Annotated in this window: 32 protein-coding genes; 25 read left to right on the forward strand and 7 right to left on the reverse strand. The window is 69.0% G+C overall.

Annotated elements, in window-relative coordinates:
- Nucleotides 1–691 precede the first annotated feature (691 nt).
- Nucleotides 692–1,474 (reverse strand): VOC family protein, encoded by a 783-nt coding sequence (locus FGX59_RS19395; protein ID WP_138468782.1) that lies wholly within the window; start codon nucleotides 1,472–1,474, stop codon nucleotides 692–694.
- A gap of 13 nt (nucleotides 1,475–1,487) precedes the next feature.
- Nucleotides 1,488–1,919, reverse strand: a complete 432-nt coding sequence (locus tag FGX59_RS19400) for a VOC family protein (protein WP_138468783.1) — start codon at nucleotides 1,917–1,919, stop codon at nucleotides 1,488–1,490.
- A gap of 145 nt (nucleotides 1,920–2,064) precedes the next feature.
- Between FGX59_RS19400 and FGX59_RS19405 the strand changes: the two genes are divergently transcribed.
- From FGX59_RS19405 to FGX59_RS19415, 3 genes are all read left to right on the forward strand, one after another.
- Nucleotides 2,065–2,760, forward strand: coding sequence for a helix-turn-helix domain-containing protein (locus FGX59_RS19405; RefSeq protein WP_138468784.1), 696 nt, complete (start codon nucleotides 2,065–2,067; stop codon nucleotides 2,758–2,760).
- Nucleotides 2,761–3,186: 426 nt separating this feature from the next.
- Nucleotides 3,187–4,455 (forward strand): right-handed parallel beta-helix repeat-containing protein, encoded by a 1,269-nt coding sequence (locus FGX59_RS19410; protein ID WP_138468785.1) that lies wholly within the window; start codon nucleotides 3,187–3,189, stop codon nucleotides 4,453–4,455.
- 59 nt (nucleotides 4,456–4,514) lie between these two features.
- A complete protein-coding gene (locus FGX59_RS19415) occupies nucleotides 4,515–5,051 on the forward strand; it encodes a cytochrome c family protein (RefSeq protein WP_138468786.1) in 537 nt (178 codons plus the stop codon).
- Nucleotides 5,052–5,175: 124 nt separating this feature from the next.
- On the opposite strand, the gene FGX59_RS37645 is transcribed toward FGX59_RS19415, so the two are convergent.
- Together FGX59_RS37645 and FGX59_RS37650 are read right to left on the reverse strand one after the other, a co-directional pair.
- Complete coding sequence (locus FGX59_RS37645; protein WP_171060727.1) at nucleotides 5,176–6,648, reverse strand: FAD-dependent oxidoreductase; 1,473 nt, start codon at nucleotides 6,646–6,648, stop codon at nucleotides 5,176–5,178.
- Nucleotides 6,645–7,505: a hypothetical protein gene (locus FGX59_RS37650; RefSeq protein ID WP_171060728.1), complete on the reverse strand. Its 861-nt coding sequence runs from the start codon at nucleotides 7,503–7,505 to the stop codon at nucleotides 6,645–6,647. The genes FGX59_RS37645 and FGX59_RS37650 overlap by 4 nt, the downstream gene beginning before the upstream one ends.
- A 277-nt stretch (nucleotides 7,506–7,782) precedes the next feature.
- Between FGX59_RS37650 and FGX59_RS19425 the strand changes: the two genes are divergently transcribed.
- From FGX59_RS19425 to FGX59_RS19505, 17 genes are all read left to right on the forward strand, one after another.
- Nucleotides 7,783–8,985 carry an O-antigen ligase gene (locus FGX59_RS19425; protein WP_240722577.1) on the forward strand — a complete coding sequence of 401 codons (1,203 nt, stop codon included), beginning with the start codon at nucleotides 7,783–7,785 and terminating at the stop codon, nucleotides 8,983–8,985.
- A 363-nt stretch (nucleotides 8,986–9,348) separates the two neighbouring features.
- Nucleotides 9,349–9,570, forward strand: coding sequence for a hypothetical protein (locus FGX59_RS19430; protein WP_138468788.1), 222 nt, complete (start codon nucleotides 9,349–9,351; stop codon nucleotides 9,568–9,570).
- 370 nt (nucleotides 9,571–9,940) lie between these two features.
- Entirely contained in the window at nucleotides 9,941–13,831 is a 3,891-nt protein-coding gene (locus FGX59_RS39470) for a G8 domain-containing protein (protein WP_138468789.1), read from the forward strand.
- A gap of 1,005 nt (nucleotides 13,832–14,836) precedes the next feature.
- On the forward strand, nucleotides 14,837–15,457 hold the full coding sequence (locus FGX59_RS19440; protein WP_138468790.1) for a hypothetical protein: 621 nt from the start codon (nucleotides 14,837–14,839) through the stop codon (nucleotides 15,455–15,457).
- A gap of 1,248 nt (nucleotides 15,458–16,705) precedes the next feature.
- Complete coding sequence (locus tag FGX59_RS19445) at nucleotides 16,706–17,407, forward strand: GntR family transcriptional regulator (protein WP_240722579.1); 702 nt, start codon at nucleotides 16,706–16,708, stop codon at nucleotides 17,405–17,407.
- 265 nt (nucleotides 17,408–17,672) lie between these two features.
- Nucleotides 17,673–18,722, forward strand: coding sequence for an extracellular solute-binding protein (locus tag FGX59_RS19450; RefSeq protein WP_138468792.1), 1,050 nt, complete (start codon nucleotides 17,673–17,675; stop codon nucleotides 18,720–18,722).
- Between the two features lie 2 nt (nucleotides 18,723–18,724).
- Nucleotides 18,725–19,807, forward strand: a complete 1,083-nt coding sequence (locus tag FGX59_RS19455) for an ABC transporter ATP-binding protein (RefSeq protein ID WP_240722581.1) — start codon at nucleotides 18,725–18,727, stop codon at nucleotides 19,805–19,807.
- Nucleotides 19,804–20,634: an ABC transporter permease gene (locus tag FGX59_RS19460; protein ID WP_138468793.1), complete on the forward strand. Its 831-nt coding sequence runs from the start codon at nucleotides 19,804–19,806 to the stop codon at nucleotides 20,632–20,634. Before FGX59_RS19455 ends, FGX59_RS19460 begins: the two co-directional genes overlap by 4 nt.
- Entirely contained in the window at nucleotides 20,631–21,431 is an 801-nt protein-coding gene (locus tag FGX59_RS19465) for an ABC transporter permease (protein WP_138468794.1), read from the forward strand. The genes FGX59_RS19460 and FGX59_RS19465 overlap by 4 nt, the downstream gene beginning before the upstream one ends.
- A 5-nt stretch (nucleotides 21,432–21,436) precedes the next feature.
- On the forward strand, nucleotides 21,437–22,324 hold the full coding sequence (locus FGX59_RS19470) for a polysaccharide deacetylase family protein (protein WP_171060730.1): 888 nt from the start codon (nucleotides 21,437–21,439) through the stop codon (nucleotides 22,322–22,324).
- Between the two features lie 32 nt (nucleotides 22,325–22,356).
- A complete protein-coding gene (locus FGX59_RS19475) occupies nucleotides 22,357–23,103 on the forward strand; it encodes an aspartate/glutamate racemase family protein (RefSeq protein WP_138468796.1) in 747 nt (248 codons plus the stop codon).
- Nucleotides 23,100–24,497 carry a dihydropyrimidinase gene (hydA, locus tag FGX59_RS19480; protein WP_138468797.1) on the forward strand — a complete coding sequence of 466 codons (1,398 nt, stop codon included), beginning with the start codon at nucleotides 23,100–23,102 and terminating at the stop codon, nucleotides 24,495–24,497. The genes FGX59_RS19475 and hydA overlap by 4 nt, the downstream gene beginning before the upstream one ends.
- Nucleotides 24,494–25,246: an aspartate/glutamate racemase family protein gene (locus FGX59_RS19485; protein WP_240722583.1), complete on the forward strand. Its 753-nt coding sequence runs from the start codon at nucleotides 24,494–24,496 to the stop codon at nucleotides 25,244–25,246. The genes hydA and FGX59_RS19485 overlap by 4 nt, the downstream gene beginning before the upstream one ends.
- Before the next feature lie 25 nt (nucleotides 25,247–25,271).
- Nucleotides 25,272–26,300: a TRAP transporter substrate-binding protein gene (locus FGX59_RS19490; RefSeq protein WP_138468798.1), complete on the forward strand. Its 1,029-nt coding sequence runs from the start codon at nucleotides 25,272–25,274 to the stop codon at nucleotides 26,298–26,300.
- Nucleotides 26,301–26,352: 52 nt separating this feature from the next.
- Entirely contained in the window at nucleotides 26,353–26,907 is a 555-nt protein-coding gene (locus tag FGX59_RS19495; protein ID WP_138468799.1) for a TRAP transporter small permease subunit, read from the forward strand.
- A gap of 10 nt (nucleotides 26,908–26,917) precedes the next feature.
- Nucleotides 26,918–28,231 (forward strand): TRAP transporter large permease, encoded by a 1,314-nt coding sequence (locus FGX59_RS19500; protein ID WP_138468800.1) that lies wholly within the window; start codon nucleotides 26,918–26,920, stop codon nucleotides 28,229–28,231.
- A complete protein-coding gene (locus FGX59_RS19505; RefSeq protein WP_138468801.1) occupies nucleotides 28,231–29,562 on the forward strand; it encodes an amidase in 1,332 nt (443 codons plus the stop codon). Before FGX59_RS19500 ends, FGX59_RS19505 begins: the two co-directional genes overlap by 1 nt.
- Nucleotides 29,563–29,572: 10 nt before the next feature.
- Here the strand turns inward: FGX59_RS19505 and FGX59_RS19510 are convergent, their stop codons facing one another.
- From FGX59_RS19510 to FGX59_RS19520, 3 genes are read right to left on the reverse strand one after another with little or no spacing between them, the layout of a single operon-like run.
- Entirely contained in the window at nucleotides 29,573–30,280 is a 708-nt protein-coding gene (locus FGX59_RS19510) for a DUF1028 domain-containing protein (RefSeq protein ID WP_138468802.1), read from the reverse strand.
- Nucleotides 30,281–30,334: 54 nt separating this feature from the next.
- The gene (locus tag FGX59_RS19515) at nucleotides 30,335–31,033 is read right to left on the reverse strand and encodes a DUF1028 domain-containing protein (protein ID WP_138468803.1); all 699 of its coding nucleotides are present in this window, start codon (nucleotides 31,031–31,033) and stop codon (nucleotides 30,335–30,337) included.
- Complete coding sequence (locus tag FGX59_RS19520) at nucleotides 31,030–31,497, reverse strand: hypothetical protein (RefSeq protein ID WP_138468804.1); 468 nt, start codon at nucleotides 31,495–31,497, stop codon at nucleotides 31,030–31,032. The genes FGX59_RS19515 and FGX59_RS19520 overlap by 4 nt, the downstream gene beginning before the upstream one ends.
- A 355-nt stretch (nucleotides 31,498–31,852) precedes the next feature.
- Here FGX59_RS19520 and FGX59_RS19525 point away from each other — a divergent pair, with 355 nt between their 5' ends.
- The 5 genes from FGX59_RS19525 to FGX59_RS19545 are packed head-to-tail and all read left to right on the forward strand — an operon-like array spanning nucleotide 31,853 to nucleotide 40,354.
- Nucleotides 31,853–32,977 carry an ABC transporter substrate-binding protein gene (locus FGX59_RS19525; protein ID WP_171060731.1) on the forward strand — a complete coding sequence of 375 codons (1,125 nt, stop codon included), beginning with the start codon at nucleotides 31,853–31,855 and terminating at the stop codon, nucleotides 32,975–32,977.
- A 36-nt stretch (nucleotides 32,978–33,013) separates the two neighbouring features.
- A complete protein-coding gene (locus FGX59_RS19530; RefSeq protein WP_138468806.1) occupies nucleotides 33,014–34,816 on the forward strand; it encodes an ABC transporter permease in 1,803 nt (600 codons plus the stop codon).
- Nucleotides 34,816–36,489, forward strand: coding sequence for an ATP-binding cassette domain-containing protein (locus tag FGX59_RS19535; protein WP_138468807.1), 1,674 nt, complete (start codon nucleotides 34,816–34,818; stop codon nucleotides 36,487–36,489). The genes FGX59_RS19530 and FGX59_RS19535 overlap by 1 nt, the downstream gene beginning before the upstream one ends.
- Nucleotides 36,490–36,526: 37 nt before the next feature.
- Nucleotides 36,527–38,608, forward strand: a complete 2,082-nt coding sequence (locus tag FGX59_RS19540) for a hydantoinase/oxoprolinase family protein (RefSeq protein ID WP_171060732.1) — start codon at nucleotides 36,527–36,529, stop codon at nucleotides 38,606–38,608.
- A 9-nt stretch (nucleotides 38,609–38,617) separates the two neighbouring features.
- Nucleotides 38,618–40,354 (forward strand): hydantoinase B/oxoprolinase family protein, encoded by a 1,737-nt coding sequence (locus FGX59_RS19545; protein WP_138468808.1) that lies wholly within the window; start codon nucleotides 38,618–38,620, stop codon nucleotides 40,352–40,354.
- Nucleotides 40,355–40,935: the final 581 nt, after the last annotated feature.

The following is a 40,935-nucleotide window of genomic DNA, read 5'->3' on the forward strand; positions in this document are numbered from 1 at the left end:
GGCTTTTTCTGCGCCAACCTCTGCCGCCGAACAGAATGTTCCGTCACCCTGCCGGAACGGGGACCGGGGTTCGATCGGGGGCAGACCCCTCTTGCCAGCATTTCCCGCGAGCGTGGCAGCGAAAAAGCGCCCAGCCTCGGCCGGCACGCGCGGATCGGGCGAGGGCTGTTGAAAAAATCCCGTGACCGCCCGCGGAGCGCCCGCCTTTGGAGAAGCAGGCAACGGATTCTGGCAGTGGCTATTGGCAGCGCCAGGAAAATGAAGTCGCGGCGCGCTATTGATGGCGGGTCATCAAAGACACCCCCGCCTTCGTCCCGGGGACTTTGCCTTCAGCGGGGGACGCCCCCGGCGCTGTTGCCGGGCATCGAGGCGGTGCGGTCCGCCTTCTCCGCGACAACCGCGGCCCGCCGGTCGCCATCCTCCGCCCCGTCCCGACCCGCCACGTCCAGCAGGGTGCTGGAAATGGTCCTGAGGCGTCACCAGGGAGGACACTGTTCCATAACCGGCTGAGGCCGCCCCCGGCGCAGATCGCGTCGAGCCGCAGTCCGGACATTTTTCCAGTCTTGCCCCGCACTCCGTCGCCGGACGGGGTTTTCCGCACCCTGCCAGGGACAAGCGCGGGCAGCTCGCTTTCGATGCGGCCCGGCACGGGCATTGCGTGGCGCAGACGATGCCGGACCGCTTGCCCCGGCTAGCAGCCCCGCTTGCCGATCAGCGCGAAAAGCGCCCCCTGCGGATCGAGGGCGTTCAGGACGTATTCGCCGCCGGGGATCTCCATCGGGGCAAGCACGACCTGTCCGCCGGTCTCTGCGATTAGTGCCGCCGCGACGTCGATATCGGGAACGCGGAAATAGAAGACCCAGCCCGGCGGCGCCTCTCCGGCCGGCATGACCGCGCCCAGCATCGTCGCATGCGGCGGGTTGCGCAGCATCTGGTAGGTGCCCGCCGGACCCATCTCCATCCGGTCCGCCTCCTCCCAGCCGAACACGCCCGCGTAGAAGGCCAGCGCCGCCGCCGGGTCGGTCGAATGCAGCTCGTTCCAGGCGCAGTGCCCGGCGCGCGGCGCATCCTGGGCGAAGCTCTCGCTGGTCTCGCCCGAACTGCCGCGCATCACGTAGAAGGGCGTGCCGCCGGGATCGAGCGCCATGGCGAAGCGGCCGACGCCCGGAATGTCCGCGGGCTCCATCACCACCTTGCCGCCCGCCTGCGCGATCGCGCCGGACGCGGCATCGGCATCCTCGACCGCCAGATAGCCCAGCCAGCAGGGGCGCGCGCCGCCTGCCTGCATCTCCGGCGTCAGCGTCATGAGCCCCGCCACCGGGACCCCGGCCATCGAGGCCACGCGGTAGTCCTTGCCGCCCTCCGCGGCCGGCTCGAAGCTCCAGCCGAGAAGCCCGGCATAGAAGCCCTCCGCTGCATCGGCATCGGGCACGAGAAGCTCGTACCAGATGAAATCGCCATGCTGGTTCGCCATTGTCCCGTCCTCCTCAGATCGCGGCCGGTTCGGCCGCGCCCTCTGCGGTCATCTGCGGATCCATCCACATCGGCTCCCAGATATGGCCGTCCGGATCCTCGAAACTGCGCCCGTACATGACGCCGTGATCCTGCACCGGGCAGGGATCGGCGCGCCCGCCCGCCGCTTCGGCGGCGCGGATGAGCGCGTCCACCGCCTCCCGGCTCTCGCGGCTGATGCACAGCAGCACCTGCGCCTCGGCCCTGGCGTCGGGAATGCGCTTCGAGGTGAACTCCGCCCAGAAGCCATGGGTCAGCAGCATGACGCTGATCGTGTCCGACAGCACCATCATCGCCGCCTTCTCGTTGGTGAATTTCGGATCGTTGCGGAATCCTGCCGCCTCGTAGAAGGCCATCGAGCGGGCCAGGTCGGCGACGGGCAGGTTGACGAAGATCATCTGTGGCATGGTCTCTCCTTCCGGCCGGAGCCGCGCAGGGACGGCAGCGCCGCCCGGGGATGCAAGGGGATCGTCTTGTTGCAGGCCGCTCCGGCGCCTCCCGCGGCGGATTCGGCATGGACAGGGTAGGTCTGGTCGGTTACAAAAAGCAACCATGAAATCACCTAGAGTAACTTCCTCGGAAAAACCGGCGGAAAGCCCCCATGGCCGCTGGTACCACGATGCCTGCGGGACCGCCTTCGGCCTGGAGCTGCTGGGCGAGCGCTGGTCGCTCCTGATCCTGCGCGAGCTGATGCTGGGGCCGCGGCGCTTCACCGACCTGCGCGCCGATCTGCCGGGGATCAGCGCCAAGGTGCTGACCGAGCGGCTTGCCGGGCTGGAGGCGACCGGCGTGCTGCGCCGCCAGGTGCTGGAGGAGCCCGCGCCGGTGCAGCTCTACGGGCTGACCGACTGGGGCCGTGCGGCAGAGCCGGTGATCCAGGAACTCGGCCGCTGGGCGGCCGCCTCGCCGCTGCACGACCCGACCCTGCCGCTCTCGCCGGTCGCGATGATGCTGTCGCTGCGCACGATGCTCGACCCGGTTGCGGCACAGGGCCTGTCGCTGGTGGCCGGCTTCGAGATCGGCCGCGCGCAGTTCACCGCCCGGCTGCAGGACGGCGCCATGCCGGTCATCCGCGGCCGGGCCGAGGCCCCCGATCTGCACCTCTCCGCCCCGGCCGCCCCGGCGCTGGCCGCCGTCTTCTATGGCGGCGCGGCGCCTGCCGACGCCGGCGTGACGGTCCGCGGCGATCCCGCCCTGATGCGCGCCTTCACCGGTGCTTTCCACCTGCCCGAGAAGATGCGGGGCTAGCCCTGCCGGCCCGCCCGGGCCCTTGGCTGCGCTTGACTTCCGCCAGTCCGTTTCGGAGGATGGCGCCGCGGGAGCGCAAGCGGCCCCGGGAGGAGAGGACCGCCCCCGCACTGGCAAAGGACGCCCCCCGGCACGGCCCCGCGGCCAGCGCGGCGCCCGACCGGATTTCCAGGCGGCACTTTCCGGACCGTCCCGGCCGTCCGCGCCCTCTGAGGCGCTTGACGCCGACCTCCGCGTTGCGGAGATTGAAGTGCTTTCTTCCTGATGGAACACGCAAAAATGATTAAATTATTTTGGATTAGTGACGATTGCCGCGGGATTGCCCCGCAAGGGGACCCGGCGCCGGAGCCGGCCCGCCCCGGACACCGCCCGCAGCAGGCACGGAAACGCCGGCGCGCCCCGAAACCCGCGCTGCGCGCGGGGCTCTTGGGACTTGCCGCCCTCGCAGCGTCCTGCCTGGCCGGGCCGGACCCGGCCGCGGCGCAGCAGGCCACGCTCGCCGCCGCGAACCTGCCGGTCCGGGTGGTCACGAGCTCCGAGCTGGGCTGGATCCAAGGCGAGGATGTCGGCAAGAGCTTCGCCGCCCTGCTGAAGGGCCGGCTGCGGCCCGGGGACACGCTTCTTGTCGAGGACATGTACTGGATCGACGCGGCCGATCTGCAGCTCCTGCCGGGCATGACCATCGAGGGCGTCAATGGCGGCGGCTTCGATGTCGTGACAACGCCTGACGACAATACCGCGCTCTTCCTCGGCGCCGACGGGCTGACGGTGACAGACCTCGCGATCCGCATCCCCGGCGCGCCCGAGACCGGATATCCCGGCACCAAGCCGCAGCCCGGAGAGCACTATGATCCGAAGCGGATCTTCCTGCTCCAGGAGGATGCCAGGGTCACTTTCCGCAACACGTCCTTCGCCGGCAATGTCGAGATGTTCATCGACGCGCATAACAGCCCGGACCTGGTGATCGAGGACAGCTCCTTCGAAGGCGGCAAGTACCAGGTGCGGCTGCTGGGCAGCACCGATCGCGCGGTGGTCACGGGCGGCCTCTTCCGCCACTCGCTGGCCGACGGGATCAAGACCGAGGCCAGCGACGGCACCGGTCCGCAGAACGCGTCGATCACGCGCAGCTACTTCGACGACGCCAATCGCGACGGCATCGACACGGCGGGCGGGTTCAAGGACGGCCATATCGCGGACTCCGTCTTCTACGCCAACGGGATCGACCTGAAGGTGATCATGGAGAAGGACGCCGACATCACCACGGCGCGCAGCGTCAACGGCACCCGCATCGACAATATCCGCATCATCGACGAAGAGAACGCGATCGTCGTGACGATGCTGGACCGCGTCGGCATCCTGACCGGGGAGAACGCCGATACCTGGATGCCGCATGACATCCTGGTCACCAATTCCACCATCGAGAGCACCACCGGCAAAGAGGTCCGCGCCTTCCTGATCAAGGACGGCTATGACATCGCCTGGAAGAATATGACCTATCTGGGCAATGTCAGCGACCGGCGCCTGCTGAATGCCGAAGCGCCCAGGGGCTGGTCCTCCCGCGACGTCGGCGGCAGCGGCACGGTCACCGGCAAGCCGCTGTGCCCGCCGCTGGCCGGGCGCGGCCGGGACATCGCCGCCCCCTCCCGCCTGCCCGCCGATTTCCGCGCAGACCGCGGCTGTCCGGTCCCCAACTGATCCGGTCCTGACCCGCGCCGCGCATCCCTGCCGCGATCACCGTCACCGGGCTTTCGGAGATGTCCGGCAGGGTGGAGGAAGAGCTGGCGCGCATCCGGATCGGTGGCGGCAGGACCGCCTTCCAGGCGCATTGCGCCTTCCGCCATTCGCTGCTGCCGCAGATCGAGGTCGGGCGGCATCTGGCCGGCCTGATCGGCCGGGATATGGGCTCGGTCCAGGGCTTCGGCTATTCCGAGGCGCCCGCGGGCGCGGCGGGCAAACGGAACCGCGATCTTCTGGCCGAGGTCCTCACGGTCCCGTCCCGCCGCTTCGAGGGCACCGCCATGCCGCCGGTCGGTCTGGACGAAGCGACCATCGCGGAGATCGCCGCCTTCCCGGAGCTGCGCCAGGCCGCGGCCTCTGCCCAGGAGTCCGGCGCGGCTTGCGCCGATGGTGCGGACCTCCGGCCCATCGCCCATCCGGGGTGCGCCCTGTCCGCCAGGATGGTGGCCGCTCTGCAATCAAGGTGGATGCATCGATGGCGGCGGGACAGGAGGACGGTCGGTCAGGCGAAGACGCGACCGCCCTATCCGCCGCGCCCGGGGACACCGGCATAAGGGCGGCGGCCAGGCGCCCGCGCGGAGGACCCGGCTTTCGCAGACACCTTCCGGCCAAGGAATGCCCGGAGATTGCGGCGCTGCGGCCGTGGGCCGGTCAGGCTGGCGCGCCGGGCAATCCGGGTCAGGCCTCCTTCCGCACGGGCGGCAGCTGGTCGAGCGGGCCGTCGAGGCAGAGGCCCGTTGCAGCGCGGCGCAGGCTCTCCATCGCCCCGGGACGGCGGATCGCGCCGGTCTCCGCCCAGCCGGTCCGCCGGATCATGACATCCTCGAGCGTCACCGCCATCTCCGCGCCGACCGCGTGGCGGATGCGTTCGGACGCGGCCGCGCCATCCAGCGGATCGGGATCGTCGCGCAAGTCGACCGCCAGCGTCTCGCCGCTGCTGCGGGACGCGCCCCCCGAGACGGGCAGCTGCGACGCAGCCAGATCGACGGCGCGCTCCGCGATCAGCCGCGCGGTGGTGTACTTGACGCCGATGGCGCTGACGAGCCCCGGCAGCCCCGCCTGCGAATGGTCGATCAGCGCGCCGCGCGTCTTGCGCCGGACGCCGCGGGCATCGTCGACATCTGCCGGGATCAGCCCCTGCTGCACCCAGAGCACGTTCCCCCGGCTCAGCCGCAGCTCCGGCGCGGCCAGGTTCAGCTCCGCGAGGAAGTCGTCGACATCGGCATCGGATTTCGCCGCGCCCCGGGCCGGCGCCTCATGCGTGCCGGCGATGGTGAGGTGCTTCCACGGGGTCAGGAAGTACATCCGCCCGCCGCGCGAGACGACGGCATCGGACTCCGCGCGCCCGACCACTGCCCGGGCCATGGTTGCCGCCGGAAGGTCGAGGACCAGGTTGGTCGCGCGGGCGAAGCCCGGAAAGCCCGAGCCTGCGGGCAGATGCGGCGCGGCCAGCGCCGGGGCCCGGCCGCCGGTGCAGGACAGCGTGACCGTCGCGCTCAGCCGCCCGGTCTCGCCCGTCAGCCGGTCGCGCAGGAAGGCGCCGGCAATGCGCGCGCCCTCGGCGGCGAAGCCCGTCACCTCCATGTAGTTGGCCGCGCATGCCCCCTGCGAGAGCGCCGCGCGCAGCAGCGCCATGTGGAGCTGGTTCACGTCGGTGATCTGGCCGTCGCGCCAGACGCCGCCGCCGGTCAGATCCGCCCCGGCCAGCCGGCCGAGCCGGGCGCGCGCCTCGGCCGCGCCGACCGTGCGCGCGCCGGGATAGCCGGGACCGCGCAGCCCGGCGGAGGCGAGGTTATAGAGGGCCGTGGCCGCCCGGAACGCCTCCGGCCCGCGGCTGCCATGGCCGTAGAGCGGGATGGTGAATTCCAGCGGCCGGACGAGGCCGGGCGCCGCGCGTTGCCAGAAAGCGCGTTCCCGGGCCGAGCTGCGCAGCCGCCGGAAATCGAGATGCTGCACGTAGCGGATGCCGCCATGCATGATCTTGAGCGAGTTATGCGAGCTGCCGCCACCGAAATCCGACCGCTCGACCAGGGCGACGCGCAGCCCGCGCAGCGACGCGTCCCAGGCGGCCATCAGCCCGTAGATGCCGCCGCCTGCGACCAGGAGGTCGAAGGGGCGGCTGCAGAGTTCGCCGAGGCCCGACCGCTTCATGTCGCGGCCTCCGGGCCGATCGCAGGAGCCGCACGGCGGCGGCGGAGCGCACGCTGTCCCGAGAGGATCCGCGCCAGCCCGCTGCGGCGGCCGAGGACGGGGAGCGCGGTCTCGCGCCCGGCGAGGCGCGCGCAGATGCCCTGGGCGGGCCGTGCAGGATCGACCGGGGCATCGAGAAGGCCACCGAACCGGCCGATCCCCGCCTCCGCCCCCGGAACAGGCAGCGGATCCGTGCCCGGCAGCACCGGGATGCCCGCCGCGGCGGCCGCGGCCAGGAGCGGCGAGCGCCAGCCGGGCGGCCGGCCGGCATTGTCGCCCAGAAGCCGCCCCGGCACCCGGCCCTCCGCAACAAGTACGGAGAGGGTGGCGCCCCGGCGCCCCAGCCACTTGCCGAGGCCCCAGGGCAGGACCGCCGGATGCCCCAGCTCCGCCAGTCCGGCCAGGACATCGGCAAGCGGCCGCCCGTCCGGATGGGCGCCGGTCATGCCGAAGGCGAGGACCTCGATCTTCTCGGCGGTGACGATCTGGCGCCCGGCCACCAGCAGGATCCGGCGGCCTTCGGCATCTGCCGCCACCAGCGCGGCCGGATCGTCGCGCAAGCCGGAAAGCTGCCACCCGGGAATGGCCATCTCTCCGCTGCGCAGCGCGGCAAAGGCATTCTCGCGGACCGTTTCGGTCAGCATCAGGCAGGGCAGCACGGCAGGAAAGCCCCGGGCCGCCGCCCCCGCCACCAGATTTTTCCGCCCCGCGGACAGCGCCAGGGACAGGTCGGCGCCGGGATAGAAATGGACATGGCCGTCCAGCGCCACCGCGCGGACGTCTCCGGCCTCGAGCCGGTCGAGCACGGGAATGGTCACGAAAGGATGCCCCGCGCCTGGACTTGGGCAATTCTCCGGCCTTTGCCCGACAAAACTGGGCTTTCGCTGCACATGCTGATGAAAACTGTTCGATTCTGCATCGGCTCGTAGTATCCGTTAACTTGGCCCTGCCCTTCGGCATCGGCGTAATTCATTAAGTAATTCGCGGAGGAAGAGTATTATCTTCGCTCATAGATTAGACAGGCGCGCAAACTCGCTGAAGCTGAGGATAGCGCCGGAGACCAGGGATTTCCTAGCTTTTTCGGCGTGGTGCCTGGTGACTTTCATACAGTTCCCGATGGACGAGCTGATTCTCTACCCGCTGGCGCTCTATTACGCTTGGGCGGTCTGGCGGGATCAGGGAAAGATCGCGCCGATTCTGGCGCGGTCCTGGATCATCATGCTGTTCCCGATGTGGTGCCTGATTTCTCCGCTCTGGGCGGTCGTGCCGGTCACGGCCTTCAAGAAGGCGGTTTATCTGACCCTGACCATGGCGATCTGCTACCAGGTCGCCGCGACCATGAGCCCGCGGCGCATTCTGCATGGCATCCTGCTGGCCACCGGCATCATCGGCGTGATCAACATCGTCTACGCCTTCGGCACCGGGGATCTGCGGACCGGGATCTTCGTCCAGAAGAACTACATGGGCAAGTACATGGTCGTGCTCTGGGTGATCGCCTCGGCCGTGCTGCTCGACCGCGGCTCGGCCTGGTGGATCCGGGTCTGCGCCTCCGGCATCGCGGTGATTGCCGTCATCATGACCTTTCTCAGCGAATCGGCGACGGCGGTGATGCTGGTCGCGGTGACCGGGCTGATCAATATCTGCGGCTCGCTCTTCCTTATCGGCGGGCTCCTGCGGGCGGGCCGGATCGCGGCGATCTGCTTCTGCCTCTCGCTCGTGGCCGGGGCCGGGGCGATCGTGATTCCGAGCCTGCAGAAGAGCCCGGTGGAGGCCGTGCTGAACCATTTCGGCAAGGACACGACCCTGACCGGACGCACGGTGCTCTGGGACTATGCCGAGGACCAGATCGCGAAGGAGCCCTGGCTCGGCGTCGGCGAGAACGGCTTCTGGCGCTACCGCTCCTCGCCGCTGGTCCAGAAGCTCTACGAGGAGTTCCACAAAAGCCCCGGCGACAACTTCAACTTCCACAACAGCTATTACGAGATCGCGGTGCATCAGGGGCTGATCGGCCTGGCCCTGGCGGTGATGGCGCTGATCTGGGGCGCCTGGCAGGTTCTCAGGGGCGCGCTGGTCCTGGCCGGGGTGGCGCAGATCTACTTCCTCACCCAGACCCTCACCGTTCTGGCGCGAACAATGACCGAGGCGGATTTCCTGAAGCCCTTCTCGCTCTTCCACATGATCCTGTGGATCGGCGCGCTCTCGGCACTGAGCCAGCTGCGCAGCAGGCGGACAGCCCCGCGCCCGGTGTCCCTGAGCGGCTACCGCGCGCCCCTGCACAGGCGGCCCGGCTCGATCTAGCGCCACGCCCGGCCAGACCAGCGGCCGGAAACGCCGACGCGCCGCATCCGGGCGGCGCGGAATCCGCGGTGGGCTCTGGCCCGCCGGATGCGGCGGAGCACCGCCTGCAGCCCACGGGACCATGTCTCCGCCTCTCCCACCGCCCGGAGCCGACCCTGAGCGAGCTGCGGCAGAGCACGTCCGGGCTGGCCCCCGATGCGCGTCCTTCCGAAGCAGCAACCAGGCCGGGCCCGGCAAGTCCCCGCGTTCTACTGCGCTGCGGCGGGGGTCTCTTTCGGGGACGCGGACGGTGGGGACGGCAGCCTGCGCCAGACCCAGAAAGCCGTCCACCGCCCCATTCCGTTCAGTTTCGAAAGAGAGCGCATGGGAAAGACCGAGATCGCCCTGCCCCGGCTGCATTTCGGGCAGTCGGCTTCACCGGATGGACAAGCGGAAATTCCCGACCTGCGGACAGCACCCGTCCCGGCATCCCGAAGCCAGATCATTTTCGAGGCTTCCGGCTCGAATTTTGCTCTATTCGAGAATCCTATTGTTCAACTGAAATGGTTTTGTTTTGAGAGCAAAAGCAAATACGGCGGCGAATAAAATAACGTGTGGTCAATTTTCTCGGCAAAATCTTGAATTTCGCAACCAATTGAGATCGTCTCCTAACCCGTTCCATTTATGCCTGATTCCATCAAACTGTCACTAAATACGACACATATTTAGATTTTCATAACTCGCCTTCGGCCGGAAAATTATTGGCGGATTTTTGCCGGTTCCCTTTATTGGCGATTTATGGCCGGTCGACTCCGGAAAAGCTTACCCTTAACCTTCCATCAACCGCTTTTCGGCGACATCTGAAACACGAGAACTGGCCCATGCCGGTCCCCGTGTTTTTTTATTGAGTGTCAAGAGCTGGGTTTATCGGCCGATTGGGAAAGCGAAGTTTCCCGGTGTGAACGAAGGAAGTTTGATGGAATCCGAAAGCGAAAGCATGTCCATGGAAGCGACAATGGAGCACATGCAGAACGTGGACCAATTGGCAGATCCGGCGGAAATGACGCATGTCGCGGTGAAAAACGGCGACTGGTCCGATCCCGGCACCTGGGCGGGCGGACAAGTTCCCGGGGCCGAGGCCAAAGTCCAGATCCCGGCCGGTATCGACGTGACCTACGACATGGCGTCAGCCGTGCCGCTTTCCGTCCTGCGGGTCGATGGCACGCTGCGCTGGAGCACTGCCGAAAGCACCGAGATGCTGGTCGAGACGATCGTCACCAGCCATGGCTCGACGCTGGAGATCGGCACCGCGGACAACCCGCTGCCCGCGGGGATCGAGGCCAATATCACCTTCCGCGACACGCCCATCGACCTTGCCTCCGATCCCGACCAGCTCGGCCACGGGCTCGTCGCCTTCGGCCGCGTGGAGATCGAGGGCGCCGCAAAGGAAGGCCATCTGGCCATGGAAGGCGGCGCCACGGCCGGGGCGCGTTCGATCACGGTCGACGGCGATCTCTCCAACTGGAAGGCGGGGGACACGATCCTCGTCGTCGGCACCGGCGATGGCAGCCAGGACGAGGTGCGCACGATCACCTCGGTTTCCGGCGACACGATCACCTTCGACACCGCGCTGCGCTACGACCATGTGGCGCCCGACGGGTTCGATTTCGAAACCTATGTCGGAAACCTGTCCCGGAACGTGACTTTCGCCTCGGAGAATCCGGAGGGAACGCGCGGCCATCTGATGCTGCACAATTCCGCGGGCGATGCGGAAGGCGTGGCGAATTCCGTGCGCTATGCGGCCTTCGACGAAATGGGACGGACCGACAGTTCGGAAGTCACGGGCACCCAGGACAATCCGCTGGGCCGCTATCCGATCCACATGCACGAAACCGGAACGGAGCCCGACTCGGCGATTTCGGTAATCGAGGGAAATGCCGTATCCGGCAGCCCCGGCTGGGGCATCACCCAGCATTCGAGCGCTGCGCATGTGAACCAGAACGTCGTCTATGACACGGTCGGCGGCGGCATCGTCTCGGAATGGGGCGACGAAACCGGCGAATGGATCGGCAATCTCGTCACGTCGGTCGAAGCCAACAAGGTCTACGGCTCGGACGGCCACGCCCAGGTCGGAAGCGAGGGCGCCGCCTACGAGAACCAGTCCCGGGTCGTCATCCAGCAGGACAATATCGCGGCGAATGCCAATATCGGCTGGAACTATTCCGGGCATGAGCATTTCCCGGAGGATGCCGACAGCTCGGGCGCGCCGAAAGACGGGGCCCACCGCAAGATGTTCGAGCGCGAGCAGGTGCCCTACGACCCCTCGCCCTTCGATTTCGCGCTCGATCACGAAGAGCCGCCGATCACGGATTTCAACAACAATACCTCGATCGCGACCGGTACCGGCCTGCGCGTGTTCCACCGCCAGATGGCCGACGACTCTGACACGATGAGCGTATTCCACGACTTCCTGATCTGGGGCGGAGAGGACGCGGTCAACCTGGACAACTACGCGTCGAACTACATGTTCGTCGACTCCACCTGGCAGGGCTCGGGCATCGGTTTCCGGATCGAGCGCAAGACCTCTTCGGTCGTCTTCAACAATGTCGACATGCATGATTTCGGCACCGGCTACGAAAGCTGGGGCGTCAATCACGAGGTCGTGCTGATCGACACGACCTTCGACAATATCGGCACGGAGTTCGACCTCCACGACCTGCTGCGCAGTGTCGACGACAGCTCGCTGCGCAACGAGCTCATCTCCTATTTCAAGACCCAGCACGGCATCGACTACACCAACCCGATGCCCCAGATCGTCGACGGCAGCAGCCTGACGGAGCGGTCCGCGGTGACCTTCACCCTCAATCCCGGCTCGGATGTCACAATCGGCCCGGATGACAGGACCCTCGATTTCACCGGGACCATCACGGACTCGGTCGGGACGCGCCGCTTCAACGAGTATGTCATCGCCAAGCCGCCGAACGGCTCCGGCACCAGCAAGGACTTCGAAGGCATCGACATGTATTTCGGCGCCTCCTCCGGCGGGCTCCAGAAGGAATGGGAGATGGAGGATTTCCTCGCCCAGCATGGCGCCTTCCAGAAGGCGGATGGCAGCTGGGTGAGCCCTGTCATCAACTGGATCACCGACCGCCTGACCGGCGACCAGCACCCGGTGATCATCGAGATCAACCTCGTCGGCTTCTCCGACGCGGAACTCGCCCCCTATGCGCTGGCCTCCTATCCCGCGCCGGAGATCAACAATCCGCAATGGTACGAGAAGAATGCCACGGATCTGGCCGGCACCGGCGGGAACGGGGATGATACGGTCGACGGCGGCGGCACCGATACCGGCGGCGACGGGTCCGACACGGTCGATGGCGGCGGCACCGACACTGGCGGCGGCGGGTCCGATACGGTCGATGGCGGCGGCACCGATACTGGCGGCGGCGGGTCCGACACGGTCGATGGCGGCGGCACCGATACTGGCGGCGGCGGGTCTGACACGGTCGACGGCGGCGGCACCGATACTGGTGGCGGCGGGTCCGACACGGTGGGCGGAGGCGACAGCGGCCTGCTGCTCATCGAAGGCACCTCCGGCGACGACAATCTCTCCGCAGGCAGCGCCGGGAGCGAGATGCTGGGCTTCGACGGGCGGGACACGATCACCGGCGGGGCTGGCGACGACATCATCGACGGCGGCACCGGCAAGGACCACCTCGCCGGCGGTGCGGGCGCGGACATGTTCCGCTTCGACGAAAGCGCCATCGGCGACTACCGCGACACGATCCTGGATTTCTCGGTGGCCGAGGGCGACAAGATCGACCTGTTCGGGATTGCGGAGGCCTATGGTCTGAGCGAAACGGAAATGGCGGGGATCGTCTCGCTGACGAATATCAAGCCGGGCCTCCGGGTCGGCATCGAGCTCGACGGCCAGTTCCATGCGCTCGCCGTGCTCAACGACGTCGAGAAGGCCGCGTTCGAGAGCGCGGACTCCCTTGTCCTTTCGGCCGCCGCCGCGCCGGAAGCCGACGCGGGCACAGACGACGCCTCGGACGCGGTCGGCGGCACCCAGGAAGCGTCCGGCCTGCTCGAGGCCGGCCAGGTCACGGTGCGGCAGGCATCGCCGGACGACTGGTACAGCGTGTCCTTCTCGCAGACGATCGAGGATGCCCGGGTCGTGATGGGTCCGCTGAGCTTCGAAGGCAGCAATGGCGCGACCATGCGCGTGCGCAATGTCACCGATACCGGCTTCGAGTACCAGGTCGACGAGTGGGACTATCTCGACGGCTTCCACACGACCGAGACGGTCAGCTGGATCGCGATGTCGGCCGGGACGCATGAGCTGGCCTCCGGCCAGACCATCACGGCGGGGCGCGTCTCCGCGGTGGACGAGGACTGGGTCGACGTCTCGCTGGAGGGCTATGACAGCTCGCCGATCGCGCTGTCGCAGGTGACCAGTGTCGTCGGCAGCCAGGCGGTGGCGACGCGCATGTCCGACGTCACCGGGACGGGCTTCTCGCTCCGCATGGCAGAGGAAGAGGCGCGGGACCACCGGCACAGCCCCGAGACCATCGACTGGATCGCGATCGAGGCGGGCAGCGGCGATGGCATCGAGACGGGCGCCACCGCTGTTTCAAGCGGCCCGGGCACCGATCTGGCGATGGCTTCCGGCATCGACGAGATCGCGTTCCTGGCGGCGATCCAGACCGGGAACGATGCCGAAACGGCCGTCCTGCGCTATGACGGCGCCGGGACCGACGTGACGCTCCTGCTGAGGGAGGATCAGTCTGCCGACACGGAAATGGTCCATGGAGAGGAAGAGATCGGCTATCTCGCCGTCGATCTCGGCGTCTACAGCCTGTTCTGACGGGCCGTTTCTCCGGTCCCCGGTCGGACCCGATCCCGCCCGCCGGTCCCTTCCGGCGGGCGGGGAAACTCCGCACCGCCGGGTTCCGCATCGCCATTGGCACAAGGCCGGACTAGTCCGGAAACCTGCTGCCAAGCCTGCGGTCCACCGCCGTCCTTGCGCTCCGGTCACTGCCCGACCCGTCCAACCGCGCCCGCACCGGGAACCGGCAGCGGCTCCGGCACCTTAACCTGGTTCCCTTTGCGGCACAGGCGCGAGGACCGCGGTGATCAGCGCGGCCCCTAGCGCTCTCAATCGAGCCGGTATCTTGCGGTCATCGTGCCGTCCTCCGCGAGGACCGCGTGGCCTTCCGTGCCTTTCAAGGAGCAGCGCACCAGACGGCCGTCCGTCTTCATGCTGCCAGTCACGGCTTCATGAACCTCCGGCACCTCAGGGTCTCCGCCAGCTTCGGCGCCGTGCCCCGCCGTTGACCGCTGATCGACACGCGTGTGTCCGGGACCTTATATGCGCGGTCGCACACGGCCAGGATCTGCATTTCTCCGGCCAGAACAGACGCGGCCCCGGATTTCCGGGCAGTTTACCTTCCGAGCCGAGCTGCAGGACCGGCTTCGGTTCAGGCCGCGACGTTCAGGTCCGGGGACTGCTGCCATGGGCCCCGTCCGTCTCTATCAGCCCATGCGATGCGTGCGGAGCCTGTCGCTGCGCCAGGCGATCTCTCCCCAGCCTTCCGGTCCGGTCTCGAAGGCGTTCAGTCGACGCAATCGCATTCCGGCGCGCCACGGCGCGGCAGGGGTTTGCCGACGCCCTCCGAGAGCGGCCAGACCCGTCCGATCCTCCCTGGCTTCGACAGTAAAACGAGTTCCAGGCGGATTTCGCTTCGCCATACTGAATGAAGTCAATCACTTGCGACGCCAGGGTGGCCGGTTGCGGCAGCATCCTATTGTGGCCTCCCATGTGAGTGATGGACCATATGGCAATGAAATTGGGCAGGATACATGTTCGTCCATGTACACGCGCAGTACGGAATCGGGCGGCGGCCGCCACCTGCAGCTCATCGAGGGCCGCCGCGACCAGGCTGGAAAAGTCCGCATCACGGTCGTCGCCAACCTCGGCAAGCTCGACCCGCTGATCAACGGCCTGAACTGCGCGGCCGGGCGGCACGAGAATACCGCCTCCGACGTGACCTGCGAGTCCTCGCCCGGCTTCGGCGATGTCTTCGCGCCCCAAGAGATCTGGAAGGGGCTCGGCTTCGACCTTGCCCTGAACCGGGCGCTTCACCAAGGCCGTCGCCAAGACGGCGCTTACCTGCTTCATCAGGCCCGGCCGGTTCCGCTGGAGCCTCGACGGCAAGCTCGCGCCGCTGGCCAATGTTGCCGGGATCAGGCCAGCCGAGACCGTCGCGCGCATGCCCTGATCTGCTTTCCGGCGCTGATCCTCTACGGCATCATGCACATATGGCTGAAGGAGAAGGGCCATTCCGCGAGCCTGCGCACAGCGTTCGACCTGCTTGCACGCATCCGGAAGCACACCGCCCATGCAGGCCGCTGCCCCTTGCAGGGCATCAGCAGAACAACACCGGAGCAACTCGGACTCTTCGAAGCCACGGAGTTTCCCAAGCCCGCCTGACGCGCGCTGCTGTCCCATTTTTGGCCTTTCGGCCTTCACGATATCAGAGGCCTACGCGTCTAAAGGATGAACCTGGAATTCTCTGATTGCCGATCCGGTACCCGCGCGCATCCATGAAAATCTTCGCCGCCGCGTCCTGCAGCAAGCCGGTGAGGTCCGTGTTGCCGAACCGGCATCACGACCGGCTGACCGACAGGGCATTTCCGAAAAAAGCATCTCGAGAGGGGGTGCCGAATATCTCCGGCCTGCCGTCATTCGCGTCGGCGCAGTCCCCCGCGTCCTTCGGGTTCGGCAACCGCCAGCTCGGCACTTTCCGGCTATGCCAGTCCATTATGGCAACGAGGTAGAGCCCCCCGGCGCAAGGGAATGCGGCTGACGTCGGCGCCCCGGGCAGGACCGGCCGGATGATGGAAAGTCCTCCAGAACGCGGGTCGCATACGCCGTCGGTTGGCGCGCGATGCAGCTCGCGCTCCGGACACGTCCTGCTGGTTCCGCGCGCCGGGCAGATAGGCCCCAGACGCAATGGTCCCACGAGCGGGCGCTGGCGATATCGCCCGCATGTGCGCACTTCCCCCGGCATGGGGCGGGGCCATGCCGTAACCCGCAGCAGAGCATGTCCGCGACATTGGCGGCCGATGACCTCCATGAAGCCAGGTTCCCGGCGCTTTCGCCAAGCGGCTCGCAGCACAGGCGCGCGCGGGTCGGCGACAGGAGGCCGGGATGCCGCCTGAGACTGGGATCGCGATGAACTTTCCCCGCCGTTTCCTGCCGCCAGAGCCGGGGCGGGTCCCGGGGGCATCCGGCAGACAATCGCGCCGGATTGCCAGCTGGCCGATTATGGCGTGCGTTCGGCCGTCGCGTTCGAACCGGTGGCGGGGAACGGCCCCCTGTCGATCGCGGTGGCCGGTACGAATGCCTCGGATGCCGTTCGGGCACCAAGGTCCCGCGCCGCGTTCCCGATCGCTCTGCGCTGCCAGCCGGGGATCATGGCGGATGGATATCCTGCGTCCCGGGCGGTCCGGCCGCCGCCAGTTTCCCGCGACCTTCGCCTTCGACTCCGCTGAACAGCGATGCCAAGCGCCATTCCGGCTCAGTCCCCGTCGGACGCTTCAGCTCTGCACCCGCTCCGGAGTCCCGCGGCAGTCTCGTCCCGCACGGACGGACGGGCTCGGGCCTTTCCGCGTTGCCAAGCGTCGGCGCAGGCGGCAAGATGGCATCCCATATCGCAGCGACGATGGCAGGCGCCCCGTGACCCTTTCCGACCAGACCGATTCCGACCTCCCGGCCGAAGCGACCCCGACCGCGATTGCCGGATGGGTGGCCGACGTGCTGCGCGACCGGATCGTCAAGGGCGAGCTCGCCCCCGGCGCGCGGCTGGTCGAACGCAAGATCTCGGCCGAGCTGAACTTGTCGCGCACGCCCGTGCGCGAAGCGCTGAAGCTGCTGCACAATGACGGGCTCATCGAGATCTCGCGCAACAAGGGCGCAATGGTCACGCGCTACGATGCCGAAGGCGCGATGAACCTCTTCGAGGTGATCGCCGGACTGGAGAGCATCGCCGCCTCGCGGCTGGCGCGGACCATCGGCGAGGCCGATCTGGACGAGCTCGAGGAGCTGCATGACCAGATGATGGTCTTCCACAAGATCGGCAATCACGCCGACTATTTCGACACCAACTCGCTGATCCACGACCGGATCGTCGCCCTTGCCGGCAATCCGGTGATCTCCGCCACCCATCGCCGCCTGATCGCGCTGGCCCGGCGCGGCCGCTATATCGCGATCACCGATCCCGCGCGGCTGACGCAATCCGTGGACGAGCACTGCCGGCTGATGGCGGCCCTGCGCGCCCGCGACGAAGCCGCCGCCGCCGAGGTCTGGCGCCTGCACCTTCTCCATACCGGGGAAAGCGTCGCCGCCGTGCTGGGCGCCGAGGCCGCCGCCGCGTCCTGACATCCAGCCGTCGCGGCGCATGGCCCCGGCCTCGTCGCCGGTCGATTCGTCCTGTCTGCCGCGGATCCCTAAGATGGCATCCCATGTGAGATTCAAAAGCGGCTCAAAAGATGGCATCCCATCTTGACCGCGCTCAAATCTGCGTCTTCGACGATATATTCTGCTATCCACGACCTAAATCCTCTCGCTAGAAACGGGATTTTGCTCGATCCACAAATGGCATTCCATTTTGGCATCCCGTCAGAACGCCCCGCAGGAGGACCCCATGATCCAGACCACCGGCTTCAGCCGCCGCCGCTTTCTAAGGACCACCGGCGCCGCCGCCGCCGCCAGTTTCGCCGCCCCCGCTCTGCTGCGCGCCCAGACGAGCGAGATCGTCATCGGCTGCGCCGGCAGCCACTCCGCCTGGATGGAGGAGATCGTCGCCCCGCACATGAAATCCGCGATCGGCGCCGATATCCTGTTCGAGGGCACGAAATCCTCGGTGAACCTGGAGAAGATGGCCTCCAACAAGGACAAGCCCTATCTCTCGGTCGTCCAGATGGACGATCCGGTGATGATCCAGGCGGTCGAGGCGGATCTGCTGGCGCCAATCACCCCGGAGGCGGTGCCGAACATGGCCGATCTGCGCCCCGACGCGGTCCATATGGAAGGGATGTGGTGCAACTACGTCCAGCCCTGGGCCGGGATCGCCTATAACAGCGACTTCCTGCCCGAGGGCGTGCCCGCCTGGGAGGCGCTCTGGGCGCCGGAGAGCAAGGGCCAGGTGATCATCCCGTCGCTGCAGAACACCGAAGGCGCCTGGACGCTCTTCGCCGCCGCGATGCTTGCCACCGGCAAGCCCTTCTCGGAGGCGCAGTACGAGATCGACGCAGCCTTCGCCAAGCTCGAGGCGCTGAAGCCGAACCTGCTCTCGGTCTATTCGACCATGAGCCAGGCCTTCAACCTGCTGGAACAGGGCGAGATCACCATGCTGGCGGGCAATTTCTCCTCCTACACGCTGCCGCGCAAGGCGGAGGGCGTGCCGGTCGACCTGGCCGCGCCGAAGGAGGGCATCTTTGCCATGCCCTCGGGCATCTGCCTGGTCAAGGGCGGACCCAACCCGGAACTGGCCCAGGCCTATGTCAACGAGATGCTGGGCCCGGACATGCAGGCCGCGGTCGCCGATTTCGCCGCCTCCGTCCCGGCCAACACGACCGTCAAGGCGGGGGCCGCCATCCCCGACGGCGTCGAAATCCATTCGCCGGACTGGGCCTTCGTCGCCGCGAACCGCCGCGCGTGGATCGACCGCTTCGACAAGCTGATGGCGCTGTGACCATGGCCGGCATGACCTCCGCGGCGCCCGGGCGCCACTATCTGGACGTCTGGGGCGTGGCCAAGTCCTTCCGCGGCACGCGGGTCATGTCGGGCATGAACTTCCGCATGGACCGCGGCGAGCTGGTGTCGCTTCTCGGCCCGTCGGGCTGCGGCAAGACCACGCTGCTGCGGATCATCGCCGGGCTGATGGAGGCCGACGAGGGCGACGTGGTGCTGGGCGGGCGCAACATCACCCGCCTGCCCGCGCATCGCCGCAACATCTCGGTGGTGTTCCAGAACTACGCGCTCTTCCCGCATCTGACCGTGGCCGAGAACGTGGCCTTCGGGCTGCGCGCCCGCGGCACGGCGAAATCCGCCTGCGCCGGACCGGTGGAAGAGGCGCTGCGGCTCGTGCGCATGGACGCCTTCGCCACCCGCCCGGTCTCGGCGCTATCCGGTGGCCAGCAGCAGCGCGTCGCCGTCGCCCGCGCGCTGGTCGTCCAGCCGGACCTGCTGCTGCTTGACGAGCCCTTCTCGGCGCTCGACCGCAAGCTGCGCGAAACCATGCAGGTCGAGCTGAAGGCGCTGCTGCGCGACCGCGGAATTACCGCGATCTTCGTCACCCATGACCAAGAGGAGGCGATGGGCGTCTCCGACCGGATCGCGGTGATGAATGCCGGGCGGATCGAGCAGTTCGCCGATCCCTCGACGCTCTATGCCCGCCCCGCCACTCCCTTCGTGATGGATTTCGTCGGCCTGTCCATGCGGCTCGGCGGACGGGTCGTCGAAAGCGGCGGGCAGACCTGCATCGTCGAGACCGCCCATGGCCGGATCTCCGCGCCGGGCGGCTTCGCCCCGGGCACCGCCGTCCAGGTCGGCGTCCGCCCAGAGCTGGTGGCCCCCGGAACCGGCGAGAACACCATCCGGGTCGAGCTGGCCGACGCCATGGTGCTGGGCTCCAAGACCGTGCTGCATGGCGCCGCGCAGGAGGGCGACCGGCTGATCTGCGAGATGCCCGGCATCCGCACCGGCCTGGCCCGCGGCGACGCCGTCGATCTGGGCTGGAGCGTCGCCGACACGCTGATCCACGAGGCGGCGGCATGAGCGGGCGGCTCGACCGGATCGGGCTGCTCGCGGTCCCGGCGCTCGGCTTCCTTGCCGTCGTCTACGCGCTGCCGCTGGCGATGCTGCTGGCGAAATCGGTGCAGGGGCCCGACGGGTTCAGCCTTGCCGAATACCGCGCCTTCTTCGCCGACGAGTACAATCTGCGCGTCCTCTTCCGCACCCTGCGGGTCGCCGCGCTGACCACGGCTCTGGCCTTCGTCATCGCCTATCCCACCGCCTTCGCCATGTCGCGGGCCAAGGGCATCTGGCTGACCGTCTTCCTGGTCGCGCTGGTCCTGCCGATGTCGCTGGGCGTGGTGGTCAAGGCCTTCGCCTGGTCGATCCTGTTCCGCGCCAACGGCGTGCTCAACTCCGCGCTGATGGGGCTGGGCCTGACGGAACGCCCGGTGCGCATGCTCTTCACCGAGACCGCGCTGGTCGTCGGCGCGGCCAATGTCTTCCTGCCCTTCATGGTGCTGCCGATCTATTCCGTCATCCGCCAGCTCGACGCCCGCCTGCCCGAGGCCGCGGCCAGCCTCGGCGCGACCCCCTGGTTCCGCTTCACCCGCGTGACCCTGCCGCTCACCCTGCCGGGCGTCGTCGCGGGCTCCGCCTTCGTCTTCTCGCTGGCGGTCTCGATGTACGTGATCCCCTCGCTGATCGTCGGCGAGCGGCAGCAGAACCTGTCGATGCTGATCGCCCGCTCCTTCCTCTTCCTGCGGAACGAGGCGCTCGGCTCCACCCTCGCCGCCATCCTGCTGGCCATCGCCATCGCCGTTGTGCTGGGCTCGGGCTGGGCGGCCGCGCGACTGGGAGCCCGCCGATGACCCGCGCCGACCGCCTCGCCCTCGCCCTTTCCTGGGCCATGGGCTTCGCCTGCATCGCCTTCCTGATGCTGCCGATCGTGATCACCGTCGTCGTCAGCTTCACCGACTCGCCGGTCTACACGCTGCCGCCGCCCGGCTGGTCGCTGCGCTGGTATGCCGAGGCCGCCACGCGCCAGGGACTGTGGGACGCGGTGCTCCTGTCGCTGAACCTCGCGCTGGCCTCGACCCTGGCCTCGCTGGTGCTCGGCACGCTCGCCGCCATCGCCGTGGCCCGCGGCCAGTTCCGCGGCCGCGAGGCGATCGCCACCTTCGCGGTCTCGCCGCTGATGATGCCAGGCCTCGTCGTCGGCGTCGCGCTCCTGCAGTTCTTCCGCGATATCGGCCTGCGCGATGCCTACTGGTCGCTCCTGCTGGGCCATGTCGTCATCACTCTGCCCTTCGTGATGCGCACGCTGCTGGCGGCGATGAACGCCTTCGACTTCTCGCTGATCGACGCGGCCCGCACGCTGGGGCTGAGCTATCCGAAATCCATCCTCAAGGTGATGATCCCGAACCTCGCGCCGGCCTACCTGACCGGCGGCCTCTTCGCCTTCCTGGCCTCGATGGACAACTACCCGATCTCGATCTTCCTGACCGACGCGCGCAACAAGACCCTGCCGATCAAGATGCTGCAGTATCTCGAGGAACAGCCCGACCCCTCGCTCGCCGCCATGTCCACGGGACTGATCCTCCTCGCCATCCTGGTGCTCGCCTTCGGCGCCCGCACCGTCGGCCTCAACCGCATGATCCAGGGATGACCGCCATGACCGACCGACGCGATTTCCGCGGCTATTTCGGGCAGGAGCCCGCCCCCTGCTGGCCCGGCGGCGCAAAGCTCGCCCTGTCCTTCGTGGTCAATGTCGAGGAGGGCGCCGAGCTTTCCATCGGCGACGGCGATCCCAGGAACGAGGACACCTACGAGATCCGCGAAGAGGTCCGGGGCGCGCCCGATCTGTGCATGGAGAGCCATTTCGCCTACGGCACGCGCCAGGGCTATGCCCGCATCGCCAGAGCGTTCGAGCGGCACGGGGTCAAGGCGACCTTCTCCGCCTGCGGCCGCGTGGCCGAGCGCGCGCCCTGGCTCCTGCGGGACGCGGTCGCGCGCGGCCACGAGGTCAGCTGCCACGGCTGGCTGTGGGAGCGCCACGCCAACATGGATCCCGCGACCGAGGAAGCCGTGATCGCCCGCACCCATGCCGCCATCGCCGCCGCGGCCGGGGTCGCGCCGATCGGCTGGCACACCCGGTCCTCGCCCTCGGCGCAGACCCGGGCCCTGCTCCGGGCGCGCGGCGACTTCCTCTATGACAGCGACGCCTATGACGACGACATCCCGCGGATGGAGGGCAGCCACGTGATCCTGCCCTATGCCTTCGACACCAACGACATGCGGTTCTCTCCGGGCGGCGGCTTCGTGCAGCCGCGCGACTTCTCCGACTACGTGACCGGCGCCTTCGAGCAGCTCCTCGCCGAGGGCGCGGAGGCGGCGCGGATGATGTCCGTGGGTCTCCATCTCCGGCTGATCGGGCGGCCCGGCCGGATCGGCGGGCTGGAAACCCTGCTCGCCCATGTCGCGGGCCGCGGCGATGTCTGGATCGCGCCGCGCCGCGACATCGCCCGGCACTGGGCCGCCGCCTGCGGAGCCGCCGCATGACCCTTCAGGACGCTGACAAGAAAGACCGACCGATGCGCCTCTTGCTCGTGAACCCCAACATGACCGCCGCGATGACCGACCGGATGGCCGTGATCGCCCGTGCCACCGCCGGCAACCGCGCCGAGATCGTGCCGCTGACCGCCACCCGCGGCTTCCCCTATATCGCCTCGCGCGCCGAGGCGCAGATCGGCGGCTCGATCGCGCTGGAGATGATCGCGGACAATCTCGACGGCATCGACGCGGTGATCCTCGCCGCCTTCGGCGATCCCGGCCTGGCCGGGGCGCGCGAGATCTTCGACCTGCCGGTGATCGGCATGGCCGAGGCCGCCGCCATGTCCGCCGCCATGCTGGGCGAGCGCTTCTCGGTCGTCACCTTCTCGCCGCTGATGACGCGCTGGTACGACGACTGCATCCGCGCCACCGGGCTCGGCGCGCGCTTCACCGGGGTCCGCACGCCCGAAGCGCGCGAAGTCGATGTCGCCAATGTCCGCACCGGCCTGCGCGGCGAGCTGGTCCGGCTCGCCAATAGCGCCGCCGAGGAGGACGGGGCGGATGTGGTGATCCTGGGCGGCGCGCCGCTCGCGGGGCTCGCCCCCGAGGTCGCCCCCGAGATCCGCGCCGTGGTCATCGACCCGATCGCCGCCGCCACCGCGCAGGCGCTGACCCTCGCGACGCTCGGCGCGGGCTTCGCCGGCCGCGCCTGGAAGCCCGCCGCCAAGGCCTCGGCCGGGCTCGCCCCGGCGCTGGCCGCCGCCATCGCCATGGAGGCCCGCCCGTGACCCTCGACACGCTGATCCTCGGCGCCCGCGCCGTCACGCCCGCGGGCGCCGCGCTGTGCAATATCGGCATCCGCGGCGGCCGCATTACCTGGCTGGGCGAGGATGTGCCCGAGGCGGCCGAGGTGATCGCCGCCACCGGGCTGATCGCCATGCCGGGCGGCATCGACAGCCATGTCCATATCTCCCAGCCCTCGGGGCCCGGGATCGAGATGGCCGACGATTTCGCCTCCGCCACCCGCGCCGCCGTGGCGGGCGGCAACACCACTGTCCTGCCCTTCTGCCTGCCCGAGGGCGGCCAGAGCCTGCGCGAGGCGGTCGCCGCCTATCACGCCAGGGCCGACGGCAACTGCATGTGCGACGTCTCCTTCCACCTGATCGTCAAGGACACGGATCCGGTCACGCTGGGCCAGGACCTGCCCGCGCTGATCGCGGCCGGGCACACCAGCTTCAAGGTCTTCATGACCTACCAGGGGCTGGCGCTGACGGACCGCGAGATCCTCGAGGTGATGAGCGTGGCGAAGGCGCATGGCGCGCTGGTGATGGTGCATGCCGAGAACGAGGACGCGATCGAGTTCCTGCGCGACAGGGCCGATCGCGAGGGCGAAGGCGCGCCGGTCTGGCATGCCCGTACCCGCCCCGTCCCGGTCGAGCGCGAGGCCACCCACCGCGCCATCACCCTGGCGGAAATCGCCGATGTGCCGCTGACCATCGTCCATGTCTCGAATGGCGAGAGCCTCGAGGAGATCCGCCGCGGCCGCGCCCGCGGCGCGAAGGTCTTTGCCGAGACCTGCCCGCAATACATCACGCTGACGGCAGACGATCTGGATCGCGCGGGCTTCGAGGGGGCGAAATTCGTCTGCTCGCCGCCGCCGCGCGACCGGGAGAACTGGGCGGATATCTGGGCCGGGATCGAGCAGGGCACGTTCGAGCTCTTCTCCTCCGACCACTGCCCGTTCCGCTTCGCCGACACGGCCGGGAAGGACGCACCCGGCGCGCGGGCGAGCTTCCGCAATATCCCGAACGGCATTCCGGGGGTGGAGACGCGGCTGCCGATCCTCTTCTCCGAAGGCGTCATGAAAGGCCGGATCTCGCTGGAACGCTTCGCCGCGATCACCTCGACGAACCATGCCCGTCTCTACGGGCTGGCGACGAAGGGCGCGATCATGGTCGGCAAGGACGCCGATATCACGCTGTGGGACCCGTCCCTGACGAAACCGATCCGCCAGACCGGGCTGCATCACGGCTCCGACTACACCCCGTGGGAGGGCTTCGAGGTCACCGGCTGGCCGGTCCGCACCCTCCTGCGCGGGCAGACCGTGATGCTCGGCGGAGAGCCCGCGGGCCCGCCCGCCGGCCGCCATCTCGAACGAACAGCCCCGGAGACCCTGCTGTGACCTTCCCCCTGATCGACGGCGCCCGCGCCGGCATGCTGACGCCCTCCTCCAATACCGCGCTGGAGCCCTATACCTCCGCCATGTTCGCCCCCTTCGGCGAAGAGGCCAGCGCGCATTTCGGCCGCTTCCGCGTTGTGGAGATCTCCATGTCCGCGGCCTCGCAGACCCAGTTCACCGAAGCCCCGATCCTCGAGGCCGCCGAGCGCCTGGCCGAATGCCATCCGCGGCTGATCTGCTGGAACGGCACCTCGGCGGCCTGGCTGGGGCTCGACAAGGACCGCGCGCTCTGCGCGGCGATCACCGGGCGCACCGGCATCCCGGCCTCTTCCACCATGCTGGCCTTCGACCGCGCCTTCCGCGGGCTCGGGGTCAAGCGGCTGGGCCTCGTCACGCCCTATCTGGGCGAGATCCAGACGCTGATCCAGGCGAATTACGCGGCCCAAGGGATCGAGGTGGTCGCGGAGGCGCGGCTGGAGGACAAGGGCAACTACTCCTTCGCCACCTACCCGCCCGCGCAGGTCGCCGCCATGATCCGCGAGGTCGCCAAGGCGAAGCCCGACGCCATCGCCGTCGTCTGCACCAATTTCCGCGGCGCCCCCGTCGCGGAGGAGATCGAGGCCGAGACCGGCATCCCCGTGCTCGACTCCATCTCCGTCACCGCCGCGCATTCGCTCCGCGAAATGGGGCTCGACCCCGCGCGCGTCACCGGCTGGGGCTCCGTGTTCCGGCTATTCTCCGAGATTGACTGACCACCACCAACCAACGAGGGATATCATGAAAGCCACCCTGACCGCCGCGGCGCTTGCCGCGACCGCCCTTGCCATGCCCGCCGCGGCCGAGAGCCTGCGGGTGATGGGCCAGCCCGTCGCCACCGGCCTGATCCAGAAGACCGTGGAACAGCCCTTCTTCGAGAATTTCGCCGAGGAGACCGGGCTCGATTTCACCGCCGACTACCAGCCGGTCGACGTCACCGGCATCAAGGACACCGAGCAGCTGCGCATCCTCAAGGGCGGGCTCTTCGACATCGTCTCGCTGCGGCTTTCCCAGGTCAGCCGCGACGAGCCGACGATCCTCGGGCTCGACCTGGTGGGCCTGAACCCCGACTACGCCACCGGCAAACGCACGGTGGAGGAATTCGCGCCCAAGGTCGATGCCCAGCTTCAGGAGAAATTCAACACCAAGCTGCTCGGCGTCTGGCCCTTCGGCCCGCAGGTGCTGTTCTGCGAACCCGAGATCGCGTCGCTGTCCGACCTCAAGGGGCTGAAGGTCCGCGTCTACGACCAGAACCTCGCCAATTTCATCTCGCTGCTCGGCGGCACGCCGGTTCCGCTGAGCTTCCCCGAAGTGCAGCAGTCGCTGGCCCGCGGCGTGGTCGATTGCGCCATCACCGGCCCGTCCTCGGCGAATTCGGCCGGCTGGCCGGAGGTCACCTCCTACATGATGCCGATCGCCTTCCAGCTGGCCATGAACGGCTACGGCATCAATCTCGACACCTGGAACAAGCTTTCCGCGGAAGACCAGGAGAAGCTGCAGGCCGCCTTCGACGGGCTTTCCGACAAGATCTGGGCCTATTCCGAGGAGCTCTTCGTCGATGCCGTCAGCTGCAATACCGGCGGCGAAACCTGCGAGACCGGCACGAAATACGACCTCAAGCTGGTCGAGCCCTCCGACGCGGACGTCAAGCTGATCGGCACCGCCGTGACCGACGTTTCCTTCCCCGCCTGGAAGGAAACCTGCGACGCGGTGAACCCCGACTGCTCGGCCTCCTGGATGGAGACCGTGGGCACGAACTACCAGTTCTGATCCCCCTCGCCCGCGCCTTCCCGGGCGCGGGTCCACCCCCAAGGATGACGCCATGGACCGCCTCGCCACCTGGATCAGCCGCCTCTTCGGGGCCGCGCTCCTTTTCCTCTCGGGCTTCGTCGCGCTGGAAACGGTGCTGAGGAAGGCCTTCAACACCTCGCTGCAGGGCGCGGACGAGCTGGGCGGCTACATCCTGGCCTTCGGCGCCACCGCCGCCTTCACCGTCGCCCTCGTCGACCGGGCGCATGTGCGCATCGACGTGCTGCACCGCCGCTTTCCCCTGGCCCTGCAGGCCTGGATCGACTTCGCCTCGGTGCTCAGCCTCGGGCTGCTCGGCCTCTTCTTCCTCCATGTCGGCTGGGGCGTGATCTCCGATACGATCGCCTACAAGTCGACCGCCGCCACGCCCTGGCGCACGCCGCTGATCTGGCCGCAGGCGGCCTGGTACGGCGCGCTGGCGCTCTTCGCCGCCGCCTCGCTCTGGCTCGCCTTCCGCGCCGCGGCGCTGGTCGCCCGCGGACGCATCCGCGAGGTCGCCGCCGAGTTCAATCCGAAATCCGCCGAAGAGGAGCTGTCCGAGGAACTCGACCAGCTCCGCGCGCGCTGAGGACCTTGCCATGACGATCATCGACATCCTCCTCGGCTTCACCGTGATGATGGGGCTCCTGCTGATCGGGCTGCCGGTCGCCGTGGTCATGGTGGCGCTCGGCGTCGCCGGCGGCATGCTGCTCTACGGGCCGGTGCTCCTGAACAGCATGGGGCCGGTGCTCTGGGGCGTCTCGAACGAGAGCGTCCTAACCGCGATCCCGCTCTTCATCCTCTTGGGCGAGCTGCTCCTGCGCTCCGGCATGGCGGACCGGATGTACGGCGCGCTGGCGCTCTGGCTCGGACGGCTGCCCGGCGGGCTCCTGCACACCAATATCGGATCCTGCGCGCTCTTCGCCGCCACCTCCGGGTCGTCCGTCGCCACGGCCGCGACTGTCGGTACCGTCGCCCTGCCCGCGCTCGGCGAGCGCGGCTACCGGCCGGCCCGCTCGCTCGGCTCGCTCGCCGCGGGCGGCACGCTGGGCATCCTGATCCCGCCTTCGGTCAACCTCCTGGTCTACGGCTCGCTCGCCTCGGTCTCGGTCGGGCAGCTCTTCGTCGCGGGCGTGATCCCCGGCATCCTGCTGACGCTCCTCTTCATGGCCTTCGTGACGGGCGAGAGCCTCTGGCTGCGCCGCCGCGGCCTTGCCGACGCCTCTCGCCCCGAAGCCGAGGTGCCGCTGGAGGCGAAGCTCCGCGCGCTTCTCCACCTGATCCCGGCCGCCACCGTCTTCCTGATCGTCATGGGCTCGATCTATCTCGGCATCGCCACCCCGACCGAAAGCGCCGCGCTGGCCGTGATCGTCGCGCTGCTCTTCGTCTGGCGCGAGGGGCGGCTGAGCTTCGCCTTCCTCGACACCTGCTTCCGCCAGACCGCCAAGACCACCGGCATGATCCTTCTGATCATCTGCGCCGCCTTCACGCTGAACGTGACGCTGGCGCTCGGGGGCATCACCGGCACGATGTCGGCCTGGGTGGCGGGGCTGGGCCTGTCGCCCACTGCGCTCCTTTTCGCGCTGATGGTCTTCTACCTGATCCTCGGCATGTTCATGGACGTGCTCTCGATGCAGGTGCTGACCATCCCGGTCGTCGTACCGATCGTCACCGCCGCGGGGATCGACCCGGTCTGGTTCGGCATCTTCGTCGTGCTGATGAGCGAGCTCGGCATGATCACCCCGCCGGTCGGCATGAACCTCTATGTCGTGCAGGGCGTGCGCAGCGATGGCGGCCCGTTCTCCGACGTGGTGCAGGGCGCCGTGCCCTATGCGATGCTGATGCTCCTTTTCACCGCGCTGCTGGTCTTCTGGCCCGGCATTGCGCTCTGGCTGCCGGAGACCCTGTTCTGATGACGGACCAAGACGCCACCGCCCTCCTTGCCGACTTCGCGTCCGGCGCGGCAGATCCGGCAACGGCCATGGCCGCGACGCTGGCCCGGATCGACGCGCTCGAGCCGGTGCTCAACGCCCATTCGGCGCGCTCCGCGACCGCGCTGGCCGAAGCGGAGGCCTCCGCCGCGCGCTGGAAGGCCGGAACGCCTCTCGGGCCGCTCGACGGGCTGCCGGTGATCATCAAGGACAATCTGGTCAGCGCCGGGCTGCCCGCCGCCTGGGGCAATGCCGAACTTGCCCGCCGGGTGCCGGAGCATGACGAGCTGCCGGTGGCCGCGCTGCGCCGCGCGGGCGCGATCGTCACCGGCAAGGGCAACACGCCGGAATTCGCGGTCGAGGGCTATACGGACAACCTGACCTTCGGCGTGACGCGCAACCCCTACGACCCGGCGCTGACGCCCGGCGGCTCCTCTGGCGGCGTGGTCGCGGCGGTCGCGGCAGGCATGGCCTTCGCCGGGCTCGGCACGGATGGCGGCGGCTCGATCCGGCGGCCTGCCGGGTACACGGGCCTCTGCGGGCTGAAGCCCGGGATCGGCCACGTCCCCCGCGGCGGCGGGCTGGCGCAGGTGCTTCTCGATTTCGAGGTGGCCGGCCCCATCGCCCGCTCGGTCCGCGACCTGCGGCTGCTCGATGCCGTGCTTTCCGGCTGGGCCGCCGGCGCGCCCGCGCGCCCGTCGCGCATCCTCGCCGTCGCCCGCATGCCCGGCGCCCCCTGCGACCCGGAGATCATCGCCGCTTTCGAGGCCACAATCGACGCATTGCGCCGCGCCGGGCACGCGGTCGAGGAGGGCCCGCTGCCCCATGACCTCGCCCCGCTCAACGCAGAGTGGAGCCGGATCGGCGAAATCGGACTGGCGCGCTATTTCGCCGAGGACCCGGCCGTCGGCGCCGCCGCCGCCCCGAAATACCGCGAGATGGCCGCGCGCGGGGCGGCCGCCCCGGCGACGCTGCTCTACGGGATCCTCGGTCATGTCTTCGCCCTGCGCGAGGCGGCCCGGACGCTCTGGGGCCATGACGCGATCCTGACCCCGGCCTCCGCCGCCCATCCCTGGCCCGCCGCCGAGGCCTTCCCGCCCGTCATCGACGGGCAGGAGGCCGGGCCGCGCGGCCATGCGGTCTATACCGGCTGGGTCAATGCCGCGGGGCTGCCGGCGCTGGCCTTCCCCGCCTCCGCTTCCGGACGCCTGCCCATCGGCATGCAGCTTGTCGGTCCGCCGGGCAGCGAAGCCGCGCTGATGACGCTCGGCGAGGCGGTCGCCCCGCCCTTCCGCGCGCCCGGCGCGATCTGACCCCGGCCCGTCAGGCCGAGGCCCTGCGGGCCGTGAACTCGGCGACGGAAAGCTCGGGATCGTCGAGCCAGGCCTCGGCATAATAGGGCGCGATCGGGCCATAGGCGTCGAAGAGCCGCCGCAGGTCGCGCACCGCATCGCCGCCCTCCTCGGGCAGCGGGTTGGCCATGTCGACGCGGATGTCGATCAGCGGCCGCTCGATGCCCGGCGCGCAGATCACCAGCCCGGCGGAGCGCTGGCCGATCGTCTCGCCGCCCGCGGCGTAGCCGGCCTCGATGGCGCGCACCAGCCGCTCGCCGAATTCCGTGCCGCCCGAGGCGGCGAAGCTGTCATGGATCGCCGCGACGACGCCCGGTCCCGCCAGGTTGTTGCCCATGGCGACGAAGCCCGCGCCGACGCGGTGCCCGGTCCAGGGCGCGCCGAGCGACGGGCTATGCGCGACGGCGCGGCCATCGGCCGTGACGATGCCGATCTGGCGGTAGTCGAAGAACGGATCCTTCTGCTTCAGCGCGCCGAGGATCTGGGCGGGCGCCCAGCCCTGCTCTGCCAGCTTCAGCCCGGCCATGCCATGGCGCCAGTCGGAATGGCACTGCGAGGAAATGGCCGCCACGCCGCCCCTGACATGCGGGCAGCGCGAGGCGACGCCGAGCGGGCTGGTGGCAAGGCAGACCCCGAGATTGCCGGTCTCGGGCTCGTGCGCAACGATGGTGAAGGTCATCCGGAACTCCTCTGGCTGGGACGGCGGGACAGGGGGCGCATGGCGGCGCGCTGCTCAGAACGGCTGGGGCGCGACCGAGCGGGCCGCGTAGATCTCGACAAGCGGCAGGTATTCGGCATGGAGTCGGCGCAGATCGGCCAGCGCGTTGCCGCCGTCCTCCACCGGGCGGGAGGGCATGTCGGCCCGCAGGTCGATCTGGCTCTCCTCCTGCGGGCTGCGCATCAGGAGCGAGGCCGACACCACCGGGAAGCCCGCCCCGAGCGCGGCCTTCACCGATTCCAGCGCGCGCAGCAGCCGCTCGTCCATCGGCAGGCCCGGATGCGCCGCCCAGGCGGCAGCGGCCAGTTCCAGCGCGCCGCCCTGCTCCGGCAGGCCGTTGCCGAGGCAGAGCAGGTTCTCCGCCGCGAGATGGCCGGCCCAGCCGCGGGCCATGCTGCCGGTATAGGCGGCCGCCTGCCCGTCGGCGCGGATGATCCCGATCTGGCGGTATTCCAGCCAGCGGTCATGCTGGCGCAGCGCCTCCAGCACCTCCTCGCTGCTCAGCCCGCAGCGGATCAGGTCCAGCGCCAGCGGCCCGACCTTGAGATTGGTGAAGCCCTGGCTGGTCAGCGCGGCGCGCCCGGTTTCCAGATGCGGGCAGCGCGAGCCGATGGCGATGGAGCTCGAGGCCAGCGCAATCCCCAGCGTGCCGGTGGCCGGATCGCAGGCCAGCACGGACAGCATCGTGCCCTTGTGCGCCAGATCGACATTCATGCGCCCTTCTCCCTCTGCTGCGCCTCGAGAAAACTGTCGATCACGTCCTCGGCCAGCCTGCGGATCAGCGCCTCCATCCGCGCCTGCGCCGCGGGGTCCTGCAGCTCGGGCACCGCGATGGAAAGGCCGCCATGGGTCTGGGCGTAGAGCTCCGGCGCGCGGTCGGGATGTGCGGCGACATAGGCCTCGAGAAAGACGCGCTCTTCTTCCGCGGTCAGCTCGGCGATGCGCACGATGGCGCGCGCCTGCGCCGCCGGGATCGCCATGTCATAGGCGGGGCTGGTGATCTGGGTCACGAAGCTGCGGGTATGGCCCAGCGTCTCGGCAATCGCCTGCCGCGCGCCCGGCCCGCGCCGCTTCAGGAAGGCCTGCAGCAGCAGCTTGTAGCGCCGGACCGGCATCTGCTCGTCGAAGAGCTCGAAGGAGCGGCCGGTCGAGCCAGAGGATTTCCGTGATTTCTTCATGCTGCGACATGAGCCGATTCACTGCCGCTTCGCAAGCCATTTGTTTAGTAGCCTAAAAACCGCCGTTAAACAGGTGAACTTGCCGCCATGCGCCTCGCGAGGGAGCCTGGAGGCCCGGATACCGATCGGAGGCCAGCGGTGGAACTTGTGCATCTCAGCGGCTTTTCGGCGCGAAATATGGCAATCATGGCAAGATTGCCGTAGATTTCGCCCGTTTTGCGGGCAGTCGCCGGACCTGCGGGGCAACTTGCGCCGATGAACCCTATTTTTCATTTTGAGTGAGTCCGTTTTTAGCTCCTAAACTTTTCACATGAGGCGCCAGACCTCGAGTCACCCAACAGCCCAGGAGAGTCCCTTGAAGAGAACCGCCCTGTTCGCCGCCCTTCTCGCCGCGGCCGCATCCGGCACCGCCCTCCATGCGCAATCCGCCGATCCCGTCGTCATCGGCGTCTTCGGACCGATGTCGGGCGAGCGCTCCGCCCTCGGCGCGCGGTTCCGCGAAGCCGCCACGCTCTTTGCCGAGGGGGTCAATGCCGATGGCGGCATCGGCGGCCATCCGCTGGAGCTGATGATCGAGGACAGCCGCGGCAATCCCCGCGAGGCCGCCAACATCGCCCAGAAATTCGCCTCGGACGACAGCGTCCTGGCGGTGATCGGCGGCCAGACCTCGACCGAGTCGATGGCCGCCGGACCGATCCTGGCCGAGGCGCATCTGGCGCAGGTCGCCCCGACGGCGGGCCATCCCGACTACGTCAAGATCAGCCCCTACCAGTTCCGCACCACGCCGACCCATGCCGCGCAGGTCGAGCCCCAGACGACGATGCTGATGGACAAGATGGGGATGACGAAGATCGCCATCGTCTATTTCAAGGACGACTGGGGCATGATCACCAACGAGATGATGACCGAGCGGCTGGAAGAGCGCGGCGCGGAGGTCGTCCTGTCCGAGGCGATGATCCCCGAGACCCGCGATTTCCGCCCGCTCGTCACCAAGGTGCTGGCGGCGGAGCCCGACGGCGTCTTCCTGGCCAGCCACTACGCGGAATCCGCGCTCTTCATGCAGCAGCTCCGCCAGGCCGATCCGGATCTGAAGGTCGCCGCCACCGACACGCTGAACGATCCCAAGTTCATCGAGCTGGCCAATGGCGCGGCCGAGGGCGTGGTTATGCCCACCCCCTTCCTGGCAAGCGCGCCCGCGGCGCAGGACTTCTCCGAGGCCTACCGCGCGGCCTATGACAAGGAGCCGAACTACTATTCCGCCTTCACCTGGGACGCGATGCTGATCGTCACCTCGGCGATGGACGCGCTGGCCGAGGCGGGCACGCCGCTGACCCGGCAGGGCATCCGCGACCGCATCGCCGACGCGCCGGCGATCGAGGGCGTGAGCGGCGCGCTCGACTACGAGGGCAGCGGCGATCTGGGCCCGCGCGAGATCAGCTACATCGTCGTGAAGGACGGCACCTACGTGCCCTTCGACTGACCCCGCCCCGGCGGCCATCCAGCAGGGACCTTTCCCATGATCGAACTTCTCAGCCAGATCCTGAACGGGCTGGTGATCGGCAATGTCTACGCCCTCGTCGCGATCGGCTTCGCGCTGATCTTCGGCGTGACCAACCTGATCAACTTCGCGCAGGGCTCGCTCCTGATGCTCGGGGCCTTCCTGGCCTATACCGGCACCATGATCGGCCTGCCGCTGGTGCTGGCCGCCGCGCTCTCGGTTGTCGCCACGACCGGGCTCGGCATGCTGATCGAGCGGGTGGCGCTGCGCCCGCTCGAGAACGCGCCCTTCATCGCGCCGCTGCTGTCGACGCTGGCGATCACCTTCATGCTCGACCAGGCGGCCGAGATCGTCTGGTCGCCCGAGGCGCATCCCTTCCCCAGCCCGCTGTCGCAGTACAGCCTGCGGATCGGCGCGGCCTATGTCACCGGCATGGACGCGGCGATCCTGGCCGTGTCGCTGGCGGCAATGGGCGGGCTCTGGCTGTTCCTGACCCGCAGCTGGCACGGCCGCGCGCTGCGCGCCATGTCCCAGGACATGGATGCCGTGCGCCAGATGGGCGTGCGGACCGAGCGGCTGCGCCTCCTCGCCTTCGGGCTGGGCGCCGCGCTGGCCGCGGTCGCGGGCATCATGGTGGCGATGTACTACCAGACGGTCTATCCGCAGATGGGCATCCCCTTCGGGCTGAAGGGCTTTGCCGCGGCGCTGCTCGGCGGGCTCTCGAGCATCCCCGGCGCCGTGGTCGGCGGGCTGCTGCTGGGCATGTTCGAGGCGCTGGCGGTCGGCTATGTCGGCGAGGGCTTCCGCGACATGGTCGCCTTCGGCATCCTCCTTCTGATCGTGACCTTCCGGCCCCAGGGGCTTCTGGGCGACAGGCGGCTCGACGCGCTCGGCGGATCGCGCGGCGCCTCGGGCGTCATGCCCTCGAGCAGCATCCTGATGGGCCAGGGCGGCCAGCCGCTGCCGGCCGTGCGGCGCCTGTCCCTGCCCTATCCCGCCCTCGCGCTCTGCCTCTGCCTTCTGGCGCTGCTGCCTCTGCTGCCGCTCTCGGGATCGGCCGGGATCCTCTTCCTGGGCTTCGCGGGCTTCTTCGGCGCCGGCGCCTATATCGCCGCGATCCTCGCCAAGGCCGGGGCGCCGGCCGATCTCGCCCTGCTCGCCGCGGCGCTCGGCTGCGCGCTGATTGCCGGGCTGGTCGGGCTCGCCACCTCCGGGCTCACCGGCCATGTCGTCGGGCTGGCAACCCTGGCGGTGGGCATGCTCCTGTGGCTGGCCATGCTCAACTGGACGGATGTCACCGGCGGTCCGAACGGCATCTTCGGCATCCCGCGCCCGTCGCTGTCCTTCCTGCCGGAGGTGCCGATGAGCTCGGTCGCGGCGCAGTACTGGCTGGCGCTGGCGCTGCTCGTCCTCGCCGTGTCCGGGCTCGGGCGGCTTCTCGCCTCGCCGGTCGGGCTGAGCTGGCGGGCGATCCGCGAGGACCGTCTCGCCGCCCATGCCGCGGGCCTGCCGGTGCGCCGCTACCTGGTCATCGCCTTCGCCATCGCCGGGCTCTGCGCCGGGCTCGCGGGCGGGCTCTATGCCTTCCTGCACCGCTTCATCAGCCCCGACAGCTTCCGCATGGACACGTCCTTCCTGCTGGTCGCCATCGTCGTGCTCGGCGGGCTCGGCAACCTGACGGGCGCCGTCCTCGGGGCGCTGGCGCTGATCGTCCTGCCGGAGGCGCTGCGCGACACTGCCGAGTTCCGGATGATCCTCTTCGGCGCCGTCCTCTATCTCACGCTGCGGTTCCGTCCGCAGGGCATCGCGGGAGTGCACTGATGTTCGACATGACCGGAAAGGCCGAGGGCCTCGTGATCGACGGCGTGACCGTCTCCTTCGGCGGGCTGAAGGCCGTGGATGCCGTCAGCCTTGCCGTGGAGCCGGGCGAATTCGTCGGCATCGTCGGCCCGAACGGGGCCGGGAAATCGACGCTGATCCAGACCGTGACGGGCTTCTGCCGGCCGGATGCCGGGACGATCTCCTTCGGCGGCACGCGGCTCGACGGCCGCAAGCCCGAGGAGATCGCCGCGCTGGGGATCGGCCGGACCTTCCAGACCAGCCGGGTCTTCCCCGGCCTCGCCATCGGCGAGAGCGTTCGCATCGGCACCCAACGGCAGCTGATCGGCGGCGGCCGCAGCCGTCCCGCCTTCGGCGCGATCGCCGAACCCCTGGGCGCGCTTCTGGGGATCGGCCGCTACCGCCGGGCGGCAGCGGAGGCCGATGCCCGCGCCGAGGAGGTGCTGAAGCTCTTCGGCGACCGGCTCTGGCCGCGCCGCGACCAGCCCGCTCACAGCCTGTCCTATGCCAACCGCCGACGGCTCGACATCGCCCGGGCGCTGGCCGCGGGGCCGGACGTGCTGCTTCTTGACGAGCCGACCGCCGGGATGAACCCGACCGAGAGCCACGAGCTGGCGGACCTGCTGATCGAGATGCGCGAGCGGTTCCCGCGGATGGCGATCCTGATGGTCGAGCACAAGCTCGACATCGTCCGCAAGCTGGCGCGCCGCACGGTCGTCATGGCCCAGGGCGCGGTGATCGTCGACGACACGCCCGAGTGCGCCTTCGCCCATTCCGAAGTCGCCGCGGCCTATCTGGGCAAGGGCGGCAGCCTGTCCTCGCGCGCCGTCGTCAAGGGGCATCTCGACCATGCCCCCGCCGCCGCGATGCCCGGCCCGGCCGAGAGCCCGGCAATCGAGCTGCGCGATGTCGACGTGCATTACGGCGCGGTGCAGGCGCTGTTCGGCCTGTCGCTGAAAGTCGGCCGCGGCGAGGCGGTGGCGGTGCTCGGCGGCAATGCCTCGGGCAAGTCCACCACGATCAAGACCGTGCTGCGCCTCGCCCGGCCGAGCCGCGGCGAGATCCTGCTGCATGGCCGCCCGATGGAGGCCAGGAGCACCGCCGACGTCATCGAGCAGGGCATCGCCTCGATCCCCGAGGGGCGCCGGATGTTCGCCGAGCTGACCGTGCGCGACAACATCCTGATGGGCGCCTATGCCCGCCGCCAGACGCCGAAGGCCGAGCTCGACCGCGACATCGAGAAGGCGGTCGCGGAATTCCCCTGGCTGGGCAAGCGGCTCGGCCAGCTCGCCGGCACGCTCTCGGGCGGCGAGCAGCAGATGGTCGCGATGGCCCGCGCCTGGCTGAGGAAGCCGCAGATCCTCTGCATCGACGAGCCCTCGATGGGGCTGTCGCCGATGATGGTCGACCGGGTCTACGAGATCCTCGCCCGCTGGAAGTCCCAGGGGCTGACGATCCTGATGGTCGAGCAGAGCGCCAACAAGGCGCTGGAGCTCGTGGACCGCGCCTATGTGCTGAGAAACGGCGCCCTCTCGATGGAGGGCCGCGCCGCCGATCTGCGCCAGAACCCGGCCGTGCGCGACGCCTATCTCGGCGGCGCCGCGGCCGCCCCCGAAGATCCGCAGGGCGCCTCCCCGCTCTGCGCCAGCAACTGACCCGGCCGCGCGCCGGACCTTTCCAGGAGTCCAGACCATGAGCTTGCGCGTTGGCGTCGATATCGGCGGCACATTCACCGATTTCGCCGTGCTCGATCCCGAAACCGGCCAGTTCGACATCGGCAAGGTGCTCAGCACCCCCGACGACCCCGCCCGCGCGGTGATCGAGGGGCTGCTCGCCCGGGTCGGCCAGAGCGGCCGCAGCCCCGCCGAGATCGCCGAGGTGGTCCATGCTACCACCATCGCCACCAATACCGTGATCGAGCGCAAGGGTCCGCCGACCGCGCTGCTGACCACCGAAGGCTTCCGCGACGTGATCCTGATCGGGCGGCAGAAGCGCTACGAGCTCTATGACAACCTCGCCGGACGTCCCGCGCCGCTGGTGCCGCGCGACTGGGTCTACGAGGTGCCGGAGCGGATGTTGTGGACCGGCGAGGTCCATGCCCCGATGGACGAAGCGGCGCTGCGCCGGATCGCCCGCGAGCTCGCGGCGCGCGGCGCGGCGGCCGTGGCGGTCTGCTTCCTGCACAGCTACGCCAACCCCGCCCACGAGCGCCGCGCCGCCGAGATCCTGGCCGAGGAAGCGCCGGCGCTGATGGTCTCGGTCTCCTCGGAGGTCTCGCCGCTCTACCGCGAATTCGAGCGCACCAGCACCACGGTGATGAACGCCTACGTGATGCCCGGCGTGGCCAGCTATGTCGACCGGCTCGACCGCCAACTTGCCGAACTGGGGGCGCAGGCGCCGATGCTGATCATGCAGTCGAATGGCGGCGTGGCGAATGTCGAGAACGTCAAGCGCTTCCCGATCCGCATCATCGAAAGCGGCCCGGCGGCCGGCGTGCTGACCGCGGCGCGCTTCGCCCCGGCGGCCGGCACCGACAACCTGATCTCCTTCGACATGGGCGGCACCACCGCCAAGCTCTGCCTCGTGGAGGAGGGCAAGCCGCTCTTGACCAGCGAGTTCGAGGTCGACATGGCCCATCTGAAGAAGGGCAGCGGCCTGCCGGTCAGCATCCCCGCCGTCGACCTGATCGAGATCGGCTCGGGCGGCGGATCGGTCGCGCGGGTCGAGCTGGGCACGATCGCGGTCGGTCCGCAAAGCGCGGGCTCGGTGCCGGGTCCGGCCTGCTACGGCCGCGGCGGCGCCCGCGCCACCGTCACCGATGCCGACCTGGTGCTGGGCTACCTGAACCCGGACTACTTCCTCGGCGGCGAGATGCAGCTCGATGCCGAAGCCGCGCTGACCGCGATCGAGCGCGACATCGCCGTGCCGCTGGGCATCGACGTGATGGAGGCGGCCTGGGGCATCCACGAGATCGTCACCGCGCAGATGGCGCAGGCGGCCCGCGCCGTCACCATCAACCGCGGCAAGGATCCGCGGCAGTTCGCGCTGGTGCCCTTCGGCGGCGCCGGTCCGGTCCATGGCAGCCGGCTGGCGCGGATGCTCGGCTGTCCGCGCGTGGTCTTCCCGCGCGCCGCCGGGGTGGAAAGCGCGGTCGGCCTGCTGATGGCGGAGCCCTCGCTCGATTTCGCCCGCACCCAGGTGCTGGAACTGACGGCAGAGAACCTTCCCGCGATCAATGCGCTGCAGGAGGAGCTGATGGCGCAGGCCCGGGCGGAGCTTGACGCGGCCGGCGTGCCCAGCGACCGCCAGGCCTTCTCGGCCAGCTGCGACATGCGCTTCCGCGGCCAGGGCTTCGAGATCGCCGTCGAGCTGCCGATGGGCCCCTATCCCGCGGACGGCATCGCGGCGCTGCATGCCGCATTCCACGCCGCCTATGCCCGCACCTATGGCGACCGCACCTTCGATCCCGGCTGGACGATCCTCGCCGTGCACTGGCGGCTGCGCGCGGTGGCGACCGGCCGGACGCTGGCGATGGACGCGCTGCCGCAGCGTCCCGGCGACGCCTCCCGCGCGCTGCGCGGCCCGCGCCGGGTCTGGTTCCCCGAAACCGGCGGCTTCGCCGACTGCCCGGTCTATGACCGCTACCTCCTGGCCCCGGGCGACCGCATCTCGGGCCCGGCCATCATCGAGGAGCGCGAGTCCACCATCATCCTGCCGCCCGACAGCGACACCGCCGTGGACAGCCACGGCAACCTCGTCGCCACGCTGAACTGAGGACAGACCATGAGCACGATCGATCCCGTCACCTTCTCCGTCGTCTGGGGCGGCCTCCTGTCCACCGCCGCCGAGATGGGCAGCACGCTGCTGCGCACCGCCTATTCGATGACCGTGCGCGAGGGCTCGGACTTCTCCACCGGCGTCTTCGATGCCCGGGGCAACATGATCGCACAGGGCGACTACAGCCCCGGGCATCTGGGCTCCATGGCCTTCACCGTCCGCAACATGCTGTCCTGGTATCCCGAGGGCTCGCTGAAGCCCGGCGACGCGGTGATCTGCAACGACCCCACCATCGGCTCGGGCCACCTGCCCGACATCTTCATGGTCACCCCGGTCTTCCACGGCGAACGGCTGATCGGCTACGCGGTCAATATCGCCCACCATATCGATGTCGGCGGCAGCGCGCCGGGCAGCGAGGAGGTCGTCGGCGTCAGCGAGACCTGCCAGGAGGGGCTGAAGCTGCTGCCGGTGCTGCTCTACCGCCAGGGCGAGCCGGTCACCGAGATCCTGCGCATCATCGAGGGCAATGTCCGCGTCAAGGACGTGCTCGGCGACCTGCATGCCCAGTATGCCGCCAACCTGACCGGCGTGGCGCGGATGCAGGCGCTGGCCCGCGACTACGGTCCCGACATGCTGGCCGACTGCATGGCCGAGATCGTCGCGCGCAGCGAAGAGGCCATGATCGGCGCCCTCGCCGAGCTGCCCCGCGGCACCTGGCATTTCGAGGACGTGCTCGACGATACCGGACCGGGCACCGAGCCCGTGCGCTTCAAGCTGGCCCTGACCGTCGAGGACGGCCGGATCATCTGCGACTGGGAGGGCACTGACGGCCAGCGCCCGGCCGGGATCAACGCCTACATGCAGTACACCCGCTCTTACTGCATCGCCGCGATCAAGGCGGTGACCCTGCCCAGGGCGGCGCAGAATTTCGGCATCATCCGCTGCATCGACATCCGCGCGCCCGAGGGCTGCTACGTCAATCCCCGCCCCGGCGCGGCCAGCGGCGCGCGGGCGGTCAATGCCAACCGCATCTACGAGGTGGTGATGGGCGCGCTGGCGCAGATCGTGCCCGAACGGGTGATCGCGGCCAGCTCGGGCTTCACCAATCCCAAGGTCAGCGGCATGGTCAGCCCGCATACCGGCCAGCCCTTCCTGGCCTGGATGACCGCGATCGGCGGGGTCGGCGCGCACCGCCATTGCGACGGGCAGGAGGCGACCACCTCGCCCACCAACGGCACCAACACGCCCGTCGAGGTGCAGGAGATGAACGCGCCGGTCTTCATCCACCGGATGGAGCTGGTCCCGGACTCGGCCGGGGCCGGCAGGTTCCGCGGCGGCATGGCGATGCGCAAGGACGTCGAGCTGCTGGCGGAGGACGGGCTCGTCACCAATCTCGGCGACCGCAACGCGACCGCGCCCTACGGGCTCGAGGACGGGCTGCCCGGAACGAAGGCGGCGACCATCCTCAATCCCGGCACCCAGGGCGAGCGGCGGCTGCATTCGAAGGGCACCTATTCGCTCGCGAAAGGCGACATCCTCAGCCTCAGGACGGCCGGCGCGGGCGGCTTCGGCGCCCCTGCCCTTCGCGATCCCGCGGCGGTGCTGCGCGACGTGATCCATGGGCTGGTCTCGCCCGGCGCCGCGCGCAGCATCTACAAGGTCGCGCTCGATGCAGAGGCCGCCGCGATCGACCATGCGGCCACGCGCGAGCTCCGCGCCGGCGCGCCCTACCCGGCCAAGTGAGCTTCTGCCGGAGCGCCCTCAGCGGTGCTCCGGTGATCCCCGGCATTGCCGGACAGCCAGGCGGCCGGACCTGATCCTGCCCCGGATGACAGCGGCGCAGCCAAGTCCGGAGATCGCGGACCCTGAAATCGTGGCGGCGTTTAATCAGCCATTTTGTGACTAAAAGCGCCACTCCCTTCCCCTTCGGCATATGTCCGGTAAATGTGGCTGAATGGACCCGGGCGGCGTTTCCGTCTGCGTCTCGACCCTTTTGGCATTTTCTCCGGCGACCTGCATCGCGCGAAAAGCGCCATCTGACGCCGGAGCCGAATTCGCCCTTCCGGTCATCAAGACCCTGTGTACCGCCGCAGGGTGGCCGCTGGACACCGGCCAGCCGTGGACGGAAAAGCACCCGAGCCCCCCTGCCCCGGCCCGCCAACTGCAAGACCGCATGTCTTTCTCACCGGTCCTGCCGGATCAGTCTGCATCCTGATCGCGGGGCGGCGGGTGCCGTCCGTTTGCGATGGAGGACGACATGCGGAACGCCCATGGAACGATCTGCGCCGGAATTGATATGTCCAGGGACAAGCTTGCGGTCGCGA

This window comes from Poseidonocella sp. HB161398 (assembly GCF_005870025.1).
Taxonomy (GTDB): domain Bacteria; phylum Pseudomonadota; class Alphaproteobacteria; order Rhodobacterales; family Rhodobacteraceae; genus Mangrovicoccus.

Coding starts and splice junctions, on each gene's coding strand:
- FGX59_RS19395 (WP_138468782.1), bottom strand. CDS start 1,474: ATGGCGAACCAGCATGGCGATTTCATCTGGTACGAGCTTCTCGTGCCC.
- FGX59_RS19400 (WP_138468783.1), bottom strand. CDS start 1,919: ATGCCACAGATGATCTTCGTCAACCTGCCCGTCGCCGACCTGGCCCGC.
- FGX59_RS19405 (WP_138468784.1), top strand. CDS start 2,065: ATGAAATCACCTAGAGTAACTTCCTCGGAAAAACCGGCGGAAAGCCCC.
- FGX59_RS19415 (WP_138468786.1), top strand. CDS start 4,515: ATGTCCGGCAGGGTGGAGGAAGAGCTGGCGCGCATCCGGATCGGTGGC.
- FGX59_RS37645 (WP_171060727.1), bottom strand. CDS start 6,648: ATGAAGCGGTCGGGCCTCGGCGAACTCTGCAGCCGCCCCTTCGACCTC.
- FGX59_RS19430 (WP_138468788.1), top strand. CDS start 9,349: ATGGGAAAGACCGAGATCGCCCTGCCCCGGCTGCATTTCGGGCAGTCG.
- FGX59_RS39470 (WP_138468789.1), top strand. CDS start 9,941: ATGGAATCCGAAAGCGAAAGCATGTCCATGGAAGCGACAATGGAGCAC.
- FGX59_RS19440 (WP_138468790.1), top strand. CDS start 14,837: ATGTACACGCGCAGTACGGAATCGGGCGGCGGCCGCCACCTGCAGCTC.
- FGX59_RS19450 (WP_138468792.1), top strand. CDS start 17,673: ATGATCCAGACCACCGGCTTCAGCCGCCGCCGCTTTCTAAGGACCACC.
- FGX59_RS19455 (WP_240722581.1), top strand. CDS start 18,725: ATGGCCGGCATGACCTCCGCGGCGCCCGGGCGCCACTATCTGGACGTC.
- FGX59_RS19460 (WP_138468793.1), top strand. CDS start 19,804: ATGAGCGGGCGGCTCGACCGGATCGGGCTGCTCGCGGTCCCGGCGCTC.
- FGX59_RS19465 (WP_138468794.1), top strand. CDS start 20,631: ATGACCCGCGCCGACCGCCTCGCCCTCGCCCTTTCCTGGGCCATGGGC.
- FGX59_RS19470 (WP_171060730.1), top strand. CDS start 21,437: ATGACCGACCGACGCGATTTCCGCGGCTATTTCGGGCAGGAGCCCGCC.
- FGX59_RS19475 (WP_138468796.1), top strand. CDS start 22,357: ATGCGCCTCTTGCTCGTGAACCCCAACATGACCGCCGCGATGACCGAC.
- FGX59_RS19490 (WP_138468798.1), top strand. CDS start 25,272: ATGAAAGCCACCCTGACCGCCGCGGCGCTTGCCGCGACCGCCCTTGCC.
- FGX59_RS19495 (WP_138468799.1), top strand. CDS start 26,353: ATGGACCGCCTCGCCACCTGGATCAGCCGCCTCTTCGGGGCCGCGCTC.
- FGX59_RS19500 (WP_138468800.1), top strand. CDS start 26,918: ATGACGATCATCGACATCCTCCTCGGCTTCACCGTGATGATGGGGCTC.
- FGX59_RS19505 (WP_138468801.1), top strand. CDS start 28,231: ATGACGGACCAAGACGCCACCGCCCTCCTTGCCGACTTCGCGTCCGGC.
- FGX59_RS19510 (WP_138468802.1), bottom strand. CDS start 30,280: ATGACCTTCACCATCGTTGCGCACGAGCCCGAGACCGGCAATCTCGGG.
- FGX59_RS19515 (WP_138468803.1), bottom strand. CDS start 31,033: ATGAATGTCGATCTGGCGCACAAGGGCACGATGCTGTCCGTGCTGGCC.
- FGX59_RS19520 (WP_138468804.1), bottom strand. CDS start 31,497: ATGAAGAAATCACGGAAATCCTCTGGCTCGACCGGCCGCTCCTTCGAG.
- FGX59_RS19530 (WP_138468806.1), top strand. CDS start 33,014: ATGATCGAACTTCTCAGCCAGATCCTGAACGGGCTGGTGATCGGCAAT.
- FGX59_RS19535 (WP_138468807.1), top strand. CDS start 34,816: ATGTTCGACATGACCGGAAAGGCCGAGGGCCTCGTGATCGACGGCGTG.
- FGX59_RS19540 (WP_171060732.1), top strand. CDS start 36,527: ATGAGCTTGCGCGTTGGCGTCGATATCGGCGGCACATTCACCGATTTC.
- FGX59_RS19545 (WP_138468808.1), top strand. CDS start 38,618: ATGAGCACGATCGATCCCGTCACCTTCTCCGTCGTCTGGGGCGGCCTC.